This window comes from Butyricicoccus sp. AM27-36 (assembly GCF_003480945.1).
In the GTDB taxonomy this organism is placed as follows: Bacteria; Bacillota; Clostridia; order Oscillospirales; family Butyricicoccaceae; genus Agathobaculum; species Agathobaculum butyriciproducens.
In genome coordinates this window covers 79,075-120,649 of sequence record NZ_QUJR01000008.1, presented here as the reverse complement: position 1 = coordinate 120,649, position 41,575 = coordinate 79,075, and the positions used below count along the sequence as shown (strand labels likewise).

The 41,575-nt window shown below is 63.2% G+C and carries 62 protein-coding genes (1 of these 62 cut by a window edge); 1 reads left to right on the top strand and 61 read right to left on the bottom strand.

Translation table 11 applies throughout. The features are described 5' to 3' along the window. Positions 1-25: 25 nt before the first annotated feature. Both DW724_RS11760 and DW724_RS11755 read right to left on the bottom strand, forming a co-directional pair. Positions 26-289, bottom strand: coding sequence for a helix-turn-helix domain-containing protein (locus DW724_RS11760; protein WP_118761600.1), 264 nt, complete (start codon positions 287-289; stop codon positions 26-28). A 381-nt stretch (positions 290-670) separates the two neighbouring features. After that, positions 671-850, bottom strand: coding sequence for a helix-turn-helix domain-containing protein (locus tag DW724_RS11755; protein WP_242889268.1), 180 nt, complete (start codon positions 848-850; stop codon positions 671-673). A gap of 182 nt (positions 851-1,032) precedes the next feature. Between DW724_RS11755 and DW724_RS11750 the strand changes: the two genes are divergently transcribed. Continuing rightward, entirely contained in the window at positions 1,033-1,536 is a 504-nt protein-coding gene (locus DW724_RS11750) for a DUF4236 domain-containing protein (protein WP_158580305.1), read from the top strand. Positions 1,537-1,601: 65 nt separating this feature from the next. Here DW724_RS11750 and DW724_RS11745 read toward each other — a convergent pair whose 3' ends face one another. The 59 genes from DW724_RS11745 to DW724_RS11475 all read right to left on the bottom strand — a co-directional run. Next, positions 1,602-2,606 (bottom strand): N-acetylmuramoyl-L-alanine amidase, encoded by a 1,005-nt coding sequence (locus tag DW724_RS11745; protein WP_118761599.1) that lies wholly within the window; start codon positions 2,604-2,606, stop codon positions 1,602-1,604. Positions 2,607-2,757: 151 nt separating this feature from the next. Beyond that, positions 2,758-3,072, bottom strand: coding sequence for a phage holin, LLH family (locus DW724_RS11740; protein WP_008981399.1), 315 nt, complete (start codon positions 3,070-3,072; stop codon positions 2,758-2,760). Further along, positions 3,069-3,377: a hypothetical protein gene (locus DW724_RS11735; protein WP_020989838.1), complete on the bottom strand. Its 309-nt coding sequence runs from the start codon at positions 3,375-3,377 to the stop codon at positions 3,069-3,071. The genes DW724_RS11740 and DW724_RS11735 overlap by 4 nt, the downstream gene beginning before the upstream one ends. Positions 3,378-3,390: 13 nt before the next feature. Beyond that, on the bottom strand, positions 3,391-3,756 hold the full coding sequence (locus tag DW724_RS11730; protein ID WP_008981401.1) for a hypothetical protein: 366 nt from the start codon (positions 3,754-3,756) through the stop codon (positions 3,391-3,393). A gap of 59 nt (positions 3,757-3,815) precedes the next feature. Next, the gene (locus DW724_RS16250; RefSeq protein ID WP_256274539.1) at positions 3,816-3,947 is read right to left on the bottom strand and encodes a hypothetical protein; all 132 of its coding nucleotides are present in this window, start codon (positions 3,945-3,947) and stop codon (positions 3,816-3,818) included. 56 nt (positions 3,948-4,003) lie between these two features. Next, positions 4,004-4,168, bottom strand: a complete 165-nt coding sequence (locus DW724_RS15645; RefSeq protein WP_158580303.1) for a hypothetical protein — start codon at positions 4,166-4,168, stop codon at positions 4,004-4,006. Next, on the bottom strand, positions 4,165-4,335 hold the full coding sequence (locus DW724_RS15640; protein WP_008981404.1) for a hypothetical protein: 171 nt from the start codon (positions 4,333-4,335) through the stop codon (positions 4,165-4,167). Before DW724_RS15640 ends, DW724_RS15645 begins: the two co-directional genes overlap by 4 nt. After that, a complete protein-coding gene (locus DW724_RS11725; RefSeq protein WP_118761598.1) occupies positions 4,332-6,041 on the bottom strand; it encodes a DUF6273 domain-containing protein in 1,710 nt (569 codons plus the stop codon). Before DW724_RS11725 ends, DW724_RS15640 begins: the two co-directional genes overlap by 4 nt. Further along, complete coding sequence (locus DW724_RS11720; RefSeq protein ID WP_118761597.1) at positions 5,950-7,173, bottom strand: RNA-directed DNA polymerase; 1,224 nt, start codon at positions 7,171-7,173, stop codon at positions 5,950-5,952. The genes DW724_RS11725 and DW724_RS11720 overlap by 92 nt, the downstream gene beginning before the upstream one ends. Positions 7,174-7,344: 171 nt before the next feature. After that, positions 7,345-7,473: a hypothetical protein gene (locus DW724_RS16245; RefSeq protein WP_255653996.1), complete on the bottom strand. Its 129-nt coding sequence runs from the start codon at positions 7,471-7,473 to the stop codon at positions 7,345-7,347. Between the two features lie 20 nt (positions 7,474-7,493). Next, the gene (locus DW724_RS11715) at positions 7,494-7,892 is read right to left on the bottom strand and encodes a sugar ABC transporter ATP-binding protein (RefSeq protein WP_118647741.1); all 399 of its coding nucleotides are present in this window, start codon (positions 7,890-7,892) and stop codon (positions 7,494-7,496) included. A gap of 13 nt (positions 7,893-7,905) precedes the next feature. Beyond that, positions 7,906-8,163, bottom strand: coding sequence for a hypothetical protein (locus DW724_RS11710; RefSeq protein WP_118761596.1), 258 nt, complete (start codon positions 8,161-8,163; stop codon positions 7,906-7,908). After that, positions 8,163-8,381 (bottom strand): hypothetical protein, encoded by a 219-nt coding sequence (locus DW724_RS11705; protein WP_040649713.1) that lies wholly within the window; start codon positions 8,379-8,381, stop codon positions 8,163-8,165. The genes DW724_RS11710 and DW724_RS11705 overlap by 1 nt, the downstream gene beginning before the upstream one ends. A 12-nt stretch (positions 8,382-8,393) precedes the next feature. Continuing rightward, on the bottom strand, positions 8,394-9,620 hold the full coding sequence (locus tag DW724_RS11700; protein ID WP_118761595.1) for a hypothetical protein: 1,227 nt from the start codon (positions 9,618-9,620) through the stop codon (positions 8,394-8,396). A 12-nt stretch (positions 9,621-9,632) separates the two neighbouring features. Next, positions 9,633-10,034, bottom strand: coding sequence for a hypothetical protein (locus DW724_RS11695; RefSeq protein WP_118761594.1), 402 nt, complete (start codon positions 10,032-10,034; stop codon positions 9,633-9,635). Beyond that, positions 10,035-10,379 carry a hypothetical protein gene (locus DW724_RS11690; protein ID WP_008981412.1) on the bottom strand — a complete coding sequence of 115 codons (345 nt, stop codon included), beginning with the start codon at positions 10,377-10,379 and terminating at the stop codon, positions 10,035-10,037. Positions 10,380-10,412: 33 nt separating this feature from the next. Continuing rightward, positions 10,413-11,162: a hypothetical protein gene (locus tag DW724_RS11685; protein WP_008981413.1), complete on the bottom strand. Its 750-nt coding sequence runs from the start codon at positions 11,160-11,162 to the stop codon at positions 10,413-10,415. A 15-nt stretch (positions 11,163-11,177) separates the two neighbouring features. Then, entirely contained in the window at positions 11,178-11,828 is a 651-nt protein-coding gene (locus tag DW724_RS11680) for a phage tail protein I (protein WP_118761593.1), read from the bottom strand. Beyond that, complete coding sequence (locus DW724_RS11675) at positions 11,829-13,220, bottom strand: baseplate J/gp47 family protein (RefSeq protein ID WP_118761592.1); 1,392 nt, start codon at positions 13,218-13,220, stop codon at positions 11,829-11,831. A gap of 14 nt (positions 13,221-13,234) precedes the next feature. Beyond that, the gene (locus tag DW724_RS11670) at positions 13,235-13,507 is read right to left on the bottom strand and encodes a hypothetical protein (protein ID WP_008981416.1); all 273 of its coding nucleotides are present in this window, start codon (positions 13,505-13,507) and stop codon (positions 13,235-13,237) included. A 14-nt stretch (positions 13,508-13,521) separates the two neighbouring features. Continuing rightward, positions 13,522-14,076, bottom strand: coding sequence for a hypothetical protein (locus DW724_RS11665; RefSeq protein ID WP_118761591.1), 555 nt, complete (start codon positions 14,074-14,076; stop codon positions 13,522-13,524). A 12-nt stretch (positions 14,077-14,088) separates the two neighbouring features. Next, a complete protein-coding gene (locus DW724_RS11660; RefSeq protein ID WP_020989844.1) occupies positions 14,089-14,499 on the bottom strand; it encodes a hypothetical protein in 411 nt (136 codons plus the stop codon). Beyond that, positions 14,499-15,419, bottom strand: coding sequence for a phage late control D family protein (locus DW724_RS11655; RefSeq protein WP_243105749.1), 921 nt, complete (start codon positions 15,417-15,419; stop codon positions 14,499-14,501). The genes DW724_RS11660 and DW724_RS11655 overlap by 1 nt, the downstream gene beginning before the upstream one ends. Positions 15,420-15,423: 4 nt before the next feature. Further along, a complete protein-coding gene (locus DW724_RS11650; protein WP_118761589.1) occupies positions 15,424-15,648 on the bottom strand; it encodes a LysM peptidoglycan-binding domain-containing protein in 225 nt (74 codons plus the stop codon). Next, positions 15,620-17,740, bottom strand: a complete 2,121-nt coding sequence (locus DW724_RS11645) for a phage tail tape measure protein (RefSeq protein WP_202183527.1) — start codon at positions 17,738-17,740, stop codon at positions 15,620-15,622. The genes DW724_RS11650 and DW724_RS11645 overlap by 29 nt, the downstream gene beginning before the upstream one ends. A 112-nt stretch (positions 17,741-17,852) precedes the next feature. Next, positions 17,853-18,260: an early nodulin 20 (N-20) gene (locus DW724_RS11640; RefSeq protein ID WP_118761587.1), complete on the bottom strand. Its 408-nt coding sequence runs from the start codon at positions 18,258-18,260 to the stop codon at positions 17,853-17,855. Between the two features lie 54 nt (positions 18,261-18,314). Beyond that, positions 18,315-18,827 (bottom strand): phage major tail tube protein, encoded by a 513-nt coding sequence (locus DW724_RS11635; protein WP_118647723.1) that lies wholly within the window; start codon positions 18,825-18,827, stop codon positions 18,315-18,317. Continuing rightward, positions 18,827-20,338 (bottom strand): phage tail sheath family protein, encoded by a 1,512-nt coding sequence (locus tag DW724_RS11630; protein WP_118761586.1) that lies wholly within the window; start codon positions 20,336-20,338, stop codon positions 18,827-18,829. The genes DW724_RS11635 and DW724_RS11630 overlap by 1 nt, the downstream gene beginning before the upstream one ends. A gap of 47 nt (positions 20,339-20,385) precedes the next feature. Next, a complete protein-coding gene (locus DW724_RS11625) occupies positions 20,386-21,003 on the bottom strand; it encodes a hypothetical protein (protein ID WP_118761585.1) in 618 nt (205 codons plus the stop codon). Between the two features lie 10 nt (positions 21,004-21,013). Continuing rightward, a complete protein-coding gene (locus DW724_RS11620) occupies positions 21,014-21,337 on the bottom strand; it encodes a sugar ABC transporter ATP-binding protein (RefSeq protein ID WP_118761584.1) in 324 nt (107 codons plus the stop codon). Then, the gene (locus tag DW724_RS11615) at positions 21,337-21,756 is read right to left on the bottom strand and encodes a Rho termination factor N-terminal domain-containing protein (protein WP_118761583.1); all 420 of its coding nucleotides are present in this window, start codon (positions 21,754-21,756) and stop codon (positions 21,337-21,339) included. Before DW724_RS11615 ends, DW724_RS11620 begins: the two co-directional genes overlap by 1 nt. Before the next feature lie 22 nt (positions 21,757-21,778). Further along, positions 21,779-22,849, bottom strand: a complete 1,071-nt coding sequence (locus DW724_RS11610; RefSeq protein WP_118761582.1) for a major capsid protein — start codon at positions 22,847-22,849, stop codon at positions 21,779-21,781. Between the two features lie 18 nt (positions 22,850-22,867). Further along, positions 22,868-23,275, bottom strand: a complete 408-nt coding sequence (locus tag DW724_RS11605; RefSeq protein ID WP_118761581.1) for a head decoration protein — start codon at positions 23,273-23,275, stop codon at positions 22,868-22,870. Next, a complete protein-coding gene (locus DW724_RS11600; protein WP_118761580.1) occupies positions 23,275-24,495 on the bottom strand; it encodes a head maturation protease, ClpP-related in 1,221 nt (406 codons plus the stop codon). The genes DW724_RS11605 and DW724_RS11600 overlap by 1 nt, the downstream gene beginning before the upstream one ends. After that, positions 24,482-26,059 carry a phage portal protein gene (locus tag DW724_RS11595; RefSeq protein WP_020989848.1) on the bottom strand — a complete coding sequence of 526 codons (1,578 nt, stop codon included), beginning with the start codon at positions 26,057-26,059 and terminating at the stop codon, positions 24,482-24,484. The genes DW724_RS11600 and DW724_RS11595 overlap by 14 nt, the downstream gene beginning before the upstream one ends. A 156-nt stretch (positions 26,060-26,215) precedes the next feature. Then, a complete protein-coding gene (locus tag DW724_RS11590) occupies positions 26,216-26,482 on the bottom strand; it encodes a hypothetical protein (protein ID WP_118761579.1) in 267 nt (88 codons plus the stop codon). Positions 26,483-26,497: 15 nt separating this feature from the next. Further along, positions 26,498-28,420, bottom strand: a complete 1,923-nt coding sequence (locus DW724_RS11585) for a phage terminase large subunit family protein (protein ID WP_118761578.1) — start codon at positions 28,418-28,420, stop codon at positions 26,498-26,500. Next, positions 28,404-28,979 carry a protoporphyrinogen oxidase gene (locus DW724_RS11580; protein WP_008981434.1) on the bottom strand — a complete coding sequence of 192 codons (576 nt, stop codon included), beginning with the start codon at positions 28,977-28,979 and terminating at the stop codon, positions 28,404-28,406. The genes DW724_RS11585 and DW724_RS11580 overlap by 17 nt, the downstream gene beginning before the upstream one ends. Positions 28,980-29,231: 252 nt before the next feature. Beyond that, complete coding sequence (locus tag DW724_RS11575) at positions 29,232-29,885, bottom strand: serine/arginine repetitive matrix protein 2 (protein ID WP_118761577.1); 654 nt, start codon at positions 29,883-29,885, stop codon at positions 29,232-29,234. A gap of 220 nt (positions 29,886-30,105) precedes the next feature. Further along, the gene (locus DW724_RS11570) at positions 30,106-30,603 is read right to left on the bottom strand and encodes a hypothetical protein (RefSeq protein WP_118761576.1); all 498 of its coding nucleotides are present in this window, start codon (positions 30,601-30,603) and stop codon (positions 30,106-30,108) included. 12 nt (positions 30,604-30,615) lie between these two features. Next, positions 30,616-32,004: a site-specific DNA-methyltransferase gene (locus DW724_RS11565; protein ID WP_118761575.1), complete on the bottom strand. Its 1,389-nt coding sequence runs from the start codon at positions 32,002-32,004 to the stop codon at positions 30,616-30,618. Between the two features lie 176 nt (positions 32,005-32,180). Continuing rightward, positions 32,181-32,444 (bottom strand): hypothetical protein, encoded by a 264-nt coding sequence (locus DW724_RS11560; protein ID WP_118761574.1) that lies wholly within the window; start codon positions 32,442-32,444, stop codon positions 32,181-32,183. Further along, positions 32,437-32,802, bottom strand: coding sequence for a hypothetical protein (locus DW724_RS11555; protein WP_243105748.1), 366 nt, complete (start codon positions 32,800-32,802; stop codon positions 32,437-32,439). Before DW724_RS11555 ends, DW724_RS11560 begins: the two co-directional genes overlap by 8 nt. Further along, positions 32,799-33,017, bottom strand: coding sequence for a hypothetical protein (locus tag DW724_RS11550; RefSeq protein WP_118761572.1), 219 nt, complete (start codon positions 33,015-33,017; stop codon positions 32,799-32,801). Before DW724_RS11550 ends, DW724_RS11555 begins: the two co-directional genes overlap by 4 nt. A gap of 15 nt (positions 33,018-33,032) precedes the next feature. After that, positions 33,033-33,809 carry a hypothetical protein gene (locus DW724_RS11545; RefSeq protein WP_147358656.1) on the bottom strand — a complete coding sequence of 259 codons (777 nt, stop codon included), beginning with the start codon at positions 33,807-33,809 and terminating at the stop codon, positions 33,033-33,035. Between the two features lie 54 nt (positions 33,810-33,863). Next, entirely contained in the window at positions 33,864-34,577 is a 714-nt protein-coding gene (locus tag DW724_RS11540) for a hypothetical protein (protein WP_118761570.1), read from the bottom strand. Positions 34,578-34,610: 33 nt separating this feature from the next. Then, positions 34,611-34,982 carry a hypothetical protein gene (locus tag DW724_RS11535; protein ID WP_033121166.1) on the bottom strand — a complete coding sequence of 124 codons (372 nt, stop codon included), beginning with the start codon at positions 34,980-34,982 and terminating at the stop codon, positions 34,611-34,613. After that, on the bottom strand, positions 34,979-35,245 hold the full coding sequence (locus DW724_RS11530) for a hypothetical protein (RefSeq protein WP_118761569.1): 267 nt from the start codon (positions 35,243-35,245) through the stop codon (positions 34,979-34,981). The genes DW724_RS11535 and DW724_RS11530 overlap by 4 nt, the downstream gene beginning before the upstream one ends. Positions 35,246-35,258: 13 nt before the next feature. Further along, positions 35,259-35,627: a hypothetical protein gene (locus DW724_RS11525; RefSeq protein ID WP_008981445.1), complete on the bottom strand. Its 369-nt coding sequence runs from the start codon at positions 35,625-35,627 to the stop codon at positions 35,259-35,261. After that, the gene (locus DW724_RS11520; RefSeq protein WP_118647691.1) at positions 35,587-36,231 is read right to left on the bottom strand and encodes an MT-A70 family methyltransferase; all 645 of its coding nucleotides are present in this window, start codon (positions 36,229-36,231) and stop codon (positions 35,587-35,589) included. Before DW724_RS11520 ends, DW724_RS11525 begins: the two co-directional genes overlap by 41 nt. Next, entirely contained in the window at positions 36,228-36,833 is a 606-nt protein-coding gene (locus tag DW724_RS11515) for a Holliday junction resolvase RecU (RefSeq protein ID WP_118647689.1), read from the bottom strand. The genes DW724_RS11520 and DW724_RS11515 overlap by 4 nt, the downstream gene beginning before the upstream one ends. A 5-nt stretch (positions 36,834-36,838) precedes the next feature. Further along, positions 36,839-37,336, bottom strand: coding sequence for a DUF7768 domain-containing protein (locus DW724_RS11510; protein WP_118647687.1), 498 nt, complete (start codon positions 37,334-37,336; stop codon positions 36,839-36,841). A 10-nt stretch (positions 37,337-37,346) separates the two neighbouring features. Continuing rightward, the gene (locus DW724_RS11505) at positions 37,347-38,312 is read right to left on the bottom strand and encodes an ATP-binding protein (protein WP_243105747.1); all 966 of its coding nucleotides are present in this window, start codon (positions 38,310-38,312) and stop codon (positions 37,347-37,349) included. Further along, entirely contained in the window at positions 38,227-39,078 is an 852-nt protein-coding gene (locus DW724_RS11500) for a hypothetical protein (protein WP_243105746.1), read from the bottom strand. Before DW724_RS11500 ends, DW724_RS11505 begins: the two co-directional genes overlap by 86 nt. A 74-nt stretch (positions 39,079-39,152) precedes the next feature. After that, on the bottom strand, positions 39,153-39,575 hold the full coding sequence (locus DW724_RS11495; RefSeq protein WP_118761567.1) for a single-stranded DNA-binding protein: 423 nt from the start codon (positions 39,573-39,575) through the stop codon (positions 39,153-39,155). Next, complete coding sequence (locus DW724_RS11490) at positions 39,575-40,366, bottom strand: ERF family protein (RefSeq protein ID WP_008981453.1); 792 nt, start codon at positions 40,364-40,366, stop codon at positions 39,575-39,577. Before DW724_RS11490 ends, DW724_RS11495 begins: the two co-directional genes overlap by 1 nt. Before the next feature lie 12 nt (positions 40,367-40,378). Beyond that, complete coding sequence (locus tag DW724_RS11485; protein WP_118761566.1) at positions 40,379-41,011, bottom strand: host-nuclease inhibitor Gam family protein; 633 nt, start codon at positions 41,009-41,011, stop codon at positions 40,379-40,381. Beyond that, positions 41,001-41,150, bottom strand: a complete 150-nt coding sequence (locus tag DW724_RS11480) for a hypothetical protein (protein WP_008981455.1) — start codon at positions 41,148-41,150, stop codon at positions 41,001-41,003. The genes DW724_RS11485 and DW724_RS11480 overlap by 11 nt, the downstream gene beginning before the upstream one ends. Beyond that, a protein-coding gene (locus DW724_RS11475) for a cell wall hydrolase (RefSeq protein WP_118761565.1) crosses the window boundary here: on the bottom strand, positions 41,147-41,575 show its 3' portion. The gene runs 252 nt beyond the window's last position; 429 of the gene's 681 nt are visible here — the last part of the coding sequence; the start codon falls outside the window, past its right edge; it ends in the stop codon at positions 41,147-41,149. Before DW724_RS11475 ends, DW724_RS11480 begins: the two co-directional genes overlap by 4 nt.

Genomic DNA, 41,575 nt, shown 5'->3' with positions numbered 1-41,575 from the left:
CCCCCCCGCCCCCCCCTTCTGTGTGTCAGTGTTCCTCGTACTTTTTCAGGAGCTCGAGCGTCTCCTCGTCCGTGATGATGTCGGCCAGCCTGCACTCCAGCGCGTTGCAGATCTTCAGCAGCGTCGGCAGCTTCGCGCCGTTGATGTCCCGGGCGCCTCGCTCGTACTGCTGGAGCACTTGCACGTTGATCCCGGCCAGTGCGGCGAGCTGAGACTGAGACAGGCCGGCCGCCTTGCGGAGCTTTTGTAGCCCCTCGTTTTTATAGGTCACTTTGATCGAGATGTCCATGTTGTTCCTCCCGCTTGACTTCGCCGTGGTTTCGTGGTTATAATAAAGAGGAACGGCGGGCGGGATTTTTCCCGCCGTCCTTCGACCTTACTGCTTGGGCTTTTGGTTCGGCTTTATTGTGATCGTGATGGTGGCAACCTGTTCACACTTTAGAGCCTGTTCCAGCAGCTCGAGCAGTTTTTTCATCTGCTCAGCATCCACGGCTTTGCCTCCTTTCCGCGGTTTTGTTCTCCTTTCTTTCTGTACTCGGCTATCCCTTGCCTGTGATTATATTATAGAGCATTTGCTCTATAATGTCAAGCATAATTCGGCGGATTTTCAACATTTTCCCGCGTTTTTTCACATAAAAAAGCCGCACGGCGCCGCTGCCGTGCGGTTTTCTCATTCTTTCCCGAGCAGGTGGTTGATCGTGGTGCCGAGGGCGGTCGCCAGATAGTCCAGCTCGTAGTCAGCGACGACTCTGCTGCCGTTCTCGATGCGGCTGATGACCTTCTGCGTGACGTCCAGTCCGATGATCTGGAGCTTGTAGGCGAGCTGTTCCTGTGATAGACCAGCCCGCAGCCGTTCCTCTTTGACTCGCTCCCCGGAGATGTTGCACCTGCCGTCTGGTTTGTAGATCTTCGACGCCCTCGCCTCCTTTTATCCTAAAGATGACTATGCAATATTGACTTTACCAGTTTTGGCATGGTAATATTATGCCAAAGATGACTAAACACTAAAAAACGCAAACAGGAGGTAACGGCATGGGTACACGGTTCAGACGTAGTTTCAAAATTGCCCCGGGTGTCCGGGTAAACCTTAACAAGAAAAGCGCGAGCGTCAGCTTCGGCCCGAAGGGCCTGAAGCACACGATCAGCACGACGGGAAAAAGTCACACGACCGTCGGGATCCCCGGGACGGGCTTGTCTTATACGACGAGCTCCGGCGGGAAGTCCGGCGCGCAGCAGGGCGCGGTCAGCATCCCCGCAGCGCAGCGGCCGACGTCCCCGAAAAATAAGACGGTGGCGCTGCTGCTGTGCATCTTCCTCGGCTTCTTCGGTGTCCATCGGTTCTATGTTGGGAAAACCGGCACGGGCGTCATCTGGCTGCTGACGGCCGGGGCCTGCGGGATCGGCTGGCTGGTCGATATTTTCACCATCCTGCTCGGCGGTTTCTATGACTCCGAGGGCCGTGTGCTGCGGTTCCAGCCCACAGAGGCCGAGCTCGCCGCTGCCGGTGAAGCGCCGGATCCTGACGCCGAGGAGTAAAGCCCCACATAACAGAAAAAGCCCGCCCGGGATCTCCGGGCGGGTTTTTGCTTTTCTATGCGGTTTTAGAGTTTCGTGACGTAGTCCAGAGAGATCCAGCCCGCGCCGCTCTTGAGCTTGCCCCACTTGGTCGCGCCGGGGCCTGCGGCTTCGGCGACGATGGTGTAGATGCCCTTGCCCTTGATCTGGCCGGCGACGCCGTAGTTGGTGCCGGGGCCCTTGCGGATGTTCAGCACATCGGCCGTCGTCCGCACGCGGTAGCTCGTGGCCGTGCCGGTGCTGCCGGTCGAGATGTCCGCAGCGTTTACCCAGCCGTAAACGGTGGAGCCGCCGCTGCTGATTGCCTTCAGGTGGTACGGGTGCGCCTTGCCGGCCGCGACGGCCGTGATGGTGGCCTTGCCGGGCTTGCAGATCTTGGCGTCCTTGGCCGCCGCGCTGGTGTAGTGCTGCGTGCCCTTGAAGTCGACCACGTCGCCGACCTTCAGGCCGGTCTCGGTGCTGCCGGAGGTCTGGCCGCCGGTGCTGCCGCCTGCGTCCGTGATGCCGAGGCGCTTGTTTACCTCGGCCGCGATCTGGCCGTGGCGGTTGTAGAGGTAGCCGCCCGGGCAGCTCTTATTCGCGTAGTCCCTGTGCACGGTCATGTTGCAGCCGTTCAGGTGGTTCACGCGGTCGTTTTTGCTGGTCGACCAGACGAGGCGCTTGATGCCGTTGCGCTTGCAGATGTCGGTCACGAGATCCAGCAGCGCGGCGTATGCCTTCGCGGAGACGGGCCAGTCAGGCGCGCCGCCGTTGTTGGCGACTTCGATGGTGACGGCCCGCTGGTCGTTGGCGTTGGACGAGGTGCACCACGAGCGGTTTGCCTCGTCGACGTACAGGGCGATCCGGCCGTCGGTGCCGATGCCGTAGTTGCTGGACGCCTGCCGCGCAGAGTTGGCGAACAGGTTGCCGCAGGTTTCGACGGAGCAGTTGCCGGCCATACAGTGGATCGTGATGGTGTCGATCTTCTTGGTGCGCTTGCCCGAGTGGTTCGGGCTGAGCTTGGTGTAGACCACCAGAGGGCTGTTACTCATTGTCGTCTCCTTTCCCGCCGGTCAGCTCGTCGAGAGTCTCGTCTGTGATGGTCTCGCCGGGCTTCAGCTTGATGTCGTCGGTGTTCTGGTTTTTCATGGGTTTGCCTCCTTTACAAGCAAGAAAAGGGCGGGCCGGAGCCCGCCCTCTCCGTTATTCGATGGTCAGGCCCTCAGTGTTGAGCTGCTTGACGATTGCCTCGATCGCGTTGACGACGCTTTCCTCGTCGACCTTGAAGCCCTTCTGCTTCAGGAAGTCGAGGACGTACTGCTTCTTCTCCTCGCCGCGGCCCTGTCCGACGTAGAGCTGCTCAGCGGCAGCGACGCCGATCTTTACCCACGCGGTCAGCTCCTTGCGCTGTGCCTCGGTGGTCTGCTTCTTCAGCCACGGGATCAGGAAAACGCTGACGCCGGCGCCGATCAGGGCGAGGGCTGCGTTGACGATGGGGGTGATGTCGATGGTGTTCATCCTTTTGCCTCCTCATTGTTGAGAGTGTCCCCGGACGGATCCGGGAGCGGGTTGCCGTCGGCGTCGAGCCCGTGGCGGTTTCGGCTGATTTTCTCGCCGAGGCTCTTGCCGGCGTATGTGATTAGATAGCCGACGCAGGCGGTGAAGATGGTGCCGGTCAGCTCACCGACCGGGTCGCGCCCGAAGGCAGAGAGCAGCAGAGAGCTGGCTGCGCTGAGCGTTGCCACGCTGGCCGCCCAGTATGCGAGCTTTTTGCTCGCCTCGATTTTCTTTTTACGCTTGCGCCGGCGCTTCTTTGCGGCCATGCTGCTCACCTCCTCAGTCGATGATCGCGTGGATCCCCTGACTGGTGAGGAAGTCCTTCTGCGCGTGTTTGATTTTGGCAGCGTAGTCGAGGGCCGCGTGCATATCCCCGTTACAATGTGCGTCAGGGATGCGCTGCACGGCCCGGGCCGTCGCCTCGCCGAGGGCGATGGCTGCCGACGTGCCCTGAATGGTGATGATCTGGAGATCTTCACGGGCACGCTCTCGGGCCGCTGCCTCTTTCTGTCGTTTGGCCTCCTCGGCCTCCTTTTGCTTCTCGCGCTTCTGGATCCTGTGCTCGAGCATCCAGAAGCAGAAGCCGGTCACGGCCGTCGGGATCCCCAGAAGGACGACGAGCGCGCCGATGTTGATTTCGATCATGGTGTCACCTCATAAAAGTCGGAGGGCCGCAGCTCGCGGCCCTCCTTTGGTTTGTGGGCTTATTCCTCGACGTCGTCGAAGTAGCCCATGTCGACGAGATACTTGTGCACGCGGGCCTTCAGCTTCGCGGGGACGTCGTCCTCGGTGATGCGGCCCATGATGATCTCGCCTGCATACAGACGTACCAGCATTTCACGCTCCTCCTTTCCTGCAATTTTTAATAATAGCCACGCGAGGGCCCGGGCGATCATTCGGTCGCCCCTTCCTCCGCGGTGCCGGCGTTTGCGGCTGCCTCGATGGCAGCGATGGCGTCCTCGACCTGCTTGCGCAGCTTCTTCGGGACGTCGTTGATGGTCATGGTGGAGCCTTCGCGTGTCAGCTCCCTGACGTACAGCTCGACGATCTTGCTCATGCTGTTACCTCCCCTCCGTCGCCGTAGACCACGTCGGCCAGCTCCATGATGCAGCCCTTCAGCAGCTCGATGGTGTCAGCCTGCTCGGCGATGGTTTTGTCCTTCTTGGCCTCTGCGGCCTGTTCGTCGTTCAGCTTTTGGATGCTGTCGGCTCTGTGTTTAATCATGCAAAGTTACCTCCGATCGACTGGATGTAGCAGGTCTCCGTAGCGGAGCCGCGGAGCAGCTTGGCCTTGACCTTGACGCCCCACGCTGCGGCCGTCTTGGTCTGGTTGGTGAAATAGTGCTTCTGGCCGGTGCGGGCCTTCTGTGTGATGTCCTCCCACGTCGGGCTCGCGTCGTTGCCGTTGTTGCAGATCCAGACCTGAAGCGTGCAGCCGGCCGGGAAATTACCCTGAATGTTGACGAGGGCCTTGGTCGGCATGGCGTCGGCCTCCATAGCGAGGGTCTGCTCGAACTCGACGGACGTGACGGCCTTGGTGAAGGTCAGCGTGCGGGTGACGCTGGCGTCCTTGGCGTCGGTCGCCACGATCTTCAGGGTGTGGCTGCCGTTCACGACCTTCAGCCACGCCTCGGAGCCGATCGTCAGCGTGTTGGTCTGGCCGAGGGTCACGGTGTAGCTGCGCAGCGTGACGCCGTCCAGCATCTCCACGACGTCGACCTGATGGCCGTCGGCGTCGGTGACGGTGTACTCGTAGGACGGGGCCGCCGTGCTGAAGCTGCCGAGGGCGCTGTCTGTGCCGCTGATGACGGGCGGCCGGTTATTGGTGACGGTGCGGGTGGCGCTGGTGGTGTACGCGCTCTCCGCGCCGGCGGCGTCGTATGCCTTGACGCGGTACTGCACGCTCGTCCATCCGTAGGTGATGGTGTCGGTGTAGGTGCGCGCGGATCCTTTGTAGACCTGCGCCCATGTGCCGCTCCCGACCTTGCGCTCCAGAACGTAGCCGGAGAGGTTGCCGTCGGGGTCGGTGGAGGCCGCCCACGAGATGCTCAGGTTCTCGCCGCCGAGCACTTCGCTCGGGACAGTGATGGACGACGGCGCTGTGGGCGCCTGATTGTAGATCACTGTATAGCATCCATCCGAGTCGACGGAGTCGGAGATCAGGAGATCAGAGGACAGATTACAAGCGGGGCGCAGGCCGTGGCCGCCGTAGTAGGCGCTGTCCCCGTACAGAGTGCCATCGGTGCCGACGCCGCGGGCGAGGTCGGCCGAGCCGGCATAGGCGTCCCGCAGCCAGTAGTACCACGCGGCGCCAGAGCCCGGGTTGCTGGAATAGTTGGAATTTGCGACGCAGGAGGCCGTCACGGTGGCGATGCGGCTGTTGTTGTCGCTAAAGATCGCCAGCTTGCTGCCGCAGACGTGGTCGCCGCTCAGGCCGACCTCAGTGCAGGACAGGGGGAAGATCTTGTCCGTGCAGGTCTCCGTCCCGCCGCCGTCTGTGGAGCTCTTGCCGACCGTGATGGTGGTGTTTAGCAGAGCTGCCCGCTCGTTGGCGGTGAAGGCGTTCAGAAAACCAGCGAGGCCACTGTACGGGTTGACGCCGTTCCAGACGTGGGAGGAGTCCGGCGTCTGGTCTGCGGAGTGCTGTGCGGTGTACCACTGGCCGGCAGCCGCGGGGCTGTTGAGCCACTGGCGCAGGTTCGAGTGGATGTAGCGGTTGTTGCCGTAGTTGCGGCGGTCGCTGTTGCCGTTACTCGGTTCTGTCGCGTCGAAGCACAGCATCTTGATGATCTGGTTGGTCACGAGCGTGACGCTGTTGGAGGGGTAGCCTGCGTGGTTCTTATCGGCCACGATCCAGACGATCGGGCTGCCGTATAGGCTGCCGAACTTGACCTTCGACTTGTTTGCGAGGTTGCTCAGTTTTTGGGCCATGAGTTGTGTCTCCTTTCGGTGATGGTTTGAGCTCCGGGAAATAGCTGAAGAAATAGGCGTCCATGTTCTGCCGCAGGTGGTAGGTGTTGCCGTGTGAGATGTGGCCCGTCCAGCTCGCGTAGGATTGCACGACGCTGTCGAGTGTCATCTTGCCGGAGTCCACCAGCCCGCGGAACTTGCGGATCTTGCGCTTCATGTTGTCGATGCTCTTGGCTCGCACTTTCCTCACGACCTTGCCGGTCTGCGTGAGGTAGGTGTGAAAGCCGAGGAAGTCGATGCCGTTCTTCAGCGGGAGGATCTGCGTCTTGCCGTTCAGCCGAAGGCCGAGCGGCTTGATGTACGCCTCGATCTCCTTGAGTATCTGCCGGAGCAGCAGCTTGTCGCTGTGGATGATGTAGAAGTCGTCCATGTACCTGCCATATACGAGGCCGCGGTCATCCCTCAGCCAGTGGTCGAAGGCGTCCAGATAGAGCAGCGCGAGCAGTTGGCTCGACTGGTTGCCGATCGGGATGCCGGGGTCTGGCGTGCTGTCGATTATGAGCCACAGCAGCCACTCAGCGAAGTCGATCAGCTCTGGATCCTTCAGCCACTTCAGGGCCCGGCGGGCCGTCTCGTAACAGTAGGAATGGAGCAGGGTGTAAAAGAACTTTGAAAAATCGCCCTTCAGTACCCAGCCGTCGGCGTAGTCCCACTCGTTCATCGGCCGGGGCGGCAGGCCGGCAGCCTTGCGGGCTGCTTCGTCTGCTGTCTTTCGGCTGAAGAAATAGTGGCGCATGGCCGCAGCCAGACGATCGAGGCCGTCGTGGGTGCCTTTGCCGATCTGGCCGGCGTAGTTGTCCCGGATGAAGCGCCGGGAGAACGCCGGCTCGAGGACGTTGTCGCAGAGCGAGTGCTGGACGACTTTGCCCTCGAAGTCGATGGCGAGGACGAGCCGCTCCTTGGGCTCGTACACCTTGAAGGGGTAGTAGGGCCCGAAGGAATAGTCGCGCCGCTGGAGCCTCTCAGAGAGGGCGACGGTGCGCTCGATGGCCTCCATGCGGTAGCGCATGGCGGTCGGGTTGTCGCGCTTTCCGCAGCGGGTTTTGCGGTATGCTTTGTAGAGCGCGATGGTGCTGTTTACGATATTCTCCATTGAAAAGTCTCCCCGCCGTGTATAGCTCCGGCCACGCTTTGCGTGCGCCGCCGGGAGCATCGGCGGTCTTGTGTTTACCCATGACCGGGCCGGTCAGACGGCCGCGGCTGCGGGAGGGATATGCCTTCCTTGGATGATGGGGCACAGTGTTCGCCTCCCGTTTCCGGGCGGTTAATAAGTCGGGCGATCCATCGAAGCGGGGCGCAGGCCGTTGTTGCCGTTGTAGGCGTTGTTCCTGTTCAGAGTGCCATCGGTGTTGACGTTGCGGGCGTTGTTGGCCGAGCCGGCACGAAAAAACAAGGCATACCCCGAGGGCCGCCTCACTGGTGACGCTTCTGTGCGTCCAGCTTGGCGGCCCTCTCTTTATCCGTTTTGTACCATTTGGCGGTCTGGTTCTTCACGCCGGCCGCCATCTTCGCCCAGTATGCAAAGGCGTCATCGCCGAAGCCGCTGAGGATCTCATGCGCGAGCTCGATGTGGTGGATCAGCTTTCGGCAGTTGCGAAGCGCCGACCGCTGCGCGCGATACCTGAGCTCACGCTCCTCGGGATCCGTCAGGAGCAGATCGTTGGCCTCCATCAGATCGGCGACGAGGTCGCTGGCCTCGTTCATCATCCTCTGTGCCAGACCGAGCCGCTCCTTCTTCGGGAAAACGGCCGGGTTTCTGGTCTTGATGTAGGTGTGTTTCTCGAGCTCCTTGGCGTCCGTGATGACCTGCATCTCGGGCAGTTTGTCACGGCCGAAGGGCGGGCGGCCTACATTGGCCCGCTCGTATGGCCGCGAGTGTCCGTTGCTTGCCGTAGTATCTCACCTCCTCGCCTTTGATTGTGACGCGGGCGCTGCTGCCGTCGTAGGTCTTGCCCTGAATGACGATGACGCCGTCCTCCCGCTTGCAGCAGGAGCAGGGCAGGGCCAGCTCGACGAACAGGTGCGCGATGATGCAGGAGGCTTCGGCTGGTGGGATCGGGGTGTAGTTGTAGCAGCTTCCCATCAGCACTCGAGCCTCCGCTGCCCTGTGTTCCAGATACCGGATCTCACGGTCAGCCCCTCCAGATCGTCGAATGTGATCTGGAAGGGGTTGCTCGTGATGTCCGTGCAAACGAAGTCCCACAGGGCGTCGACCTTCACCTTCAGAGCGTTGTCAGCCGCGTCGACATACTCCTTCGTCGTGATGTCCTTCGGGTCGTCGACTGCTCCGTAGTGTTTCATAGGCCGGCCTCCTTACAGTGCGATGCTTGTGATGATGACGAGGATCGGGTTGGAAGGCGCGGCCGCGAGCGTGACCGTGACTTTGCCGTTGGCCGAGGCCGTGGCGTTCTCGAAAGAGACGTCGCCGATGACCTGCTCCTTGGTGGCGCTGTCGATCAGGATCACGCTGAGGATGTAGCCGGTGACGGTGAAGCTCTTGCTCGCCGCGTCGCTGATGGTCTGGACGGTCTTGGTGACGGCCTTCGGGATCGCGGGCTTGTTCTTGATGAAGGCGTCACTATTGCCGTCCGTCTCGTTCCAGTCGCTCTGGACGTTCTTCTCGGCGTCGGCGGGAGCGTGGGCGCTCTGGCTGTGGTCGTATGCCGTCTTGCCGCGGTCGCCGCGGTAGGCGGTGCTCGCAGTCTCGCCGATGGCGAGGTCGTTGCCGATGACGGCGTAGGTCGTCCCGCTCCAGCGGTACGTCTTGTTCTGGTACTCGCCTTCGCTCAGGATGACGTAGATCTTGTCGGACTCAGGCGTCAGGGCGGCGCCGCCGGAGGTCTTACTCAGCCAGTTGGCACCGAGGGCCGTGACGCCGGTGCGGATGTAGGCGTCGACGACGTCGTCCACATAGCTCGGGAGCTGGTTGGCCGGCACCTTGCCGCCGCTGTCCAGCTCGGCCACGCCGCCGGCTGCGCCCTTTTCCGTTGCGGGGATCGCGCCGACGTCAGCGGCAGCGGACGGGATCGTCGGCTTGTCGCTCAGATCCTTATAGCTGCCGGAGAAGGCCACGGTCTTGAGGTCGCTGAAGAACTTCAGCACCTTGCCGAGCAGGACGCTCAGCTTCTCGCCGGAGACGGGTGCCTCACGCTTGGCTGCTGCCTTGAAGGCGACGGTCACGTTGGAGCCGTCGCCGTCCGTGTTCAGCTTGCTGGTGTCCTTGGGATGGACGTGGTCGCCGCGCGCGAACGCTGTCTCGGAGCCGACGGCAGCGGTGCCGTTCATCTTCGGCGTGGTCGTGGATGCGACTGCGCCCTCGGGGACGTCCTTGGCCGTGATGAACTTGCTGTCGTTCTCGAGCTGCGAGAGCTTAGTCGGCACGGGGATCCATTTCTCACCTGCCCACAGGTACAGCGTCAGGTCGATGCTGTTGAAATAGATCTGGCCGAGCTTCGGGTTGGACGGAGGTGCAGCGAGCGGCTGCATGATGGCGTTTTGGATCTCATTCTGTGAGAGATCCAGATTTGTCAGGATTTTCACGGGTTTACCTCCTTAGTTGAAGTATGCAGTCCCGGAAAAGGCCGCGCAGAAGGTCAGACGCACGTTATTGTCGTCGAGGTAGTCGACCTCCCCGATGACCATAGTGCCGGCGCTGTCGACGACCGTGACGGCGGGCCGCTTTCCGAGGTTGTGGGCGACTGTCCACACCTTCGCTGCCTGCGCCTGCTTGTGGGTGTGGTGCCTGTCGTCCGTGATGCCGAGCTGCGCCGGCGTCATGTCGCCGATCAGCTCGTGCCCGTTGATCTTGGGCTTGTTGCGCAGGGCTTCGTAGTTTGAGGCGCTGCCGCCGCCCGTCTCCTTCATGGAGGCGGTCATGGAGGCAGGCGTCTCGGTCATCTTCGCCCCGAAGGTCTCCGCGCTGCCAGAGAACGAGGCGTTGAAGTCGACGCTCACTTAGATGACGCCGTCCTTCAGGATCCGGCTGAGCGGGGCGGTCATAATGTTGCTCGCAAACGCGCGCCCGTCCTCCGTCCTGCCGCGGATCTGCACCTCCACCTGTTGATCCTCGTCGGGAGACAGAGAGCCGAGCAGCAGCGTGTCGGCTTGCGTCAGGCTGACGGTGACGACCTTGTCGGTCGCGTCGACGCCCTCGTCCCCGAGGTGCTTGGTGACTTCCACCTGCTTCGGCGGGGCATAGGTGGCGAGCTGCTGCGTGCGGAATGTTACCCACATGGTCACGAACTCGCTGACGTCGATGTCACAGTTGATGGTGATGGTTGGTGTGGTGCCTCTATACATGGGCGGCCTCCTTTCTGGCCTTTGGCCGGTAGTTTAGCACTCGAGGCGCTGGAGTCCGCTGTTCCAGATGCCGGCCGTCAGGGTGATGCCCGTCAGGTCTGCAAACGTGATCTGGAAGGGGTTGGTCGTGATCTCGCTGAAAACGGCGTCCCACAGTGTTGCGATCTTGCTGGTGTTCTGGCCGACCGCGTTGCTCAGGTCATTCACCGACGCCTCGGCGGCCTGTGCGATTGCGATGGCCTGCCGGGCGAGCGCCAGAGCCTCCTCTGCCGTAGCCTGCGCGCCGAGGGCGATGGCTTTGTAGGTCTCGTAGTCCTCTTTGGTGGCGTAGGCGTCGGCGGGGATGTAGGCGGTCACATTGGTGGCCGTGCCGATCGCGGTGACGATGTCGATGGTTTTCTCGACGATGGTAGCGCCGCCGGAGGGCGGGATCCACTCGGCCAGATCGCCGCAGTTGCCGTAGCAGTACAGCACCTCGCCGACCTCGGGATCGGGATCTTCGGCATAAAGGCCGAGCTCGCGGTAGTAGAAGCCCTCGGTCTCGTCGCCGTTGGTGAAGATGCCGCCGACGGCCACGGTGCCGTCGCCGTTGATCTTCAGCTTCGTGATGTCGACGGTCGCCTTCGGGCTGACCACGCCGGTGAGGGTGCGGGGCGTCTGGCCCTCCTCGAGGTAGCCATCGCCGAGGACGATCTTGGTGTAGTTGATCTTCTGACCGGCCACGCCCTTCGCCAGAACGATCAGGCCGGCGGTGGTGATGTCGTTGTTGATAAATGCAGCCATGTCTATCTCCTTTCCTTAGTCTGAGATGACCGCCGCGTCGGTGCCGATGCTGACGGTCTCGCGGTTGTTGTCGTGGACGACGGCCGCGTGGTAGATGTGGATCTCGTCGCTGCCCATGACGTGCACCTCTTGGGTGTGATCCCTGACGGCCATGCCGGAATAGAGGAACATTTCGCCGGTCAGGCAGATCAGGATCGCGTCGAGCCACGAGCTGCGGCGCTTGACCGTCCGCAGCAGTTTCAGGAACAGGTCGAGGTTGCTGTTGACGAGGCTCGGGTTGTCGCTCAGCACCTTGAAGTGATGCGGCTGCCCGCCGTACTGATACCACTCCCTGACCTCGCCGGTGCCGAAGTAGTCGGCCACGATCTGCTCCACGGCGTAGGGGGTGCCGAGTTTCGCGTAGACGCGGTCGCTGTTGCGGATGACGGCCCGCTTGGCTGCGATGGGTGCGGTGCTGTCATACCACTGGATGTTCAGCTCCCACGCCATTTCGTCGAGCTCTGCGTCGCTGAGCTGGTCGATCTTGTCCCACCTGCTCAGGAGCTTCAGGCGTGCATAGGCGTCGCGGCTGATAATGTTGCAGCCGGTGGCGATGCCCTTGTCGCTGCCGTCCTCCTGCATCCACGCAGGCAGCAGTTTGACCATCTCGGTCTCATTGAGCCGCATTTACACCACCTCGCTCTCGACCTTGTGGCTGACAGTCAGGTGGCCGCTGAATTTGGCGACTTGCGTGTCGTCGAGGGCCTTGTAGGTCGGCTTGACGACGTCCACGCGGAAGGCGCCGGTCAGGTTCTCGCCCCACGAAGGCGAGAGGATCCGCTTGCGGAGCTGGTCGGGGTTGATGTCCCGGCCGAGGGCTGCGACTTGCCACTCGTTGTAGCGGTCGATCGCGCCGCCGGTGCCTTCGACGTTGGCGATCACCTCGGCCTCGCTCTCCGGCGTGGTGTAGTACACGATCTCGATGTCGTAGGTCTCGACCTCCGGGGGCACGGCGCTCACCTTGTCAGTGAGCGGCCGGATGTCCTTGGCGTTGACCACGTCCAGCACCTTCGCCAGCATGGCAGCGTCGGGGATCCCGCCGCCTTCCAGCAGGGGCACGATCTTGACGCAGCCCTCCAGCGTGCGGGTGATGATGATGTCGATGCTCTCAGCGGCCGAGAGGCTGCCCTTGAGCGTGATGGTCAGCAGGCCGTCGGTGTAGTCGACGGTGTAGTCCGTGTTCTTGGCCGCCGCCGCGCTTTGCCCGTGGGCCTTCACGACGAGGCTGTCGGTCAGAAGCGTGCCGCCGCCCTTGAAGGCTTTGCCGTCGTAGACCGTGAGGGTCTCGCTGACGGTTTCCTTCTCGCTGACGGCCTTTGCGTCCACGATGGAGCTGTCGGCCGTCATTACCCAGTAGATGTAAGCCTGTTCAGGGCCCGCGGTGGATCTCTTGGCGGGCGCCAGACGGATCCGCTCGCGTAGGCGGTTGTCGCCCTCGGTGGTGTAGGGCTCGCCGTCATCGCCTCCGGCCGTTTCGGTCAGATTGGTGACGGACTCGATGTAGGGGATCAGGTCGACGAGGGTGGTGATCGTGCCGGCTGCGTAGCCGTTGAACTTCGTGCCGTTGCTCACGGCCGAGGTCGGCACCTCCACAGAGTAGGCGCCAGCTTGCAGCACAGCGATCTCGTCGGTTGCAAAATAGTTTTCGCTGTCCGGCGTCACCTTCGTCCACTTCGGAATGATGATGTTTCTCTCCTGCGGCGTGGAGACAGAGAAGCGCATGGTCGTCTTGGCCGGTGTGCCTTCCAGTCGTTTCACGTCCTGCCGCTCGCCGATGGCGTCCAGCACCTCGCCCCTCGCATAGCGGAGGAGCGTCTGCCGGCCGACGTCGTTGAGGCTGTTGTAGAGGGCAACGAACACGGGCACGAGAGCCTCGCCGAAGATCCGGCGCTCGTCGCCCGGGTAGAGCGGCTCGCCGGCGCCCTTTTCGAGCTCGGTGATGATGGTCTTGTATAGGGTGCTCGCGTCTGTCGTGGTGAGTTTGATGTCCTCGCCGTAGGTGTTTGTCGCGTCGCTCACGCTGTTCACCTCCTTCATGTGATGTTGTCGATGCTGGCCCGCAGCTCGAAGTCGCCGGCCTGAGCGGTCAGGGCCTTCAGGTCGGAGTCACTGAGCTGCACGCGGGGCTCGTAGGTCTCCACGAGGAACTCCACGTCGGCGGCCAGATCGGTCGCAGCGGTTTCGCTCGGCTTGTCGATCAGCGTGCGGTCGATCCCTTTGATGCGCTCATAGGGCACCTCCCCGCGGATGGTCTTGAGGAGGTTCTGCACACAGATCTCGGGCGCTCCGTTGCCGGATGCTTTCATGGGATCACCTCGCTTTACTTGAGCTGTGCGTTGTTGGGTTTCTTCGCAGCTTTGTCGCTGCTGGATGCTCCGACGGTGACGGCGCTCAGACGCCGGCCGACGCCGCCAGAGGATGAGACGCCGGCTGCGGACGAGCTTTTGCTCGAGCCGCCTGCGCCGGCCTTCTTGCTGCTGGCCTCCTCGGCGTATTCCGTCAGGTTGATCGTGATCTTGCCCTTCAGGATCCGGCCGAGGTTGTCGAGTGTGGTGTCTGAGAGGCTGACGCCGGTGAGCTGAAGATTGGCCGGGCCGAAGCGCCGGCCGGCCAGATAGAAGGGGGCGTACTGCCCGACCAGCGACGTCCACGACTCGAACTCTCCCCGGGCGTCGCCGCCCACGGCAGACGCCAGATCGAAGTCGAAGCTCATGCTTTGCAGCTTGAGCGCCTTGGTCTTGGTGGCCGGGGATCCGGCCTTGTCGTCGCTGTTTTCCGTGTCGAGCTCGACGCTGGAGGAGACGCCATTCAGGGCGGCGATCCTCTGGCTGGAGACGCCCCACGTCTTGCCGTTCCATGATGCCATGACGGCCATGTCTATCCCTCCTTACTGCGGGCCAGAAGTGCCGCCTCCCATGCTGTCGGTGTGGGTGTGGCCGGTCAGGCTGATGCCCGTGGCGGTCACGTCTGCCGACGGGACGCTGATGCCCTTGTCCTGCATCGTGAGCGCGCCCTTCTTGACGGTGATGTCGCCCGGGACGATACCGTCCCACTCTCCGTCCATGCGGGAGAGGATGATGCCGGTGCCGTCCTCGAACATAGCATAGGCGACTTCTGTGCCGGGGGTCAGGTTTCCCATCTCTCCGCGCAGATACCACGGGATCGTCAGCGGCCGTGTGACCATGCTGTCAGCGGTGCTCGGGAGCACTCTGGCCGTGGTTTTGTCGCCGTTCCTGTCGGCCTTTCCCTCCACGCTGGAGATCTTGCCCTTCTGGATCATTTGGTTGTTGCTGTTCATCAATATCCCTCCAGTGGCTTGCGGAGGTATAGCTTGCTCCGCGTCTTGACGTAGTCGTGCCGGATCCGGCTGATGAAGGCCGTGCCGTCCCACGACTTAACGCCATCGGTCGTCAGCGTGACCACAGAGCCCGCCGCATAGTCTCGCAGCAGCGAGCCCGTCCAGAGGGTGCCGACGGTCGCGTTTTTGTTGGCGTCCCGGAGGAGCCCCTTGGCGAAGCGGTCGGCCTCGCTCTGGTCAGTCATGCGGAAGGGTAGGATCCGGCGCAGCACCTTGTCGCCGCCGTCCGGGGCTGCGAAGGTGCCGGTCAGACCGCCGTTGACGGCTTCGGCCGAGCCGTAGGCGTTGGTGCCCTCGTCGCGGTACTCGAAGTCATTGGCCGGGGTGATGGTGATGGTGTCGACGGGCTGCTGGCTTTCCATGTACGCCTCGTCGTAGACGACCAGCTTGCCGTCATACACCAGAAACGCCGCGCCCTCGAGGGTGCAGCGGTTTTGAAAAAATGCGAAGTCTGCGAGGTTGTTCTGCTCGACGTAGTCGTAGGTCTGGTCGGTGATCCCGTAGGTCTCGAGCGTCAGGCCGTGGCGGCCGGCGATCTCTTGAGCCAGTTGCAGGAACTTGACCTTTTCCCACGATTTGCTCCGCTTATCCTTCGCAGACTGCGGGACGGAATAGGCCCGCAGGGTGATGATGCCGGACTCGGGGACGACGCTCTCGACGAACATTTTGCCCGTCTTGGCAGCGCCGTCCTCGATGGCGATGGTGTCGCCCTTCTTGGGGTTCCACGAGTCCCACAGCTCGCGGGTGTCGTTGAGCTTGAGCAGCAGCTCGTCGCTCTGCTTTTCGGCGTACATATCGTGATAGCAGCGGTGGACGCTGATGTCCGGGTAGATGTCGACGCCTTCGTATAAAATCTTCACGGCGTCACCTCCTCCACGGCGGCAGGGTCTCCGGCGTCTCCACGGTCTCGACGATCGGGATCCGTACAGCCTCGCCGCCCTCGAAGATCAGCACGTCGCTGAGGTCGGGGTTGGCCTCGATGATGACGCTTGCCATGCGCTCCTCGTTATAGGCGACGAGCGCGATGCTGTCGAAGGTGTCGCCGCCCTGCGCCACATAATCAATAAAGCCGACTGTCTGCTGTGACATAGGCGCCGCCCTCCCTTCTGCTGAGTGCCTCGAGGATGAAGTCGATGAACTCCGGCTCGAGGTCGCGGAGCTTTCGGATCAGGGCGTCCTCGTCGGTGTCGCCCTCGACCTTGATCTGTGGCGAGAAGGACAGGCCGCTCAGGTCATAGACCACAGCCGTGCCCGATCCGCTGCTGATGGGCTCGTAGTCGGCCTCGCTGGATGCGCCCAGCATCCGGCCAGCCTCGGCCCAGTAGGACAGGTTTTGCGAGCGGTACGCAGGGTTGAAGCTGATGACCGCCTCGGTCGGATAGCGCGGATCCTCGCCCGCGATGGACGGGCCACTCGTGAAGCCGCCGGTCGCATAGCCGGAGACGTTGGCGCTGCCGCCGCCTCCACCTCCGAACAGGCCCGCGATCTTGCTGATGACGCCGGAGCCGAAGCTGACAATCTTCGATACCCAGCCGACGATCGTGCCGAGCACGCTTGCGATGGGCTCCAGAATAGCCAGCAGGGGCGAGAGGAGCGGCATGATCGCATTGAGCAGGCTCACGACCGGGGGCAGCAGGGCCTCGATCAGTTGCATCAGCGGAGGCAGCAGCGGCATGATGACGCTGTTGACGATTTGCAGGGCCACTTCCAGCAGCGGGGTGATGACCGGCAGCAGCGCGGCGATCAGGTTCGCCAGCACAGGCAGCACAGTCGAGATGATCTGCGTCAGCATCGGGAGCACGGTGGCAAGGATGCTGGCGATCGGCGGTAGAATAGCCTGAACGATCTGCATGAGCGGCGGGAGTAGCTGCTGTGCGAGGTCGAGCAGAGGCGGCAGGAACGAGCCCACGAGCTGAGCCAGTAGTGGCAGGATGCCCGCAGCCAGCTCCGTGACCATCGGCATGACCTCCTTCAGGGTGTCGCCCATGCCGACGAGGAAGTCCTGCACAAACGGCATACAAGCGTTGAGCGTGTCGGTGATGACCGGGCTGATTTCCTCGAAGGTGTCGGTCAGGATTGGGGCCAGCGATGTCAGCGTGTTGGCGATCATCGACGCCATAGGCAGCAGAGCCACTTCGGCCGACCTCTTGACCGCCTCGAAGGCAGAGCCGAGGTCGTTGTACTTGACGTCGTTGATCTGCTGGAGTGCGGCGGCGCCGTCATAGGCTGCGGTCTCGATGTCTCCGAGCACGGGCAGGATGCCCGCCTCCAGATCCTCGAACTGTGAGCCAAACAGTGCGACGCCGATCTCGTTGCGCTTGAGAGGATCCTCGAGCTTGTTCAGAGCCTCGACGGTGTCGAAAAATGCAGCCTGCGCGGTCTCGCCGCCGGCTGCAAAGGCCGCGAACATTTTGTCGGAGTTGAGGCCGAGGCCCTTGAAGGCTTCGGCGCTGCTGTCGCTGCCGTCTTTCGCTCTGATGTTGAACTCCTTGACGGCGTCGGCCACTTTGTCGATGCTGAACAGGCCGGCGTCAGCGCCTTCCACGAGGGAGCCCATGAACTGGTCGGCGCTCAGGCCGATGGCCGCAAACTGCGCCGAGTATTCGTTCAGGGTGTCGAGCAGGTCGCCGTTTTTGTCTGCGCCGTTCTGTGCGCCGGTGGCGATTAGGCCGTAGGCTTCTTCGGCGCTGATGTTGAAGTTTTTCATCAGAGCCGAGGCGGCTCTGGCGCTTTCACTGATGTCGTAGTCGAAGGTGTCACGCAGCACGAAGCCGGCCGCGGTGGCCTGCTCCAGTGCTTCGCCGGCCAGATCGCTCGCTTTCTGCGTAGCGGCCAGCCCTTCGGCCACGTCGTTGAAGTCCTCACCGAGGTTCTGCGCGTAGATGTTTTTTACACTCTCGCCCAGCGCGTCCAGCTCGTCGCCGGTGGCGCCGGTAGATGCGGAGAGCTGGTTCATGGCTTTGTTGTAGTCGTCGCCCAGCTCTGCCAGATACTTCCCGGCCTCGACGACCGCCTTGCCCGTCGCCACAGCGATGCCGCCCACGGCAGCACCGACGGCAACGGCCTTCCAGTTTACTTTGTCGAGGTGTCCCGCGACGTTGTCCATCGCCTTCCCGAGGGATGGGTCGATGGTGCCGGCGAAGCTGACGACGGCCTGCATGATCTTGTTTTTGCCTGCCATCAGTGTCACCTCCTTCTGTATTTCCTGAAGTTATTCCGGGGCATTGAGGCGGCCTTGTCGCGTTGCCGCTTGGCCTCCTCGGCTGCCTCGTAGTATTCCATCAGGAAGTCGGTCAGGCGTTCCCGTCGGAGCTCGCCGACTGAGGTGTGGAAGGCTCGAGAGTAGTCTCGGACGAGCTCTCCGAGCCGCTTTCCTCGGATTGTGCCGCCGACCTCGCCGTAGTAAAATTTCGGCCGATCCTCATAAGCTCCATGACGTCGGGGCCGCTGATGCGCTCGAGGTCGCTGACGTCGATGTCGCTGTTGACGGCGACGATCGCCATCATGGCGAGATAGGCGTGCAGGGAGTAGTCGAGCTCGCAGGCGCCGGCGCTGCCGCCGCCCTTGTTGGAGGTCGCGCGGAGCTTGCGGGCCTCAGCATCGGCAAACATTCCCACGGTGATCGCGTCGGTGTCATAGGTCAGAGTCTTGACCTTTTTGCCGTTGATGGTGATGGGGTTCTGGAGTGTCAGCTTTTCCATGTGTGTCTCCTTTCGATAAATAGAGGGCGCCGCCCGGAGGCGACGCCCTTCTTGTTACAGGACGCTGCGGATGTCCTTGGCGTAGTCGACGCCGCCGACGCGCATGATGGTGTTGAGCTGGTCGATCAGCCAGTATTCGTTGCCAGCGACGAAAAGCTGGTAGCGGCTGACGGCCAGCGCGATCTCGTTCTCGCTGGCGTTGCCGGGATCCACGCTCAGGCCGGGGATGCCCTTGGAGACGCAGCGGAGGAACGCCTTGCAGCCTTCGGTCTTGGTGGAGCCGTCGGAGAGCTTGACGTCCTGCGCCCAGCGGATCTCGATGGTCTTGCTCGTCAGCTTGACGAGGCTGCGCAGGCCGAGGTCAATGCCGATCTTAGTGATGGATGCCTCCATCGCCTCGATCTGGCCGGGCAGCGGCGCCGTGTAGGTTCCCATCGCCTTGAAGTCAGCCGTCACAAGGTTGACGGGAGGCAGGGCGATGGTCACGTCCTTGGCGGCGAGAACGCCGTCCACATAGACGGTATCGGCGAGGATGGGGCCCTTCAGGTCGAGCCACAGGTTTGCCATTACTCGTCACCTCCTTCGTAGTAGACGGAGAAGCCCGCGTCGGTGTAGGCGACGTAGACGCTCGCAGACTTGAGGGGCGGGGTCGGGGTGACGGCGATGTCCCAGCGGAAGTCGCCATTCATCACGTCGGTGGTGCTGTTCTCGCTCTCGAGGAACAGGATCACAGGGGATCCGAGCAGCGCGCCCATGCTGACATAGCCGTCGAGCTTCTCCTGCTCGCGGTTGATGATGCGATCCTTCAGTGCGCGGGTCATGGGCTCGTCGATCTCCGGGCTCCACTCGCGCTGGAAGTCGTTGGTGATGTGCATGAGCATCCGCATGGAGACGTCGAAGATCGCGCGGGGATCCACGTCTGCGCCGTAGGTGTAGGCAGCCGTATGGTCGCCCCACAGTACCCATTCGCCGCCCCATGCCACGGCGGTGCTGATGCCGTTCTGCGTCAGCTCCTTGCCGCTCTGCTGGTCGAAGCCGCGGTTTTTCGCATTGGCGCCGAAATACTGCTTGATGACGGGGATCGCCTTGTTGCCGCAGGTCTCCATCGGGACGCTGTTGTGGCTGAAGTCGGCGCGCATGAGCTCGACCACGGCCAGCGTGCTCAGGTGGAACACGTTGCCGAGGTTGTCCACAGCCTGCGGCCAGTAGACCTTAGAGCGCTCGCCGGTGAAGGCGTTGGCCTTCTTCCATGCGATCGCCTTGGTGATCGTGTCGACCGCCTGCGCGGTGCTGTCCACGAGGGGCAGGTCGGCCACGACGAAGGCGTCCCAGTGGCCGTTGATCTTCTTGCAGGTCGTCAGCATGGCGTTGTAGACGGCAGGGCTGTGACTCCAGCCGGGGGCCGCGATCAGATTGCAGACCGCGAACTGCTCGGGATAGAGCAGCGCGATCGCGCTCAGGCCGCTGTACTCGCCGGAGGAGGTGACGCCGCCGATGATGTCGCTGTCTGCGATCTCAGAGTCGTCCACCTCGCTGAAGCTGGCCGTCAGGCTGCCGGAGAGCTGCGCGTCGTCCTTCAGGCTGGTGATGATGACCGTGCCCTTGGTGAAGTTATAGTCCACAGCGTAGTCGGTGCCCTCGACGTAGTTGCCGCTGTCATTCTTTGCGATGGTCAGGGTGTCGAGGATGATCTTGTCGCTGGCGAACTCGGCGCGGCCGCCGGTGAAGGTGAGGGTCTTGGTGGTGGCCGTCTCCTTGCGGTGCTTGCCCGCGGAGGGGTCGAGCACATTGATGACGTAGATCGGGCCGATGTTCCCGAGGGTGTTGTTGAAATGCGCGTACACGGCCTCGCACAGGGTAAAGGTGCCCCAGTCGGACGAGTAGCCGATCTTCTTCTGCGCGTCGACCAGACTGGTGATCTTGATCGGCGCGTTGATGACGCCGGCCTTGCCGAAGTCGCGCACGAGGTTGACGGGTGCCGTGCCGATATAGACCGGCGTGGTGCCCGCCTGCACGGCGCTCTGTGCCACGGTCTCGCCGATGTGGCCGTAGGCGCCGTAGAGGTATTCGTTTGCCATCTGCTTATCCTCCTTTGCATGAAATTAGAGCAGCCGAGTGGCTGCCCTTAAAGCAGGTGTTGGTAGCTTTTCGGGTTGCGGGTCAGGGCCTCCTCGACGGAGAACTCAGCCCATGCAAACCAGTACGGGTAGAAGTCGGGGACGGCGTCTTGCTCCGTGACAGGGCCGAAGGTGATGCCCTTCTCCTTGATGACGCGGAGGTCGCCGAGGTACTCGGCGTTTTCAATCAGCCGGAGAGCTGTGTCCACAAAATTCCATGCGTCACGCCAGCCCTCTCCGTTCTTCACGAAGTAGGAGGCCGCCGCCTCGTTGTATTGCTGGATGTAGGTGCCGCTGCCGTCGCCCTTCGGCTTGAAGATGTCGGGCCCGTGGTAGCCGGGATCCCACGCTGAGAAGCAGAGCCGGATCTTGATGTCTCGGGCACTCTGGAGCAGGTCGTCGTCGCCCTGAACGATCTGCACGCAGACCGACGGGATCGGCGCGGCGATGTTCGGGGGCGTCCTGTCCTTCGATGGTACGAAAAGCGAGAACGCGGCCGGGTTTACCAGCTTGTATGGGTAGGAGGCGTCCGTTGCGTTGTCGTCGGGGAGCTTCAGCTTGACCAGAGGGCAGACCTCGGCGGTCAGCCAGTCCCGGACGGTTTCGATGCTGTTGACGATGGACATGGGGCACCTCCTACATGGTGACAGTCTGGCCGAGGGCCACGGTGGCGATCCCCATGTCCTCGCTCCAGTCGTTGACGATGTACTCGCGGCCGTCGACGTTGAGCCCTTCGCCCGCCGGGCGCCGAGCGGGCAGATCCTCGACCGCCGCATAAAGCAGCAGAGAGGACTCCGCGACGCTCAGCTCTTGCCCCCCTTGGCGTTCCTTCAGGGCGTTGTCGTCCAGCACGGCGGCGATGGCTCTGCCTTCGACGGTGTGCTTCTCACCGAACTCGTCGAGATTGAGAAACGTGCGCTGACGGTCAGCCTCGACCATCGCCTTGAAGCTGAAGGCCATCAGACGGGATCGGCGGCGCCGATCTGAGGGGGCTCCTCGTCGTCGGCGCCGTCATCAGGCTGCTCGGCCTTGGCGGCCTCGATGGCAGCGATGACGTCGGCCTTCTTGCGCATAGCAGAGGCGTCCACGCCATAGCGCGTGGCCACTTCCTTCAGCTCGTCGAGCTTCATGTCCTCGTTGTACTCAGGGGCCTCGTCGGCCGCGGTGTTGGTGCTGGCAGGCTCGTCGGCGTCGTCGCCGGGAGCAGGTGCGGGCTGCTCGGCAGTCTCGCCCAGCTCGCCGATGTACTTGGCGACGCCTTCCTTCACCAGACGGGCCTCCAGCTCGTCGTCGAACTTCTGAGGGCCGTCTGCTTCAGTGATGGGGATCACCTTGCGGCCGTTATAGTAGCCGAAGGTGCCCTTGATGATCTGGATCATGCTCTGCTCCTTTCTGCTGCGCTCAGTCCGTCAGGACGTCCGCAACGATGAACGGGTTCTTGTTGTTGGGGATCATCAGCGGGCGGCTGGAGATGGTCAGCGTGCGGCTGTTGCCTTCGGCGCTGCTCACATACTTCGGCACGCGGCGGCCGGCGTAGGTGTGGAACTCGCCGTCGCTCTGCTCGACCTGAGAGACGGCGCCGTAGGCGGTGCGGCCAGCGCCGGGAGCGGTGAGGACGCACTTGCCGGACGGGATGTAGAGCTTGTCGTTGCCCTCGTCGTCGGTGTAGGTCAGGTCGTAGGAGATGACGCTGATGATGCGGCCGAGGACGTTCAGGCGGGCCACGATGGCAGCGCCGTCAGGCAGCAGCTCAGGCTCCACGTTGCCGATCTCGATGCGGCGGTTGTCGAGGAGCTTCTGCACGGCCGCGTCGTTGATGATGGTGTCAGCCACGTCCGGGGAGCAGACCAGATCAGAAGCGCGGAGGCCGCGCTTGGTCAGCATACGGATCATGGCCTCCAGATCCTTCAGGATCTTGCCGCCGGTGGCGTCCCACTTGGCCGTCGGGGTGTAGGTCGCGGGGTTGCTGGCCTCGGAGTAGAAACGGATCTCCATCTCGTCGGCCTTGTCGACGTCGTCGGCGATGTGCTTCATCACGCAGCCATTGGTCAGCATGGTCTCGGCGGCCATCGCTTCTTCGCGGTTGGTGATGAGCTCGCCCAGCTCGTCAGCGTCGCGCAGGATGAGGGTCTGCTGGCGCTGCTCAGGGGTGAGCTGAGAGTAGAGAGCCTCGCCGAAGCCGCGCTTGCGCAGCTCGTCGAGGGTCAGGACGCGACGGGGAGCCACGAAGGGCGGGGTGTAGCGTTCCATGTTGTAGCCGGCGCGCAGGACGGTGACGCCGCCCTTGCGAGGGGCCACGAAGGGCGCCAGCTTCTTGCTGCCGTCACGGAACTCGACGAGCACGTCGTCGGTGGCGAAGATGTCGCTCGCGTCGTTGGTGGGGAAGTAGCGGTCACGCAGGAAGGTCGCAGCAGGGGTGAGCTGCTGCACGGCCATGAGCAGCGTGTGGGTGTCGTAGAAGTTAAAAGGCATTTTGTTGTCCTCCTTCTCTTAGTATTCGATGGCGTCGGAGAGCAGGATGCCGGCCTTGCGCAGCTCCTCCTCGTCGGTCGCCTTCAGGGTGTAGCCGCTTGCGGCAGCCAGCTTGTTGCGGGCGAAGTGGCCGGTGCGGTAGGCCAGCACGGTCACGTCCGCGGTGGTGCCGACTTCCACGTCCTCGGCGAGGATGCAGTTGGCGGTCAGGGTTTCGTTGGTGGTCGCGGTGGAGCCGAGGATCACCAGCTTGCCGTCGCCGGCGGTGCCGGCAGACAGGGCCAGCACGGTGCCGCGCTTATAGGTGGCTGCGGCGGTGGCCTCCTTGCGGATGGTCACGGTGAACACGTCAGCGACGGGCTCGTTGGCAACGATCAGGCCGTCATAGCCGACGCTGCCGAGGTTTTCGTCCAGTCTCTTGCTCATTACTTCTTACCTCCGTTCTGAGACTTGGTGGAGTTGTAGAGGCCGACGATGGCGTCCACCTTTGCCTTGTCGTCGTTTTCGCTGCCTTCCTCGCCGCCGTTAGGGGCAGCGCCGACGCCGGCAGCGCCGGACTCGTCGTTGTCAGCCTTGGCGTCCTTCAGGTGCTTGGCACCGAGGGCCGCCTGCTTCTGCATAGCCTTGAGCGCGAGCTGCTCAGCGGTGCAGGGGGTCTCGCCGTACTTGGCGTCCCTGACGAGCTGCGCGTCGCCCACACTTGCGGCGATGCTGTCGATGGCCTCGATGCGGGCGCGTTCCTGCGTTCTGGCAGTTTCGGCCGCCTGCTGCTCGATCTGAGCCACGACGTCGGGGTGCTGTGCTCTCATTTCTTCGAGGGTCATGGTCTTGTTGTCCTCCTTCTTGGGGCCGTCGTTCTTGGCGGCCGCGTGTTTATTTCCAGCCGCAGGGGCGGCGTGGATGCTGTTGTCGATGGGGATCGTCCCCGGGATGTGTCTGAAGCCCTTGACGTCGTGCCGGATGCCGGCGACGAGGAGCACCTTCTTGTCGGCGCTCAGGGCGACGTCGGGGCCTTCGTCTGTGAGCAGGGTGTCGGCAAAGCCGTTGTCAATGGCCTCCTGCCCGACCATCCACGTCTCGCGGGTCATCATGCTGCGGAGCTGGTCGACCTCGAGGCCGGTCTTGGCGTGGTAGATCTCCGCGATGGCCCGCTCGCTCGCGTCGAAGTCCTTCTGGAGCTTCTTCAGGTCTGCGAGGGTGTAGTAGTCGTAGAGCAGCCCGGCGACGCCGTGGATCATCACCATGCTGCCGGGATAGACCTGTACCTCGTCGCCCGCGCAGGCGATGACGCTGGCCGCGCTGGCCGCGATGCCTTCCACGACGACGACCTTGTGGCCGGTCAGGCCCTTGACGGCGTTGTGGATGGCGATGCCGGTGTAGAGGTCGCCGCCGCAGCTATTGATCTTGATGGTGATGTTGCTCTTGCCCTTGACGGCCGCGAGATCCTCCATGAAGCTCTCGGGCGCGATGTAGAGGCCGGGCTCGGGCTCGCCCGTCCACCAGTCCACAGGCTGACGGCTCACGACGTCGCCGTAGAGGGTGATCTCGCCCTCGTCGTCACCGATGCTGGCGACGTTCCAGAACTTGATCGGCGTGCCCGCAGTCTGAGGCCCGGCGCAGAGCCGGGGAGTGTTATGCGTTCTCATGCTTGTCTCCTTCCTTGATGCTTTTGATGGCCTCGGCGACGATCGCCTCCCGCAGAGCTGCGGAGATCGTGCCGCTGGCCGCTGTGCTCTGGTCGACCTGCCCCTGCGCTGCGCGCAGCTTCTCGTTTTCCCGAGTGAGCTGGTCGACGTTGGCGTCCCACTGGCCGCCGTTGAGTCGGATGGTCGCCTGCTCTCTGGTCGTGATGCCTTCGCCGATGGCGAGGATCTCGGCCGTGATCTCCTTCGTCGGGTCGAGCTGTCCCTGAGAGGGGCCGATCCACTCGGCGCCGAGGTATGCGGCGCGGATCGCCGGATCTGCGAAGAAGCCCGGGGCGCTGATGCGGCCGCGGGCGACGGCTTCAGAGAGCCAGATCTCATATACCGGCGTGCAGAAGTCATCGACAAACCACTTGCGCCTCATGCGGAACGCCTTCCACGCCTCCATCAGGGCGGCGCGGCTGGCGCTGTACGAGCTGTTGAAGCTCTTGAGCAGAAGGTCGGCCGGGATCTCGAGCGCGGCGCCCACCTGTTCACAGATGGCGCGCAGGAAGGTGTTGAAGCCACTGGCCGGCCGCTTGGGGTCTGCAAAGGTCACGTCCTCGCCGGGCTCCATGATGTTGATCTGGCCGGGGCCCATCTCGTACTCATTAGGGTCTCGGCTCACCTCCGGCAGGCTGCTCCCGACCTCGTTGAACGGGTTGTCGCCGGCGCCCGCCTCGGTCTTGATGAAGGCCGTGAAAAACGACTCGACGACCGCCGCAGTCAGCTCGCTCTCGGTGTAGCGGCGAAGCTGGAGCAGGGGCTCGATGACCTGCGCGAGATAGCTGACGCCGCGGTATTGATCCGGGCGCTCGCTCTCCATGACGTGCAGGATGTTCGGCAGGCCAGTCCGCTCACCGTATGCCTGAACACGGGCCCACGTCGTCGTCGTGCTGCCGAGCTCGAAGGGGTAGGTGCTGCGGATGTGGTACGCCTCGATCTGGCCGTCGTCGTTCACCTCGACGCCGTCGTAGATGGTGTTGCCGTTGGCCGCCTTGCCGGTGGTCAGCAGCATCGGGGTGATGATGCCGGAGGTCGTTGGCGTGGCGACTCGGTCGGCCTCGATCAGGTGCAGGCGTAGCGAGTAGGGCGTGAGCGGCGTCGGCTCGTACTGCTTCACGACGGCGAACACGTCGCCGCTGACCAGCCACGAGGAGAGTGCGAGCTGCTGCATGGCTGCGAAGTTGTTGACGCCGGTGGCGTCGCACGCCCTTTTGTTCTCAGACCAGAGGGCGAACTCACGCTCGGCCTGAGCCTGCCATGCGTCTGCGGCCTCCTGCGTCATGCCGAGCGCCTCGCGGTCGATCCGGCTCTTGAGCTGGAGGCCGATGCCGACGACGTTGGTGCGGTTGGTGCGGATGGCAGAGGTGGCGATCGGGGCCGCCATGTAAAGCATCCGGGCACGCTGCCGCAGGGTGTAGTTGTTGGCGTCGATGTCCTCCTTCGGGCTGCCGCTCATAGCTCTGAAGCCCTTGGTCGCCTTCTTGTGCCAGCTCGCGCCGGCGTCGCCGTAGCCCTTATTCACAGGGCGCGGCTGCTGCCGCCTGTTCTGTGGGCGGCTTCTGCTTTTTCTTTTGCTGATGGTGCTCACCTCCTTCATGGTGAAGATGGCTGAGTCGGGAGAAAAGGAGCGAAAACTCCCGGCGTCAGCCTATGAAAAAAGCCCCTTTCGGGGCTTCTTTCACCAGTCTCGGGGCACTACTCCCACAGCTCTTCGCGGCTTCTCGCCGTTCAGTGCGGCCTCGAGGGCTTCGATGTCTGCCTCGAGCTGTTTGATGGCGGCCCGGATGGATCCGAGGTCGGTGTTGTAGCGGGCCAGATTGCGCGAGCCGATGCCGTAGCTCTGGACGCCTCCGTCCAGCATCTCGGCCTCTCGCTTCAGGTAGAGCTCCAGCCGGTTCCTCTTGATGGAGAGCTGGTACTCGATTTGTTCGCGGGTCTTTCTCATTGTGGTCTGTCCTCCTTACCAGTCGTCGAAGGCGTCGGCCCGGTTGTGCCGTTGCCGCTGCCGTCGCTGCTGCGGGGCCTTCGGTTTTTCCTCCAGTCCTTGCAGGCGGCGCTCGATGGCGTCCATGTCGGGGTTGATGATCTTGAGGCCGGCGTTGGCGTAGTCGCGGCAGTCGAGGGCCTCGTTGCGGTTGTGCCCGGGCAGCTTCTCCCATGCCCAGCGGTCGCCGCGGCGCGTGTGCGTGAGCACCAGCTTCTCGGAGAGGAGCCCGTTGAAGAAATTGAGGTCATAACCGGCGTCGGGGTGCCGGTTGAAATGGCAGTATTTTGGCCCGGGCTCCTGCACCTTCAGATTAGCCATGATCGTCGCCTTGCCGGCGTCGACGCCGATGGTGTAGAGCCAGCAGGTGATCCGCTTGTTGTCGCGGATCGGCACCTTGCTCGGGGGCGAGACGAAGGGGATGCCGTCGCCGCCCTTGCCCTTGATGGCAAAGACGCGCTTGCCGACGCGGGCCCGGCACGCCTCATAGACCTCTTGGGTGAAGTGGCCGCCGGAGTCGACGCAGGTGATGGAGATCTTCAGGCCGCGGCCGTTTTTGAACTTGTAGACGTGGTCGACCACGTCGTCGAGTCGCTGCCAGACCTCCGGGGTGTCTGGCCGGCCCATGATGTAGCCCTTGACGACGCCCCACGTCTCGCCGTACTTCCCGTGGCCGACTACCTCGTATTCGAGGCGGTTGTCCTGAGTGTCGACGCCGCAGGTCAGCACGAGCACGCCGTCAGGCAGCTCCACAGGGGTGCCGTCCGGGCGGGTGCCGTAGTCCTCACGGCGGGCGAGCATGGTGTCCTCGTCCTCGAGGTCGCCGCGATCTTCCCACAGTTGGCCGAGCAGGGTGTTGTAGACGACCTTGAGGCGCTGCGGGTCATCCTTGGCGTCGAGGAACTTGAGGACGATTTTCTCCCACGGAGTCCACGGGCTCGAGAAGGCATTGAGCCAAAAAGAACGGACGCCCTTCTTGTAGGCGTCCGGGTTGTCGACGATCCACTTGGCAGGCTGCTTTCGCATGGTGTCCTCGGGGATCAAGCAGCCGCACGCCGGGCAGCTCCACGAGACGCCGCTCTTGAGGCTCCACGACTTTTTCCCGCGGATCTTCTTGACCTCCGGGTCGAAGTGAATATTGTCGAACACGATCTCGCTGTACTCCCCGCACTCGGGGCAGCGGTGGCACCAGCGTTCCTGCGTGCCTTGGTAAAAACTCGTTTCGATGTTGCTGTTGCCCTTGATGGTCGGGGTGGAGACCTCGACCGCCTTGGCGTTGTAGAATGTGGCCTGACGTGCTTCGGCCAGCGCCCACGGGTCGCCCTCGGTGCCGGCGCTGGTCGCCCAGCGGTCGCGCTCGTCGCCGATGATATAGCGGGCAGGCGTGGAGGCCAGAGCCGAGGCGCTGTTGGAGCCGGTCAGGGTGAGCATCCCGCCCGGGAACGACTTCTGGAGGATTGTGTTGCCACTGTCCTTAGCCTTGACGTCGTGCACCTTCGCCTTCAGGGGCTTGCTGTCGCGGATCATAGGGGCCACGCGGAGGCGGCTGAACTTCCGGGCGTCGTCGATGGTCGGGTGGACGTAGAGGATGCTGCCGGGGTCTTGGTCGATGATGTAGCCGATGATGTTGAGCTCGAGCTCAGACTTGCCGACCTGAGAGGCGGCCACCATGACTATTTTGTGCACCTTCGGATCCGTAAAGGCCCGCATGGGCTCCTCGAGGTACGGGGTGCGCTTGGTACGCCACGGGCCGGCCTCGGCTGAGCTTTCCGGGGAGAGGCGGCGGTGCTTGTCGGCCCACTCGTCCACGGTCAGGCTCTCAGGCGGGGCGAAGCGTTTGACCGCTCCGGCGATGGCGGTATTGAGCTTCGCGGCGGCTTTTTTAGTCGTCCGCGTCATCGGCGAGCTGCTCGCTCCAGCCTTCCCGATCCCTTACTCGCCGGGCGTACACCTCGGGATCGTATTTATAACCGGCCAGCTCCGTCAGGATCTTGTAGACCTCTGTGCGGATGATCTCAGACGCCTCGGCGGGTGTTGCTGCGCCGGTGACGTCGACGGCCAGACGGCCCGGCAGGGCCACGAGCATCGACCTGATATTGTAGACGAGGTCGGTCATCACAGCCTCGACGTCCTCGCTGCGGTGCATGGTGCCCTCGAGCTCACTGAGCTGGAGGGCGGCGATGTCTGCCTTGCTGCGCTTGAGGTCAGCCTCAGCCTCCAGACGTCGGCCCTCGATCTCGCTGTCCTTCTTCGACGGCTCCCGGCCGTTGGCCTTGGCCGTCAGGTATCGGATGTACCTCTGGATCGTCGGCAGCAGGTCATAGCGGTTGGCGTTGCCTTCCTTGACCGCGGCGATGACGCCATCCTTGGTGAGCTGCTGCACTCGGCGGGGCGTCATGTCGAACAGGGCCGCGATGGTCTTGCTGTCGACGAGCTTGTTGTTGGTTGGGTTCGGCATGGCGTTCCCTCCTTTCTGCCGCTCGTGCGAAACGAAACGGCCCGAAAAAAATTTTTCCCGGCTGCGCGTTTTTTGGGCTCGCCAGCACCGCAGGCCAGAGGGGCCCGTCACAGTACCTTGCGGCGCTGTGCGTGGCCGTGGAGGCGTCTGCGCGGCGCTGTGGCGCGCTCTGTGCGCGTCTGGCGGTGTGGGTCGGGCTCGGTGTCGGGTGCGGCTGTGGACGCGCTGTGCGGCGTTCTGGTGGGCTCTGGCTTAGAGGCCGAGGGCTCGCTTCATGTGGTGCTCGAGGCGCTTGCTGGTCTCGGTGTTGAGCCGGAGCATGATGGCCTCGTTGGTGCGGTCGCTGGTTATCATCTGCGGCACCGAGATGGTGGTCAGCTTCTTGATGTCGGTGCGGGTCTTGCTCATTCGCTGGAATGGGATCCAGCTCGTGCCGTCGCTCTTGGTGTTGCCTGTCCCCATGAGAATATTGTGCGATCGCTGCGAGAACGGGCCGCCCGGGGTTCTTGTGTTCAAATAGCGGCCAACTACCTTCTTCTGCCCCTTGAGCACCTGCGCCTTCAGCGTGTAGCTCTTACCGCGGGGCGGGGCCTTCGGTGTCATGCCGAAGTGCACAGGGGTCAGGAGCCTGCCCTTGTAGGTGATGGCGAGCTCCTCGATGGTCTCGCCGGTGATCTGGATGCTGCCAGCCATCTTCTTCGGCTTTCCGCTGCCCGAGGGTGTGATCTCCGACTTCTTGATGTTGTAGACGGCCGTGACCTCCTGAGCGATCCAGCCCGGGGCTCTGGCCTTGACGTCCTTGATGGTGTTGCTGATGGCCTTCTTGCCGCCGTTCTCGATTGCCTCGAGGTCAGCGACGAGCTGTTGCAGGTTGCTGAGCTGCGCCGAGATGCTGTTCTGCGGCATGGCCGTCGCCTCCTTCCTATACGCAAAAAGAGACCGGCGGGCGTTGGTTCGCCCGTCGGCCTCTTGCCGTCGGTTGTTATTTGGTTTTCCTCTGGTCAGCCGCTCGGAATTGTCACGGCGTTGCCCGTGTGTCCGGCGGTCTTTTGCAGGATATAGAATAGCACGGGTCTCTACTGCTTTTCAATTCCTTTTACTTCCCTTTTGTTCCTTTTACTGCGTTTTACTGCCGCAGCTCAGGCAGGGGCTCCAGCTCGTCCAGCACGGCGGCGAGGTTGAGCAGGGCGCGGCCGTGGATTTTGTATGTCCTGTTCTGGTAGGCGTCCACTCTGTCGACGTAGTCCCGCCGATCACCGAACAGGACGCCGCAGGTGCTCTCCCAGTCAGCCCGGTCGAAGTAGCGCAGCCGGATGACGGCGCGCTCGTCGGGGTCGGAGAGCTGGAGGATCAGGCCCTCGATGGCGCTGCGCTCCTGCTTCTCCTCAGCCTTGAGCCGGTCGATCTGTTCCTCGAGCTCCATTTTCCGCTCCACCATCATGCCGGTGCGGTCGGATGGTGTGCCGGATCCGCGTGGCATACCTGTCAGATCAGGGCCGGGCGGTGAGGCCATCGTCATCTCCATGCGGTCGAGGCGTTCGAGCTGGTTGTCGATGTCCCTCAGCATGGCGGTGTAGGCCGCGAGCCTGTCCTTGATCCGTTGTGTGATCGGCTTCTCGCTCATTATGTCAGGGCGTCACTCCTGCTCACCTCCTTCCTCGTCAGGCTCGAAGATCGCGGCTATCTCCTCGCGCGGTAGCTCTCGGCCTTGACGGACGCAGCGCACGGTTGTCTTTCCTGTTATTCTGATGTACCTCTTGACGATCACGTCCGTGAAGGCGGGCGTCAGCTCCATGATGTAGGAGGGCTGCCCGTATGCCTCGCAGGCGGCCAGCGTCGTGCCGGAGCCGCCGAATGGATCATAGACGCCCGTGGCGAAGTCCGTGTTGTCGACCAGCTTCTCCAGCAGCTCGACGGGCTTCTGTGTTGGGTGCAGCTCATTCCCGGATCGGGAGATACTCAGGACGTTGCCGTAGCCCTTGTGGCCGTCGAAGTGGGTGGCAGCCTTGGCGCCGAACAGAATGAGCTCATGCTGCGAGCGCCAGCCGACGCCCATGCCCGGCGTGCCCTTGTCCCATACGATCTCAGACTTGACGCCGAAGCCGGCCGCCTCGACGAGGTCGAACAGATATACCCACATACGCCAGTCGGTGAAGATGTAGGTGTAGAGGCAGGGGATGTCGGTGAGCGCGCCGCGGATCAGGTTTTGGTAACCGCGCGTGCTGAGGATGTCGTTGGCGATCTTCGGGGCCTTGCCGTTCTTTCTCTCGGTGCCGATGCTGCCGGTCGACTTCTGCGACTCCTTGCTGCCGCCTGAGCAGTAGGGTGGGTCGGTCAGCAGGATCTCGGGCTTGTTGCCGTCGAGCAGCAGGGCGCGATCCTCCGGCCGGGTGCAGTCTCCGCAGAGGACGCGGTGCCGGCCGAGGATCCAGAGGTCGCCGTACTGTGTGACCGGCGCGGCCGGGGCCGGGATCTCGGCGTCGGGGTCGCTGCTCGGCTCCTTGGTGTGCAGCGCCTCAGAGAGAGCCGTCACGATGTTGCCGTAGTCGTCCTCGGTGTAGCCGCTGAGCATGAACGGGATCTCGCCGGTGTCGATGTCGGCGAAAACCTCGGCGAGCATCTTGTTGTCAGTGGTGGCGAGCTCCGCGATGCGGTTGTCAGCCGTCAGATCGGCCAGCTCCTCGGCCTCGCTGGCGTAGTCCTGATAGTCGACCGGGGCGTCGGTCAGGTCGTCGAGCTGCGCGGCCATGAGGCGGCCGTGGCCCTTGGTGACGAGCCCGCTGCGCTTGCTGACGGTGATCGGGGCGCGCCAGCCGGTCGCTCTGATGATAGAGGCGAGGAGCTTGATCTGCTCCGGCGGGTGCTGGTTCGGGTTCTTCTGGTTTGGCCGCAGATCCTTCAGCGGGACGATGGCGTCGTGTGCGCAGAACACGGGGACGCTGCCGGCGTATGCCTTGGGCGTTGCCGTTGTGCTGTACTCCTCGATCTCGGGGCCGGTCTGCGGCTGCGGTTTATCCTTTGCCATGTTTGCCTCCTTTCAGCCTTCCGCTCCCTCCACAGAGGTCGCAGGCGACTCGCGTGTCCTCGACGCGGACGGTCGGCCCGTTGATGTACCTCGCCATCTACATCGCTTTTACTTTTCCAGATCCGAGGCATTTGTGGCAGACGTCCCCGGCTGTGATGCCGGTGTTTGTGATGATCTTATTCACGGGCTCGGCCTCCTCTCTTGAATTGCCCGGCCTGCGGGCAGGTGGCCCAGTGGGGCCGGTATCCGGCGTCTGTGGCCTCACCTCCGGGCACGATCTCGCAGCTCACGACCTCGCCCCGGGTGGTGACGATCTTGTCCTTCCCGCCGGGCGCTGCCTTATAGTAGACCGGCGCCGGATCGCACGGCATAGCCTTCCCGGCCGGTGTCTTGATCCAGACGATCGGAGCGCCGCAGCCCCGGCAGGTTGCTTTATTCATGGCCGTCACCTCCTGTTTGGAATTGCTTCTCGATCCACTTGTGGAGGCTGGAGTCCTGCCAGTTGTTTCGGCCGTCAAGACGGTTTTTCAGCCGTTCCAGCTTCGCCTCCTCGACCTCCTCGGTAGAGCGGTGGAAGATGATGCGGAGCTGGTCGAGCATGATCTGGACGTCTGCCATCTCCTCGACCACGTTGCCGATCGCTGCGGTCACCTCGCAGCCAGCCTGTGCCCGTTTGATTTTGCAGAGGGCCTTGGTCAGCTCAGCCATCTCCTCGACGGCCATGTCCATTTGTGCCGGCGCGCCGTAGGTCGTGATTGCACGATCCAGCAGGGCCCGGCGTGCCTCTGCGTCCATCATTTGTGGGCTCCTTTCAGCAGCTCGCAGCAGAGCACGACCACGAGGCAGATCAGCAGGATCCCGACGGCGATGACGGCCGGGATCCAGATCGGGGCCAGTACCCACAGCCAGCTCCAGTTGATGACGCCGGTGAGCTTCAGGACGATGAAGGCGACGGCGAGAAGGCCGCAGAAGCCGATCCCGCCGGCCGTCGTGTTGTTTCTTTCGTTGTTCATGTATTACCTCCAGTATTATTTTCCGAGCCCCTTCAGCGCGCAGGCTGTACAGGCGGTTCGGACGTCGGGTTCCAGTGCGAGGATCCGGCGGGCCGTGTCTGTCTGCCAGCACTCAGCGCCACAGACGGGGCAGGTGGTGAGCTGCCAGTCGTCCGTCGGAGGCTCCGGGACGTTATCGCGCAGCGGCATGGTGAGGATCCCGCCGTCTCCGGGCTGGTGGGGCGAGAGGATGGGCTCAGGCTCGTCGGGGATCATGGTGCCGAGGAGCTCGTTGTACTTCTTGAATATGGCCTCCGACGCTGCGCTCCAGCTCTCGCCGTGCTCCGTGTCCTCCGGGGTGGCGACGTGGGCCAGCTCGTGCGCCAGCAGCTCAGGGGCGGCGCTGATTGGTGCCTCGGCCGAGATGCAGACGATCGGCGTGCTGCCGTCGTCTGGAAAGATGGTCAGGCCGTAGGCGGTGCCGTTGGTCTCGTCCCGCAGGTCGGGGACGTACTGCGCGACGTACTCGACGCCGGGGTAGAGCTCAGAGAAGGCCCGGGCCACGATGGCCGTCGGGTCGTTGATGAAGGGCGAGGCCATCGGGCCGATCTTCTCGTACTGCTTCAGGGCCGTGTAGGTCTCGCGCAGCATGGCCCGCACTTCGTCCTTCTTGATGCCGTTGATGGTGGGCCCGTTCAGGATCAGGTCGAGCATCCTGTCGCTCCAGTCCTGCATCAGGTGGGTCTCCGGCATACCGCAGCCGAAGGGCACGACGTCGACCTTCTCACGGGTGAGGGTTTCGTATTCTTTCACGGTGCTGCTCCTTTCAGAAAAGCCGAGCGGGCCGGAGCCCGCCCGGCGCTCCATTTACTGCATGACGACGACCTTGCCGGCGTCGATCAGATCGCCCATGTTCTTCAGGAAGTAGTCGGCGATGTTCTTCTTGGCCTCGAGCTTCCAGATGCCTCCGTCAGCCTCGAAGAAGCCGATCCCCTCATCGGGATCCACGCGCAGCAGGAACTCGCTCTCGGGCTGCTCCACCTCGAGGAAGGTGCGGAACGGCCGCAGCATGACGCGCGGCTTGATCTCAATGAGTGCGTTGAGGGCGACGCCCTGACGCGCCTCGACGGTCTGCGTGACGCCGTTGTCGTTGGTGCTGACGCTGTTCTCGTTGGTCATGCGACTCAGCAGGTCGAGCAGGTAGGCCGTGCCCTCGTTGGGGATGCAGAGGCTCCGCAGCTCGATCAGAGCTACCTCGCGTCCCCTGAAGCCGGTGCGCAGGCCCGGGGCGTCAGCCTTGGCGCGGTAGAGCGTGTTGCGGGAGAAGTCGCTCAGGTAGGTGGTCATCACCTCGACGGTGTCGTTGCTCTTGACCTGCACCATGATGGTCGTGCCGACCTTCTCGAGCTCGGTGCGGATCAGCTTGCAGATGCTATCGAGTCCGCTGACGCTGATGCAGTCAGGGCGGTCGACGTGCGGCGGGATGCGGGTGAGTGATGCGTCGGCGTAGGTCTGGCCGTTAATCTCGAAGATCTTGGTCTCCTTCAGGCTGACGATTTTGTCGATCATTTTTGCGAGCATTGTGTTGTCCTCCTTGTTCTGTGTTGTGGGTGTTTATCCGTGCTGGACGAGCTTCAGGAGCTTCGGGGCCTCCTGCTGCGTGCCGTCCATGTTCATTTGGCCGGGCACCTGCGGCACCATCTCGGCGACGACGAGCTCGCCGTTGCCGTCAGAGGTGACATAGAGGGCCGTGGCGACGGGGTTGGTGGCCGCGAGCGTAGACTTGGCCGTCACGGAGACGCCGATGGTGCGGCGCTCGTCGTCCGGGGTCAGCTCGATGGTGAGGGTGATCTTGCGCTTGGCCGTGGCCTTCGTGTTGGGGTCGAGGATGTTCTGGATCACCTTGTCCATCTCATAGTCGACGCGCTCCTCGAAGGCGCCGCGGGCCATCGACATGATGCTGTCGCGCTGGTTCTGTTCGTTCATGGGGTTTCTCCTTTCTTTCTGCTGCCGGCCGTGCCATACTTCTCGAGCGTGTCCTTCATCGCTCCAGCGATGCACTCGGCCATGATGGTCGCGGTTTTGGTTTCGCTGTTCTTGGCAGCCTGTTCAATGGCTGCGCGGATCTCGTCGGGCTCATAGCCCGTGTTCTCATAGGCGGCGAGCTTCTGGACGAGCACCTCCTTGGTGGCTGTGCTCCAGTAGCCCGTCTTGATGCCGTTGACTCTCTCGTGGGTCAGACGTTCCATGCCAGCCCTCCTCTCAGGTGGCCGATCCGAGCGTCATCTGCTCGGCCTCGGTCGGGTTGTCTGCGTAGGCTGCGGCCGTCTGGCCCGTGGGGCCTGAAGGCTCCGCTCTGGCCCACACGGCCTCGGTGGCGTCCGAGCGGGTGGCCTTACGGCGGCCGACCGTCGTGAGGATCCCGATCTCCTTCAGCTCTGTGAGCCGCGGGGCGACGTAGTTGCGGTTGAAGTACGGGATCCGGCCGGCTGCGACGAGCTCCTCGGTGATCTCGCTGGCCGTGAGCTCACGGTTGCCGAGGGTCTCGAGGATCAGGCGGCAGCGGGCGGCCCGCTTGGGGAGTACGGCGTCATAGCTGCGGCGCCGGGTCTCTTTGGTTGTCTGGTTCATGTGTTTCCTCCTTTCCGGCCAGCTCGACGCTGTCGACTGGCGCGTCCTTGACTTCAGGCGTCGGCGCTTCGTTGCCCCACACGTCCCATCCCGGGGCGGCTTCTCGGGCAAAAAGCTCGATGCGGGGCAGGTCTCCCATCAGCTCGACGATCTTTTCGCGCACTTCGGCAGGCTTTTGACTATGCCTGCGCAGCGGCGAGAACACGAGCTGACCGACGCCGGCGCTGATGCGCTTCGGCTTTCCTTTGATAGCGATCAGGCAGGGCTCGGTATTACCTCGAGTCCAGCGGCCGAGGCCGAAAAAGTAGCCGTTTCCGCTGCGGTTCTGCTTGATCCACTGGAAGGCGATCGACTTGTATTTGAAGCCCCACGCCTCGATCAGGTCGAGGGCCTCCTGCATCTTCGGGTATGTGGCCCACATAAAGAGCACACAGTCGTCAGCAGCTATACCCCCCCCCGCAGGGTTGACGGGGAGCTGCTTCAGCTCGTTGATGCTCATAGTCGCGTACTGCGCGGCAGCCGCGCCCGAGCATCCGCTGTCGCTGTAACTCCACGGCGGGTCGGCGTAGATGATGCTGTATTTCTTATCCGGGAACGGGATCACGTTGTTGCCTCCTTTCCGAGCACTTCCGACTCGATGCCGTGCAGGAACTTGATGAAGCCGGCCGTCGCCGGTACTTCGTAGCGGGAGAGCTCTGCGTGCGTCATGTACTTGCGGCCGTAGATCTCGGCCATGTCGCGCCAGACGGGCCACGGCACGCGGTAGAAGTCCGTCAGGCTCATGGAGACGAGCACGAAGGCGATGGCGCCGAGTTTGTGATGGGCCTCGAGGTCGTCCTGCTGCTCTTGAGTGAGCCGGCGCTGCTCGATGCGCTCGTCGTCGGTGTGCTTGGCCTCGAAGTAGATGCTCCGGCCGCCCTTCAGGGTGCCGCCATAGTCCGGCTGGGCCTGCTTGGTATAGCAGGCGAGGAACTGGCCCTTGCGGTTCTTGGCGCCGAGGGGCTTCATGGGCTCCGGCGTCTTTTCGATCTTTGCGAGGCCGCGGCTGAGGTAGTAGTCGCACGAGGCCGAGATGATATTCTCGAAGTAGCCGCCGGCGACTCTGGCCTGCTTGCCGCGGATCTGCGCCATCATGTGTTTTTCGGCTGCGTAGGGCGTCGGGTCGTTGTAGCCCTCCGCGTTCTTTCTCGGGTCGTACTTCGTCACGGCGTTCAGCCTCCGATCTCGATGTGGACGCCCGGATCGGAGATCAGGCGGTCGGCGAGCGTGAGGATGGTGGCACCGTCGAGGTGGACGTGGATGGAGCCGCCGCGGGCAGGCAGGTGGATCGTCACGCTGCCAATGTTGGGATCGTCCTCCTCGCCGCTTTCGGGCTCCTCGTCAGGCTTCAGCTCGCTGATGGCCTCGAAGCCGTTGCGGACGGGGATGCCGTGCGCCTTGGCGAGCTCGATCTCCGCGGCCATACCGGCCGAAGGGTGGTCAATACCGAAGGCCCACAGCTCGGAGCAGCCGAGCACCAGCTCGCTGCCGATCTTCAGGGCCAGCTCACGCTCCTCGGGGACGTTGTCGTCCATGAACTGCGTGAGATAGATGTGCGGGGTGACAGGGATGACGCCCTTCTCCACAGCCGCGCGGCTGTACTCTTTGGCGCGCTGGATGTTGTTCTCGTAGTCCCCGCGGCACGGGGAGCAGATGTAAACCTTTTTCATGTTGTTCCTCCTATCGTGAGCGCCAGCTCTGGCCGGTGAGGGTGATGCCCCTGCACATTTCCATGAGCCGGTCGATGGTGGCCCGGGCCGTCATGCTGTCGTGGCTTTCTCGCGGCGTCATGCGGTCGATCAAGGCCTCGGTGTCGTAGTTGGTGGTCACTATGGTCGGCAGGTATGCCTCATAGCGGCCGTTGATGATGTTGTAGACCGTGGAGATCGCCCACTCGGTCGGCGGCTCCTTGCCGATGTCGTCGATCACAAGGAGCGGGACGGTCTTGTAGATCTTCAGGACGTCGCTCTCGCTGCCGCCGGTCGCGGAGTAGGTGCGCTTGATGCGCTCCAGCAGGTCGATCATCGTCATGCAGATGACCGGCTTGCCTTGCGCGATCAGGTGGTTGGCGATGGCAGCGGCGAGGTGGGTCTTGCCGGTGCCCGGCGGGCCCGCGATAAACAGGCCGTTGCGGCCGGGTTCCTGACGACCGGGCTGCGGCAGCATGGCGTCGAAGCCTTCGGCATAGCGCCGGGCGGCTGCCGCTGCTCGCTTGTTGTCGTCGGTGAGCTGGAAGGTGGAGAAGGTGCGCCGCAGGAAACGGTCGCCCATGCCTGACTCGCCGACGATGCGCTTGATGCGATCCCGCATTTTCTTCTCCTCCTCAGCCTTGGCGGCTGCGGCCTCAGCAGCTTCGCGCTCTGCCTTCGCCTTCTCATAGGCAGCCACGGCCTCGGGGCAGGTGCATCGCTCGGCTCCGTATGGAGGCCAGAGGATGCGGTTGCCGAGCAGGATGCCCTTGTGGTAGCGCAGGGCGCCGCAGAACTCGCAGGGGACGGGCTCAGGTACTCCGGGACGGCCGGCGAGGCGCTCGTCGTTGCTCCAGATCCAGTTACCGGCGTCACTCGTCGTCGGCCGGCTTGAAGCCCTTGCCCCAGTCTCGGCCGGAGCTGTCGGGCTGTTCAGGATCTCGCTGATTTTCTGCACCTTCGTTCACCTCCTCATTGTCCCAGTAGCCGCCGTTGAGCCATGTGCTCGGGTTCGGTATGTAGCGCCCGTTCTCCCGGCGCCACTGGTCGCTCCGCTTCTGAGCGTCGACCGCCTGCATGATCCTCTCGTGGAGCTCAGCGGTGGGCTTGATCTTGTTCCACGCCTTCAGAGCGTACTGCTTGCCGGTTTTTTTCGGGTAGGCTTTCCAGAACTCGAGAAATCTGGCCTCGACGAGCGACTTCGTGCCGCCGTCACTCCCCTCGTCAGAGGGGGAAGGGGGTGTACTACCTTCTCTTGTCTTATCTTCTCTACTCTGGTCTACTCTGCCTCCGGCTTTCTTGCGGCTGTTTGCCGGTCGTCCTGCGGTCGGCGTTGGGTCGTCCGGCGAGGCGTCGGCAGACGCCGCAGCAGCGGCCCGGCGACTGCGGGAGCGCTCTTTCTCGGCTTGCCGCTGGTCGATCAGCTTGCCGGCGTACTCGTACCAGTCGTGGATCTCGAGCGTCCCGTCCTCTTTTTCGTCGATCCAGCCCGCCCGGATCAGCGTTTTCGCCAGCTTTTCGGGGTCTCCGTCCCACTGAGCGGCCCGCGAGATCATGCGCGGCGTGATGTCGACGAGGCTGCCGGTCGGGGCGTTGTCGAGGGCCCACAGCCAGAACGAGACGAGCAGCCCCATCATGTGCGGCGGCTCGACTTCGAGCTGGTCAGCAGCGTCGAACAGTTTGCGGTGATCCTTGAGTGTCTGATGCACTTGCAGCCATGCCACGGTCGTCACCTCCTTTCTGTGGTCGTTTGTTTGTGGCCTGCTTTTGGTCGTCTGCCGGTCGTCCGGCGGTCAGGTTAAAATGGAAGGTCGCCATTGTCCTCGATCTCCGCGAAGTCGCCGGAGCCCTCAGAGTATCCCGGATCGGCGAAGTCGCTGCCAGAGCTCTGGCAGCCGTCCTTCTTGCTGTCGCAGAAGTGGACGGAGTCGACCGTGATCTCGACGGCTTTGCGGCGGTTTCCGTCCTTGTCCTCGTAGCTGCGGCTCGTGAGCTCGCCCTCGACGAGGACGAGGCGGCCCTTGCTCAGGTACTTGCAGACGAACTCGGCCTGCGCGCGCCACGCGACGCACTCGATGAAGTTGGTGATCTTCTTGCCGTCCTTGGTCTTGCGGCCGGTGTCGCTGGCGAGGGTGAAGCTGGTGATCGCCGTGCCCTGCTGCGTGTACCTGAGCTCAGGGTCGGCGGTTAGACGGCCTTGGAGGCCGGTGTGGTTATACATTAGGCGTTTCCTCCTTGCTGGTTATGCTGTGCGGCCGCATTGTCGAGGGACGTGCAGATCTCGTCGTACTCTTGGCGGGTCAGGGTGGCCGGATCCTGCTTTTTGTACTTCTCCACGATCCGGGCGTTGGTGCGCTCCTTGGTCATTCCTGCGGCCTCTGCCTTCTTGTAGAGGCGCGCGAGCTGCGCGTCGCTCAGACGGCCGGAGCCCTGCCCCTGACGGCCCTGTGTGGCCTGCTGGCGGCCTCCAGCGCCGGATCCTTTGCCCTGCGCGCCGAAGTCGCTGTTGTCGGGGTCGTCCTCGCCTTGGTCGACGGTGAACTTCTCGAAAAGGTAGTATTTTAGGGCGTAGGTGTGGGCCGCGCCCTTGGCCTTGGCGGGGTCATCGTTCCAGCCGACGGCGTGGACGGTGGCCTCGATGGTCTCGTCGTCGTTGTCGAGGTTCAGCCAGCGGATCGTCAGGTCGGCCTCGTAGAGGAACATGAGCTTGTCGCCGTTGCGGGTCTTGGTCTGCATGGTGATCCAGTAGACCGGGTCGCCGTTCTCGGCGTGGCGCGTGGCCTGCTCGCTGATGACGTCGAAGTCGACGCCGAGCTCGTTCATTATGGGGGTGATCTTCTCCCACACGTCGTAGATCTTGGCGTACTTGTAGCTGACGCCGTCGCTGTGCTGCTTCTTGACGATCTCCGGGCAGGCTTTCCGCATTTCGACGAGCTTCTGCCGGAGCGTCAGGCAGGCGGCTTCAGGAGGGGCCGCAGCAGCGGCCGCCTCGGTTTTCTTGGTTTCTGCCATGTTGGTGCCTCCTTACACGTCGACCGTGAAGATGCCCGGCGTCTCGTAGACGGTGACGCCCTCCACGATCTCGCCGGTCTCGGTCAGGGTTGCGATGTCGCCGGTGTAGCTGAGCAGCTTCTTCAGATCGGCCCAGCGGGTCGACTCCTCGACCTTTACGAGCTCGCCGTAGCCGTTGGCCTTGAGCCACGGCACCAGCTTGGTCTCGTCGAGCTTGGTCTTGGTTGTGCCCTTCTTGAAGGTCAGGGTGCCAGAGAGGAGGCGGTACTTCTCCGTCGTCTTGGTCTCCTTGTGGGGGACGGTGGCGAAGAAGTCGGCCAGACAGCTCGTGAGGTACGAGGTGCCGTTCTCCATGCGCTTGCGGGCGGCGGCGACTTTCTCGTTGATGGCCGCGATCTGCTCGTCGGCCAGAGCCTTCAGACGGTCGTACTCGCTGCGCTCGTCTGCGATCTTGCGGATGGCCCAGTCGGCACAGCGGTCGTCGGTGATGCGGAACGGGGCGCGCTCGCTCTCTGCGACGGTGCCGAGGTCGACCTGCTTCAGCTCGTCCAGTGTGGCAGCAGGCAGCAGCTCGGCCTCCTGCGTGGTGGTGGCCTCTGTGTCTGCCTGCTCGACAGCGAGGGCCGCGGTGGTCTTATCGCTCATTGTTGTGCTCCTTTCTTTCGGTGACGTTGAAGGTGAGCATCACGCCGCAGGTGACAGGGGTGACGCTCTCGAGCTCGAGGTCGCGGCCGCTGCGGAGGTGCAGGGTCTCGCCCGGCTTCATTTCGGTGAGGTGTTTCATCTGGTACTCCTTTCTGCAAAGAAACGGTGCCCGCCTTCCTCGATGACGAAGATCTGACTCTCGTGGAAGTCGCTGGTCACGAGGGCGGGGTTGTAGAAGTAGAGGATCGGCTCGTCCACGACGGTCTCGCCTCGGTCGAACACGGCCGCGACGGCGTCCTTGACGCGCTGTGTGGGATCCGGCCGGCTCTTGGTGTAGCTGTAAAGGACGACGGCCTCAGAGGGATCGACGCCGCGCTTCTCGGCTGCGTTGAGGATGCACTGAGCGACGAGCATCTGGCCCTCGAAGGACTCCCCGCCTGCCTCGGCCATGACCACGTGCTCGACGACGTCGCGCTCAGCGTCGGTCAGAGGGTAGCGCACGGCGGGCTCGGTCGGCTCCGCGGTCTCAGCGGCCGGGGCGGGGGTGTTTGGGATGTATGTGCC

Coding starts and splice junctions, on each gene's coding strand:
- DW724_RS11630 (WP_118761586.1), bottom strand. CDS start 20,338: ATGGCAAACGAATACCTCTACGGCGCCTACGGCCACATCGGCGAGACC.
- DW724_RS11585 (WP_118761578.1), bottom strand. CDS start 28,420: ATGACGCGGACGACTAAAAAAGCCGCCGCGAAGCTCAATACCGCCATC.
- DW724_RS11760 (WP_118761600.1), bottom strand. CDS start 289: ATGGACATCTCGATCAAAGTGACCTATAAAAACGAGGGGCTACAAAAG.
- DW724_RS11580 (WP_008981434.1), bottom strand. CDS start 28,979: ATGCCGAACCCAACCAACAACAAGCTCGTCGACAGCAAGACCATCGCG.
- DW724_RS11750 (WP_158580305.1), top strand. CDS start 1,033: ATGGGTACACGGTTCAGACGTAGTTTCAAAATTGCCCCGGGTGTCCGG.
- DW724_RS11710 (WP_118761596.1), bottom strand. CDS start 8,163: ATGGGAAGCTGCTACAACTACACCCCGATCCCACCAGCCGAAGCCTCC.
- DW724_RS11485 (WP_118761566.1), bottom strand. CDS start 41,011: ATGAGCGATAAGACCACCGCGGCCCTCGCTGTCGAGCAGGCAGACACA.
- DW724_RS11600 (WP_118761580.1), bottom strand. CDS start 24,495: ATGAGAACGCATAACACTCCCCGGCTCTGCGCCGGGCCTCAGACTGCG.
- DW724_RS11525 (WP_008981445.1), bottom strand. CDS start 35,627: ATGAACCAGACAACCAAAGAGACCCGGCGCCGCAGCTATGACGCCGTA.
- DW724_RS11665 (WP_118761591.1), bottom strand. CDS start 14,076: ATGGCCGTCATGGCATCATGGAACGGCAAGACGTGGGGCGTCTCCAGC.
- DW724_RS11625 (WP_118761585.1), bottom strand. CDS start 21,003: ATGTCCATCGTCAACAGCATCGAAACCGTCCGGGACTGGCTGACCGCC.
- DW724_RS15645 (WP_158580303.1), bottom strand. CDS start 4,168: ATGAGCAAGATCGTCGAGCTGTACGTCAGGGAGCTGACACGCGAAGGC.
- DW724_RS11605 (WP_118761581.1), bottom strand. CDS start 23,275: ATGAGCAAGAGACTGGACGAAAACCTCGGCAGCGTCGGCTATGACGGC.
- DW724_RS11620 (WP_118761584.1), bottom strand. CDS start 21,337: ATGGCCTTCAGCTTCAAGGCGATGGTCGAGGCTGACCGTCAGCGCACG.
- DW724_RS11715 (WP_118647741.1), bottom strand. CDS start 7,892: ATGCAGGTCATCACGGACGCCAAGGAGCTCGAGAAACACACCTACATC.
- DW724_RS11495 (WP_118761567.1), bottom strand. CDS start 39,575: ATGTATAACCACACCGGCCTCCAAGGCCGTCTAACCGCCGACCCTGAG.
- DW724_RS11660 (WP_020989844.1), bottom strand. CDS start 14,499: ATGAACAGCAACAACCAAATGATCCAGAAGGGCAAGATCTCCAGCGTG.
- DW724_RS11590 (WP_118761579.1), bottom strand. CDS start 26,482: ATGAGAAAGACCCGCGAACAAATCGAGTACCAGCTCTCCATCAAGAGG.
- DW724_RS11575 (WP_118761577.1), bottom strand. CDS start 29,885: ATGCCGCAGAACAGCATCTCGGCGCAGCTCAGCAACCTGCAACAGCTC.
- DW724_RS11510 (WP_118647687.1), bottom strand. CDS start 37,336: ATGAAAAAGGTTTACATCTGCTCCCCGTGCCGCGGGGACTACGAGAAC.
- DW724_RS11615 (WP_118761583.1), bottom strand. CDS start 21,756: ATGATCCAGATCATCAAGGGCACCTTCGGCTACTATAACGGCCGCAAG.
- DW724_RS11635 (WP_118647723.1), bottom strand. CDS start 18,827: ATGGCAAACCTGTGGCTCGACCTGAAGGGCCCCATCCTCGCCGATACC.
- DW724_RS11670 (WP_008981416.1), bottom strand. CDS start 13,507: ATGAAAGCATCCGGCAACGGAGCGCCCGAGATCTGTGTGCAGAACCTC.
- DW724_RS11690 (WP_008981412.1), bottom strand. CDS start 10,379: ATGTATAGAGGCACCACACCAACCATCACCATCAACTGTGACATCGAC.
- DW724_RS11535 (WP_033121166.1), bottom strand. CDS start 34,982: ATGAACGAACAGAACCAGCGCGACAGCATCATGTCGATGGCCCGCGGC.
- DW724_RS11645 (WP_202183527.1), bottom strand. CDS start 17,740: ATGGCAGGCAAAAACAAGATCATGCAGGCCGTCGTCAGCTTCGCCGGC.
- DW724_RS11530 (WP_118761569.1), bottom strand. CDS start 35,245: ATGGAACGTCTGACCCACGAGAGAGTCAACGGCATCAAGACGGGCTAC.
- DW724_RS11745 (WP_118761599.1), bottom strand. CDS start 2,606: ATGAGTAACAGCCCTCTGGTGGTCTACACCAAGCTCAGCCCGAACCAC.
- DW724_RS11550 (WP_118761572.1), bottom strand. CDS start 33,017: ATGAACAACGAAAGAAACAACACGACGGCCGGCGGGATCGGCTTCTGC.
- DW724_RS11680 (WP_118761593.1), bottom strand. CDS start 11,828: ATGCGGCTCAATGAGACCGAGATGGTCAAACTGCTGCCTGCGTGGATG.
- DW724_RS11565 (WP_118761575.1), bottom strand. CDS start 32,004: ATGGCAAAGGATAAACCGCAGCCGCAGACCGGCCCCGAGATCGAGGAG.
- DW724_RS11555 (WP_243105748.1), bottom strand. CDS start 32,802: ATGATGGACGCAGAGGCACGCCGGGCCCTGCTGGATCGTGCAATCACG.
- DW724_RS11480 (WP_008981455.1), bottom strand. CDS start 41,150: ATGAAACACCTCACCGAAATGAAGCCGGGCGAGACCCTGCACCTCCGC.
- DW724_RS11720 (WP_118761597.1), bottom strand. CDS start 7,173: ATGGAGAATATCGTAAACAGCACCATCGCGCTCTACAAAGCATACCGC.
- DW724_RS11650 (WP_118761589.1), bottom strand. CDS start 15,648: ATGTCACAGCAGACAGTCGGCTTTATTGATTATGTGGCGCAGGGCGGC.
- DW724_RS11730 (WP_008981401.1), bottom strand. CDS start 3,756: ATGATCGAAATCAACATCGGCGCGCTCGTCGTCCTTCTGGGGATCCCG.
- DW724_RS11640 (WP_118761587.1), bottom strand. CDS start 18,260: ATGGAAAAGCTGACACTCCAGAACCCCATCACCATCAACGGCAAAAAG.
- DW724_RS15640 (WP_008981404.1), bottom strand. CDS start 4,335: ATGATTAAACACAGAGCCGACAGCATCCAAAAGCTGAACGACGAACAG.
- DW724_RS11560 (WP_118761574.1), bottom strand. CDS start 32,444: ATGAATAAAGCAACCTGCCGGGGCTGCGGCGCTCCGATCGTCTGGATC.
- DW724_RS11490 (WP_008981453.1), bottom strand. CDS start 40,366: ATGGCAGAAACCAAGAAAACCGAGGCGGCCGCTGCTGCGGCCCCTCCT.
- DW724_RS11740 (WP_008981399.1), bottom strand. CDS start 3,072: ATGAACACCATCGACATCACCCCCATCGTCAACGCAGCCCTCGCCCTG.
- DW724_RS11735 (WP_020989838.1), bottom strand. CDS start 3,377: ATGGCCGCAAAGAAGCGCCGGCGCAAGCGTAAAAAGAAAATCGAGGCG.
- DW724_RS11570 (WP_118761576.1), bottom strand. CDS start 30,603: ATGAGCGAGAAGCCGATCACACAACGGATCAAGGACAGGCTCGCGGCC.
- DW724_RS11725 (WP_118761598.1), bottom strand. CDS start 6,041: ATGGCCCAAAAACTGAGCAACCTCGCAAACAAGTCGAAGGTCAAGTTC.
- DW724_RS11685 (WP_008981413.1), bottom strand. CDS start 11,162: ATGGCTGCATTTATCAACAACGACATCACCACCGCCGGCCTGATCGTT.
- DW724_RS16250 (WP_256274539.1), bottom strand. CDS start 3,947: ATGCTGGTACGTCTGTATGCAGGCGAGATCATCATGGGCCGCATCACC.
- DW724_RS11540 (WP_118761570.1), bottom strand. CDS start 34,577: ATGCTCGCAAAAATGATCGACAAAATCGTCAGCCTGAAGGAGACCAAG.
- DW724_RS11610 (WP_118761582.1), bottom strand. CDS start 22,849: ATGCCTTTTAACTTCTACGACACCCACACGCTGCTCATGGCCGTGCAG.
- DW724_RS11705 (WP_040649713.1), bottom strand. CDS start 8,381: ATGAAACACTACGGAGCAGTCGACGACCCGAAGGACATCACGACGAAG.